Source organism: Kitasatospora sp. NPDC048298 (assembly GCF_043201465.1).
GTDB lineage: Bacteria > Actinomycetota > Actinomycetes > Streptomycetales > Streptomycetaceae > Kitasatospora.
Map to the genome: position 1 here is coordinate 1 of NZ_JBICYZ010000049.1, position 57,671 is coordinate 57,671.

Below are 57,671 nucleotides of genomic sequence, written 5' to 3' on the forward strand. Positions count from 1 at the left end.
CTCGTCTTGTATTTGGTCCTTGGGGTCGAGGCGCGGTGCGCCGCGGGGGCGCCGGCGGGCGCCCCCCGGGGGGGGCCGGGGGCGGGGGCGGGCCCCCCCCCCCCCCCCGCGTCGCGGCCCGGCACAGCGGATCCGGGTCAGCCGCAGGGGTGTCGCCGAGTCGGGGCCGAGAGTGACCACCTGGGGTACGCCCGCCCGCGGCCGGGGGTCAGCAGCCGATGTAGCGCATGCCGACACTGGTGAAGTGGGCGCCCGAGGGGGCGTGGAGGGTGATGGCGCGGGACTTGCCCTTGCCGCCGGCCCAGTCGCTGTCGACGTAGCCGCCGCTGGAGAGGGCGCCGCGCACGTAGGGACAGCGGCCGTCCGCCTTGGTGTCGTGGACCGTGCCGACGACCTTGGTGTTGTAGTTGCACCACTTGCCGTTCGCGTAGCCCTCGCCGGAGCTGATGCTCCAGTTCTGGGTGCAGGAGTCGGCGGGCGGCGCGGCGTGGGCGGCGGTGGCCGGGAGGAGCAGGGAGGCGAGGGTCAGAGCGGCGACGGCGGCTCCGTGGACGGCGAGACGGCGCTTGGACATGGCGGTACCTCCACACGGGTGCACGGTGGACATCCGGGCCGGGGCGGCGGGGGTGGCGCGGCACACCACGCGGCACACCACGCGGCGTACGGCGCGCGTGGCGGTCGGATGGCCCCGGGCGACGGCCCTGCCTCGGCGGTTCATCGAGCGTGACGTATTCGAACGACCGTCGTCAACAAGCGAGTTGAGCGTGAAGGGTGGCATGCCACCCCTGGGGCACTGGGGTGGCCCGGGTGACCCAAGGGGTACGTCCCGCACCATGGGGGTGGGCCGGACGATCGTCCGGGTGCGCGAGCTTCGGCCCCGAGTTCGGCCCGGAGGTCGGTGCGGACGTCGGCGGTCACCTCACGGACGGTCGGCCTTCTGCGCGCGGTGGGCGGCGACGCGCACGCGGGTGGCGCAGCGCGGGGTGCAGTAGCGCTGCGGGGTGCGGCGGCCGGTGTCGATGAAGAAGCGTTCGCAGCCCGGGGCGGCGCAGCGGCCCCAGGCGCAGCCGCCGCGTTCGCTGAACCACAGGCCGAGGGCGAGGGCGGCAGTGGAGAGCAGCCAGTGGGTGAGGCCGGCGTCGGCGGGGGCGCGGGTGTGCAGGGACCAGGGCCGGCCGGGGAGGCGGACCAGGCGGGGGCTGGCCGGATGGCGGTCGAGCAGGGCGTTGATCAGCTCGGCGGCCCGGTCCGGGTCGTCGGTGTCGAGGACGGCGATCACCTCGGTGGTGGCTCGGCGCAGTTCGCGGGCGTCGGCGTCGGTGAGCCGGAAGGGCGGGCCGCCGTGGCGGTCCAGGAGGGCCTGGAGGTCGGCGGCGCCCGCGTCGGGGTCCTCGCGGACGGTGTTCGCGAGTTCGGTGAGGAAGTGGAGGCCGCGGGGGTTGCCGCTGCCCTGGGGTTGAGGTTGGGGCTGGGCCATGGGGTCGCCTCGAATGGTCGGAGGGATGCCGTCCAGGCCATGGTAACTTCAAAACGACCTAGTAGGCGTTACTGAGGAGTGGGTGGTATGCGATTCCCCGAGACCACGCCCGTGCTCGTCGTCGGTGGAGGCCCCGTCGGCCTGACCCTGTCCGTCCTGCTGTCCGGCCACGGCGTGCCGCACCTGCTCGTCGAGGCCCACCCGAGCACCTCACGCCATCCCAAGGCCCGTGGGGTGTCGGCGCGTTCGATGGAGATCTTCCGGAAGTGCGGGCTGGAGGAGGAGGTCCGGGCGGCCGGGCTCCCGGCCTCCCAGGTGTTCTTCTACCGGGGCCGCGACCTCGTCGACCCGGACTTCGTCCGCACCGGCGTGGCGAGCGGCGCGGCTGAGGGACCGGAACGCACGCCGTCGCCCGGGTTGATCTGCTCGCAGGACGCCCTGGAGGCCGTCCTGCTCCGGCGTGCCCGCCAACTCGCCCCGGAAGGCGCCCTGTTCGACACTCGCCTGATCTCCCTCACCCCGCAGGACGGACACGTCCGGGCCGTGCTGGAGGACCGGGCCACCGGCGAGCGCCACACCGTGCGCGCCGACTGGCTGGTCGGCTGCGACGGCGCGTCGAGCACCGTCCGCGAGGCGTCCGGGATCGCGATGGCGGGGCCGACCGGCCTCGGCCACTTCCTCAGCATCCGCTTCGAGGCACCGCTCGGCGAGGTGGTGGCCGACCGCGCCAGCGCCTCGTACTTCCTCACCGCGCCGGGCCGTGGCGGGTTCCTGGCCGTCGACAACGACCGGCGGTGGATCTACCAGTACCCGTACAACCCCGAACACGCGGACACCGCAGCCCTGTTGGCCGACCACCAGGCGCTCGCCCGGCTGGTCCGGGAGGCCGCCGGGCTGCCCGAGCTGGCGGTCACCGTCCAGGACACCATGACCTGGCGGATGGACGCCCGCCTCGCCGAGACCTACCGCCGCGCGCGGGTGCTGCTCGCGGGCGACGCCGCCCACGTGGTGCCGCCGACCGGCGGACACGGCATGAACGTCGGCATCGGCGACGCGGACAACCTGGCCTGGAAGCTCGCGGCGGCCACGGCCGGGACGGCGGGCGAAGCGCTGCTGGACAGCTACGAGGCCGAGCGCCGACCGGTGGCCCGGCAGGTCATCGACATCTCGCTCGCCAACTCCCGTGCCCGCGACGGCTATCGGATCGACGACGAGCTGCTGCTGACCGCCGCCTACCGCTCGACGGCGGTCCTCGCCGATCCGAACGCTCCGAACGCCCCGGAACGGTCGCCCCTGGACCCGGACGGCGACCACCCCGAGGCCGCACCCGGCACCCGGCTCCCCCACCTGCGGCTCGGCGACCGGGCCGGCGCCGCCTCCACGCTGGACCTGGTCGGGCCGGGCTTCACCCTGTTCACGACCACCGGGGCGGAGGCCTGGCGGCGGCAGGCGGCCACCGCCACGGCGGCGGGGCTGCCGGTCACCGTGCGCACGGTGCCGCTGCCCGGCCTGCCCGAGGCGACCGGCGTCCCTTCGACCGGAGCCGTCCTCGTCCGGCCGGACGGCCACATCGCCTGGCGGGCACCCCAACCGGACGCGGGCGATGGACAGTTGATCGCCGCCCTGCGGCGCGTACTGTCCGCTGGGCCTGCTGCCCAGGACGCCGGTCACTACCCATCCGCCGATTCCGCTCAGCGCCTGGCGTGACGGATCCTGAGTCGACCGAAGCCGGTGGTGCCGGTGATCCGGATCACCGGACTGCCGAGGTGGGAACGGCGGGGCGGGGTGTAGCTCACGTCCTTCCAGCCGCCCGTGAGGCCGTCGATGTCGACGACGGCCTCACGGGGGACGGTGATCTTGGCGCCACCGGTGCCGAGCCCCAACTCGATGTCGATCACGGGGTGTTCGATGACCGCCTTCGACAGGTCCAGGCGCACCCGCCCGAAGGCCGACACCACCTTGAAGGCACGAGGGACCCGCCAGGGGCCGCGGCGCACCAGCCGCCCGGTGGCGGCGGCCAGGGTGGGGGCGGATTCCGGGTTCACCTCGGGCAGCGAGGCCAGGGGCGCCGCGAGGTCGGCGCGCGTCCCGGCGGTGAGCACCCGATGAAGACGCTCGTCCATCTCCTCGCGTGAGATGTGCCCTTCGGCGAACGCCTCCTGCAGGCGCTCAACGGCCTTGTCACGGTCGGCATCGCTGATCGGCGGGTTGTCCGGCAGAGCTGTCACCGTCCCACTCTAGTACCGCTGGCGGCGGAACCACTGGGCGGGGAAGCCCACTTGGGAGGACGGGAAGAGCCCGCAGGACGGCGCCTCCGCCCCTCGGCCAGTCCCGGGCGGGATGCCGCTCGGTCGGCGCCGGCTCTTCCGAGGCCGCCGTCGAAGGCGACCGGAAATCGGAGGCAGCCGGACGGTCGACACCCTAGGCTCCCCGTATGTCCGGTCCGACCTTGGTCATCGACCTCGCTGAACCCGTCTCCGCAGCCGTGCTGCGGGAGTTGCTCGCCCTGATGGTGCGGCTCTCCTGCCGGCTCGAGGAGACCTGCCCGGCCTGCTACGACGTCCACGTGCCCGCGGAGCGGCTGGGCATCGAGGACACCCGGGACGAGGACTGGCGCCGGCCGTACCCGCTGCCGCTGATCGGTGAGCGGTCGACGGACGAGCGGTCGACGGAGGAGGGGTCGACGGACGAGCGGCTCGCGGCGTTGGTGGGCTTCAATCCGGCGCGCGAGGACTGGCGCCGGCCGTTCGACGTCTACCTGTTGGGAGCAGGGGCCGGTGACGAGGACGTCTTCGAGGGCGAGCACGCCGACGAGCCCGAGATCGAGGCGATCCTCGGGTTCCGGGCCGTACAGGCCGTCAACGTCAGTGCTGCCTGCAACCGGTGGATCGACCATGTCGCGACGGCCCTGCTGACCGCCGCCGTCATGGACGTGACCGGCGGGGTCTGCAAGGCCGAACTCGCGGCCGGTCAGGCGGCGGCGGTCGCCGGTATCCCGGGGCTCCTGGGTGTCGCCGACGACGGGTGGGACACGGCCCTGGTGACGGCCGAGTTCCTGCGTGCCTGGGCCGGACGGCCGGGATTCCGGCTGGTCAAGTAGTCAGAATTCCGGCCCCGGCCGTTCGGCCCAGCCCCTCCCAGGCCCAACGCTCAGCGGCCGGTGGTGAGGACCATGCGGAAGCGGGCCCGGCCGCTGGTCATCTTGTCCACCGCGGCGGCGGCCTCCTCCAGCGGCACTTCCTCGATCCACGCCCGCACGCCGCTGAGGGCCGCGAAGCGCAGCGTGGCCTCGGTGTCGACGGCGGTGCCCGAGGAGTGGCCGTAGACCTTGCGGTCGCCGGTGATCAGCTGCAGCGGGCTGACCGTAATGCCGTCGGTCGAGACGCCCACGACGATGAGCTCGCCGCGCCGGCCGAGCCCGTCGACGGTGGCGGACACGGCGTCGGCGTTGGTGACGGTGGACAGGACCACCTTCGCACCGCCGAGGGCCCGCAGCGCCAGGGCGACGTCACCGACGGTGCTGTCGATGTAGTGCTCGGCGCCGAGTTGGTGGGCCAGCGGCTCCTTCTCCGCGCCGCGGGCGATGGCCACGGTGCGGAAGCCCATCGCTCGGGCGAACTGGACACCCAGATGGCCCAGTCCGCCCAGGCCCAGCACGGCGACGGTGTCACCGGCCCGGGCGCCGGAGCGGCGCAGGGCGTTGAAGACGGTGATCCCCGCGCAGGCCAGCGGGGCGGCCTCGGCGGCGCTCAGCTCGTCGGGGATCGCGGCCAGCGCCATGGCCCGGGCGATGACGCTGTCGGCGTAGCCGCCGGGGTAGGCCGCGCCGGGGACCTGCAGCTCGGGGCAGTGGATGCCGTCGCCCGAGCGGCAGGCCTCGCAGTGTCCGCAGCTGCCGCCGTACCAGCCGACGGCCACCCGGTCGCCGACCTTCCAGCCCTCCACCCCTTCCCCGAGCGCGTCGATGCGGCCGGCGATCTCGTGGCCGGGGGTGACCGGGAAGGTGGTGCCGGGCAGGGCGCCACTGGCGATCAGGAGGTCGGAGTGGCAGACACCGCAGGCCTCGACGGCGATCCGCACCGCCCCTGGCCCCGGCTCGCGGACCGGCACCTCGGACAGCTCGGGCACCGCGCCCGGAGCGGCGACCCGCACGGCACGCTGCGGGCCGTCGGAACCGAAGGAGGAGGACGAGGAGGACGAGGACGGCGAGGAAGGGGACGAGGAGTGCGAGGAGGCAGCCATGAGTGGAGACCCTTCTGTACGGGGTAAGGCGGGGCGCCACGCGCACCCGCCGGTTCCACCAGCTTCGTACGTCCACCACCGTTTGTCCGCGCACCGCCGGTCGGGACCGTGGACGCGTCGAGCCCGCCGCTCGCGGGCCGCCCCCACCCGTCAGTCGACGTCCGGGGCACTGCTGACATGGAAGAGCGCGGCGCGCAGGTCGTGCACCGCCTGCTCCATGTCCACCAGGGAGTGGAGGGACAGCACGATGTCGTCGGGGACGCCCATCAGCCGGGCCGCCCGGAGGACCTGGGCCCGCTCCTCCTCCGCGTAGACGCCGTCCGCGCCGGCCATCTTGATGGCGTGGTACACGAGGTGCGGGGCGGCCTGCCAGGTCTCCACGTCGGTACGGATGGCCGGCAGCAGGTCGTCGAGGTCGGCCGAGCGGAAGTCGAACTCCCGGTAGAGCTCGATGACGTCCTCCGGTGCGCCCATGCGCCGCTGGTGGTCGATCAGCCAGTCGAGTTCCGGCTCGCTGACCTCGCCGTCGGCGCCGGCGATCACCATCAGGGCCTTGCCGTAGTTGAGGAAGGCCTCCCGGGTGGCGGCCGACAGGCCGTACAGCTCCCGGCACAGGTCGCTCATCGGCAGCAGTTCCGTACGGTCCACGTCTCATCCTTCCGATCCGGGCCCGAGCCCGTCCAGTCCCGTCCTGTCCCGTCCTGTCCCGGACGGCACCCGACTCCTGGCATCCGATCTTCGACGTTCCCCCGACGTACGGGCGGCCCATCTCCGGCAGGTTCACTCCGTCGGGGGATCGGAACCGCGCGGGGGCCTTCGATCGGCTTCCGGCCAACTTTGGATATGACCATGCCAATGCATTCGGGTGGTTCACGTTCCCGGCTAGGGTCGCTCCAGATCCACAACTCGGCGCCGCACGACCGCCGTTCGGCGCCGAATGGACACCCTGCCGATTGGACTGGTGCGAAGTGATCAACCGACGTCACAGACTGCTGGACCGCCCGTTGACAGCGACCCTCCGAAGCCGACTCGCCTCCGCAGCAGGGGTGATCGCCCTGATGGTGGCCGTCCTCACCGGCGTCTCGGTCGGCACGGCCAGCGCCGCGCCGACGGCGGCGCCGACCACCGCTTCCGCTTCCGTTTCCGTTTCCGATGCCACCAGCCCCCAGCTCGCCGCCGCCGGCTGGATCTGCCGCGGAGCCCCCGTCACCCCGGGCTACGTCCTCACCCAGCACACGAACAACGGCTGCAACGGCGCCGGCATGTGGTACCAGCAGCCCGTGCAGAACGGCATCTGGACCTGCGCCACCTCCCCGATCCCCGCCGGCTACGTGCTCTCCGGCCACACGCCCAACGGCTGTGACGGCTACGACTCCTGGTACATGCGGCTGCCCGCGGACGGCCTGTGGACCTGCGGCACCTCGCCGATCCCGTCCGGCTACGTGCTCACCAACCACGCCGCCAACGGCATGGGCTGCGCCAACATCGACGCCTGGTACATGCAGCTCGCCCGGGACGGCATCTGGACCTGCGCGGGTTCGCCGATCTGGCCCGGATACATCAACACCAACCACCAGAACCCCGGCTGCGGCGGCCTCGGCTCCTGGTTCCTGCAGCTCGCCAGGCCCGGACTGTGGATCTGCCCGTACACCCCGATCCCGGCCGGCTACCACACCGGCACCTACAACAGCAGCTACTGCGGCGGCCTGGGCGCCTGGGTCCTCATCCGCAACTGACCCCGGCCGATCGAGTCGAACTACCCCTACTGCCGGACAACTTCGCCCGCCGAGCCGCTCCCCCGGCACGGCGGGCACTTTCGAGTGAAAGCCACCCCACCGGCATCCCGAAGGCGAGAATGGGGTCCGCATCCGCCGACGATGACCCCGATCCCGAGGAAGGCCCGTGATGGCACAGAGCACCCCGGACTTCGCCGAACTGCTGCGGGGCGCCACCCGGTCCGCCGTGCACCTGGAGATGCGCGACAGCTACGCGGTCGGCGACGAGGTCGAACCCTTCGACCGCTTCAAGCGGACCGGCGAGGTGGACAACGACCCCGACGCGTCGTTCTGGCCCACGTGGATACCCCTGGTGGAGGACGTGATCTCCCGGGGCGTCGTCATGCGCCGCGCCCGGATCGTCTCGGAGCCCGTGACCGACTACATCAGGTACGAACACGCCGTCACCCCCGTCAACCTCGCGGCCGGCGAACAGGTCCGATGGCTCCCCCGGAGCCGGGCGTCGACCATCGCCCTCCCGGGCAACGACTTCTGGCTGATCGACCAGCGGCTGGTGCTCTTCCACTGGTTCACGGGCGACGGCGACTGGGCCGGCCACGCCTTCTCCGAGGACGAGGCCGCGGTGGCGCTCTGCTCCGCGGCGTTCGAGGCCGTGTGGGCGGCGGGCATCCCCCACGAGCAGTTCACCGTCTGACTCTGCGAGCACGCAAGTACCGGACGGCGCCGCTTTCCGCTCCTCTGGCTGCACCAGGTCAAGCCGGGCGGAACGATCCTGGCCGCCCTGCCCGGGTGGAGCCACGGCACTGGAACCACACCTTGGCCAGAGGCGCATCCCAGGCGCGAACGATGCTCACCACCGACGGCCCGCCGCGCTCGAGGCGAGCGCGACGGGCGCGACGGGCGCGACGGGCGCCGGTGGATTGCTCAGTGGCGGTGGTGGTTGTCGGGTTGGGCGGGGTCGCCGGGGTGTTCCAATCCTTCGACGAGCATGAGGCGTTGGGCGCGTTCTCGGTCGAGCCAGCGGACGAAGGCGGCGCGGCGGGCGGCGTCGCGCAGGGCGGGGGTGGGGTCGTCCTCCTCCAGCGGTGTTGTGGTGGCGAGGAGGGCGGCCTTCCAGGGGCCGACGGTGACCCATTCGCCCTCTGGCGCTGTGCGGAGGGCTTCGGTGAGGGCCAGCGGAAGGGTGTCGGGGTCGGCCTCCAGCTCGCCGTCGGGGAGCGCGAGGCGCCAGCGGGTGACTTGCGCGCGGGTGGTCATGGCGCGGTAGTGGGCGATGTCGGTGGGTGAGGGCTCGGTGCCGGCCGTCACGGACTCGTAGACAGCGCGGACGGCTGGGCTTCCCTCGAAGGCGGCCGCTGTGATGGAGCCGAGTTCGACGGCGGCTTGGTGGTCGAGGTGGGCGGGGCCGTCGGAGACGACGGGCAGCTTGCGTTCGGCGGCCACCGCCTCGCAGAGGGCCTCGGTCAGGAGCACCTGGGCGACCCAGCGGGTGAGTTGGCGGTCCTCCGAACTGCCGGTCTGTGGCAGGGCGGTGGCGCGTGGGCCGCTCCGGAGGGCGGTGAGGCGGTGATAGAGGGCCGCGCGGGAAATGGGCCGTCCGTCGAGGAGGCCGAGCGTGGTCATGCTTCCACCACCAGGGCGACGGTCGGGGCGTACTGGCAGCGGCCGAACCACATGACCTTGGCGAGGGCCCAGTACGAGCCGGGGTCGGTGGATTCGGGGACGGTGACATCGAACTGGACGGTCGTGGTCGAGCCGGCCGCGACGGTGAAGCCGCGGACGGGCTCGGCGATGGTGTGCCAAGTGCCCCACGGGGAGACGAGTTGCAGCTCGCCCCGGATCTCGCCGCGGGTGCGGTTGGTGAGGGTCACGGCGAGGAAGTTCCGGCCCCCGGGGACGACCCGCAGGGTTTCACGCGACACCGCGACGTCCAGGCCGGTGTCTCGGCCGGTGGTGGCCTTGGTGCCCTGGGCGATCGTCCAGTCCTCGGGGGTGTCTCCGGGGACGGGCAGGACGCCGGGCAGGTCGCCGACGGCGATGGTCACGACGTCCTCGATCTGCTGGCCGTCGTGCTCGATCCGGACGGCCGCGAAGTACAGCCCCGGTTCGGCCCCGGCGGGCGGGGTGAGGGTGACCGGGAAGCGCAGGTGCCCTCCGGGTTCGAGCCGGTACGGGCGGCTGCCGAGGCCGGTCGTCCAGCCTTCGGGGGGCAGCACCACGGCCGTCCCCTCCACCTCCGCGTCCCGCAGCTGGGAGGAGAGGGCGACCGACATCGTCACCGAATCCCCCGCCGTCCGCAGCAGTCCGGGCGAGGCGCCGACGGACACCGGTAGGTAACCGAGCGGTGCCGGGCCCCGGTTGTGGAGCCAGTAGCGGGCGTGGACGGGTTGGGCGGCCTCCGCCACCGGGCCGAGGTCCGCTTCACCCGCCGGAGCGGTGACGGCCGGGGTCGCGAGCAGGGTGGCGATCTGCGAACCGGCGAGGTCGAGGGCGGGGCCGTCGATGGGTAGCGGCCGTTCCAGCAGGTCGGCGGCCCGGACGTCGCCCAGCCCGAGGGCGCCGCCGAGTCGCACCGACCGTCCGAGGCCGGTCGACTCGACCAGGCGGACGGCGAGTTCGGGACCGGCCTCGGCCACCGAGCCCTGCGCGATCGGGTTACCCGAAGGCTTGAGCGCCCCCAGCAGCACCTCCCGCTGCGGCTCGACCCGCAGCCAGGACAGGGTGGCCGGCAGCGGCCCCTCCTGTGCCGGGACGATCCGGGCGTACAGGGGGTGGTTGAACTCCTGGCCCTGGGCGGGCAGCGTCTGGTCCCGCCAGTCGCCGTTCCCACCCACCAGTGCGTAGCTGAACTCATGTGTCCAGTGCTGGAGTTGGAAGGACGCACCGTCGGGCAGGGTGCGCCGGGGTGGGTCGATCCAGACGCCGGAGGGCCAGCCGGTGCAGGAGCGCATCAGCGACAGGTGCAGCGCTCCGGTGGTGTCGACCGCGAAGCCGGGCAGGCCGAAGCTCAGCAACGCCACGGTGTGGTCCGCGAGTTGCTCCGAGACGGGAACCGTCGACGGGCAGACGGCGGTGATCCGGGCGTCGGCCAGGTCCTCCACCAGCGCCGCAACGTCGGAGACGACGAGTGCCGGCAGCGCCCGCAGGTCGCGCAGGTCGGCGTCCGGGCGCCAGACCTCGGTGAGCGGCCTGAGGGCCGGCACCCACACCGCGCCGTGCGCTTTCAGGGCGGCGGCGCACTCCTCCCCCACCAGCGAAAGCAACTCCCGTGCCACCGGGTTGACTTCCGGCGGGCCGACCACGATCCGGAAGTCCGGCAGGTTGGAGTCCACGTCCAGCCACCCGTACCGCGCCCAGTCCGCCGCCGAGGTGGTGGCGGTGACCCCGACCCGGGCGAGGGCGACCACCAGCGGACGGGCGTCGGCCGCGTCGTCCAGGGTGGGGACGACGACCTCCGCCACGCCGAGGGCGCGCGAGCCGGCCGCCGCTCCCGCCGGGTCGATCAGGTCGACGCGCGCGGTGGCGCCGAGCGCGAACCAGGTGTTGGCCGGGTTGTCCAGCGTCCACGGCGCCTCCGCCGAGTCCACGTCCGGCATCGCGAAGCCGCGCCCGACGACGGCGCCGGCGACCTCGCTGACGGGCAGCCCGCCGGGGACGTCCACCGGGAACCGCAGTCGCAGCAGCCGGTCGGCGCCGGAGTGGTCGACCACCCGGGTGCGGCAGTCGACCCGGTCGAGGCCGCGCCAGAGCGTGACGGTCTGCTCGTACCGCACGGAGTCGACCGTGCCCTCGATCACCAGGCGCTCGCCGAGCGGCCCGGTCTCCCGGCGCACCGACGCCGGGGCGTCCCCTGAGCCGACCACCGGTCCGCTGGGCACCAGGTGCCAGGGGCCCTCGCCGAAGTCGGGGTGCTGCGGGTACTCCTCGTACACTCGCAGCTCGTTGCCGATCCGGCCGTCCTGGATCAACTCCCGCTGGTGCAGGAGGTCATGGACCGACGTGAGGCCGCCGCCGCGCGCCGGGTCGGCGGTGGCGCGGTACCGGTCGTTCCCGATGGTCACGCCTGCGGCGGCCGTCCACGGCTGCTCCGCGACGCCCTCCACCAGCCGCCAGGTGCGCCAGCCGAGTGCGGGCACGTCGGTGGCCAGGAAGCGCAGCGTCCCCCGGTCGACGGCGCTGGGCACCGCCTCGCCCCGGTCGTCCAGCACCCGCACCGACCGTACGCCGTCGGGCAGTTCGACCGTCACGAGGTCGGTCCGGTCGAAGGAGAGCGTGTTGGTCACCACCACGGCGGAGCCGACGCCCAGGGCGGAGCCGACGCCCACCTCGGAACCGTCGCCCCCAGCGGAGCCGAAGCCCACCGTGGAGATCCGCGCCGTGAGCGCGTCCAGTGCCGCGTCCCGGACGCCGGACGCCAGGTCGTACGCCTCCCGCCAGCCGCCGAGCAGGTCCAGGTACACCTGGTCGGACTCGGAGCCGGTGATCGCGTCGTGGTGTGCCCCGTAGGCGAGTTGGCGCCAGACCTTGTCCAGCGCGGCGGCCGGGTAGCGGCCGAGGCCGTGGACGGACGCGAGCGCGGCGAGCTTCTCCGCGTCCACGGCCGCGACCTCGCCGGCGCGTTGGGCCTGCTTGGTGTCGATGTACGAGACGTCCTTGCCGGTGTACACCGGGTTCATGTCGCGGGTCTGCGGGCTGGGTCGCCGTCCGGTGGCGTCGAGTTCGGCGCGGACGGCGTCGAGGAAGTCGCGCGGGATGGCGCAGACGAAGCGGGGCCAGAGGTACTTGGCGGCCCAGGAGCGGTGGATCTCGGTGACCCACTTGTTCGGTGGGGTGTAGTCCGTGCCGACCGGCAGCAGCAGGTTCTTCGTCGCCCCGACCGGCTTGAGCTTGCGGTACAGCTCGTAGACGGCCTGTTCGGCGGTGGCCAGGTCGGGCGAGGAGTCCATCCACCAGCCGGCCGAATAGTGGTGCGGCATGTAGTGGGTGAGCACGCCCTCGCCGCCGGGGGCGATCCACTCGAACTCGCTCGGGAACTGCATCACCCGGGCGTCGTCCTTGGCCGCGCGGAAGTTCTTCTGGATCGGGCCCCACTGGTGGAACGGGCCGCGCGCCCAGGCGCTGCCGGTGAGGCCGGCCGCGGCGAGGTGGCCGGGGAACTGCGGGTCGTGGCCGAACACGTCGAGCTGCCAGGCGGTTCGCGGGTCGCCGCCGAGGATGTCGCGCTGGTAGCCGATGCCGAGGACGATGTTGCGGATGGTGGTCTCGGCGCCGGTGAGGTTGGTGTTCGGCTCGTTGTAGGTGCCGCCGACGAGTTCGACCTGGCCGCGTTCCAGCAGCTGCCGCAGTGTCTCGCGGCGTTCCGGGTGCTGGTCGAAGTACGGCTTCAGGTAGTCGACTTCGGCGAGGACGAACTTGTACACCGGGTCCCGCAGGGCGAGGTCCAGGTGGGCGTCGACGAGGGCGAAGCCGTTGCGTTCCCACAGCGGCCGGGTGGTGGCGTCGGCGGAGAGCAGTTCCCAGGGGGAGGTGTAGGCGGCCTGGGTGTTCCACCAGACCGGGTCGTAGTGGAAGTGCGAGACCAGGAACATGGTCCAGCCGGGCTCGGCGACGTCCACCACGGCGTCGACGGACGAACCCTCGACGCTGACGGTGACGGCGAGCCGGTCGCCGGGCGAGGCCCCGCCGATCTCCAGCGGGACGTCGACCAGCCCCGTGCCGGTCGCCTCGCCGCGGACGCCCTGGCCGCTGACGGCGATCCGGGCGGCCGGGCCCTCCAGCCTCACCCGCAGCACTTGGCGCGGGGCGTCCTCGGGCCCGACGAACAGGTCGGTGCTCTCGACGGCGGTGATGGTGACCGGCACGGGGTGCCTCCTCTTCGGACTCTTCGGACTCTTCGGAACAGGGCTACGCGCCCCAGGCCTCGAACTCGTAGATGCGGGCGGCCGGGTCGCTGGTCTGGGTGGGCGTGGTGACCACCAGCCGGACGTAGCGGGCGGTGGTGTTCACCGGGTGACTCGTCGTGCCGGCCGTGTTGCCGGTGACGTCGGCGACGGTCGTCCAGGGGTCGCTCGTGCCCGACCGGACCTGGATGGTGAAGTCACGGGTGTTGTACGAGGCGCTCTCGCCGCCCGCCGCCGCGTGCTTGACCACGAACGTCGACAGCTTCCTCGCCGAACCGAGGTCCACCTCCAGCCACTTGGCGGAGGTCAGGGTGCACCACTTGTCGCCGGTCCCGCCGCCGACGCTGCCGTTGACGGCCTTGGCCGGGCCCTCGTTGGCGTTGCACTGGCCGGAGGCGGTGGCCGGGCGGTTCAGCGCCAGGTTGGTGGCGGTCGGCGGGGTGCCGTTCCAGCTCACCGTGGTGGAGGTGGCGGCCGAGCGTCCGTAGGTGGTGGAGACCGCCTCGACGTCCAGCGTGGTGGCGTTCTCGCCGCCGGCCCGGTCCAGCCGCCCGACGAAGTACGCGTCGTTGGGTGTGGCGCCGAGGAAGGTGCGGCTGCCGTCCGCGTTGCGCCGGTAGACCTCGTAGTGGTGCACGTTGCCGCCGGGCGCCGCCGTCCAGGACAGCCGCAGGGACTGGCTGGCGCCGGGCGTCACGTCGCTCGCGCCGAGGACGGTGAGGCCGGACGGTGCCGCCGGTTTCTCCACCGAGCCGTCGTAGAGGGCGATTTGGCCGACCCTGAGGTCGTACGCCGGGTCGCTGCCCTCGACTCGCAGGGCGATCTGGGCGACGGTGCGGCCCGCGTAAGGGGAGAGGTCGAGGGTGTGCCGCTCCCAGCCGGTACCGGAGTTGGCGCCGACGTCGATCGTGGTGAAGGTGCCCGGCGCGTCGGTGAAGGAGAGGGCGGCCTTGAGCTTGGTGGGCCCGGCGGCCGGAGTCTTGACCACCAGGTCGAGCCTGGTGTCCGCGGCGACCGGCAGCCTGGTCTGGTACAGCCGCACGGTGTTGGCGGCGTCGAGCTTTCCGCTCAACCGCAGTGCGGATCCGCCCTGGTAGGCGTCGGTGAAGTCGACGGACGGGGTGAGTCCGGCGCCGCTCGACTCGACCACCCAGCGGTAGGTGGGCGGGACGTCCTGGAGCGAGAGGTTGTTCCAGCCGCCGGTGGCGACCCGGGTGCCGGCCGCGTTGTAGAAGTCGCCCTGCCCGGTGTCGAAGGTGGTGACGAAGGGCTTGGCGGTGATCGGCGAGGACTCGGCGACGTAGCCGGCCAGGCCGGGCCAGCTCGACGAGAGGTCGATCCTGGACGGGTCGTTGGCGGCGCCGACCCAGTAGCGGGCGTCCTTGGCGTAGAAGTCGGCGCGGTCGGTGGCGGACTTCCAGGTCCACTCCGGGCGGTAGAGCCCGAGCGAGGTGGTGTGCGGCTGCCCGGACGGGAAGAGGGAGGCCCAGTTCACCCCGGTGTTGTAGCCGTTGGCCTCGGTGTCGATGCCGGAGTAGAGCTCGTACTCGCTGCGGCCGAGCTGGCGGGCCAGCGCCCGGGAGGAGTTCAGGCCGCTCGACGACCAGCCGAAGTTCAGGAACATCGAGTCCGAGGTGCGCTTCGAACCGTCCTGGAGGAAGGGCGAGTTGGCCGAGGTGAGGGCGTTCTGCCAGTTGACGGAACCGGAGGTGGTCATCGCGTCGTACCACATGAACTCGGTGCCGCTCTGGGCCTTGGTGTACTGCATCAGGTTGCGCACCTCGGCCGCCAGGGCCGAATCCCCGCCGCCCGTCTCCTGGTTGATGAACCAGCCGTCGAAGCCGTAGTACTGCGCGGCCTGGACGAGCTTGTCGGCGACGGGGTACCGACTGCCGGACTTCTGGACGAAGTCGCGCACCCACTGGAGTTGGCCGCCGTACGCGCCGGGCGGGAAGAAGACCGTGCCGTACACCTTGACGCCGTTGCGGTGGGCGGCGTCGATCACGGTCGGATTGGGGGCGAGGATCAGGCCCTCGCCGGCCGAGCCTCCCCAGAACACCAGCTTGTCGACGTACTGCCAGTAGCCGAAGGCGTAGTAGTTCGGGTCGGCGGAGCCCTGGGAGGGGTTGTCGGAGGTGGGGCCGAAGGAGACCAGCGAGGCGATCCGGCCCTCGCCGGTGCGGGCGTTGGGGTTGGCGCGCAACGCCGGGTCGCTGGTGCGCGGCTGGAGCGGGACGCGGGAGCGGTTGAAGCGGGCGTCCGGGTCGGTGGCCGGGTCCCAGTTCAGGATGCTGTTGGGGTACCAGTACGAGGCGAAGGGCTGGGTGCCCGACGTGGCGGTGGCGGCGGGCGCCGCGGCCGGTGTCGGGCCGGCCCAGGCCGCGGGAGTCGCGGTCAGCGTGGCCGCCGCGAGGGCGGCGCCGAGCAGCAGGGGGAGGCGTCGTGACATGCGGGGGCTCCGATCGAGCGGAGGAGGGTGGGCGGGCCCGCCGTCGCGGACGGGGGCCCGGCTGCATGCGGGCGTGCCGGTGCTGGATCGAGTGGGGTCGGAGTCGGGGCCGAGCGGGGACCGGTTGGGAACGGGGTCGGGACCGAGTCGGAGTCGCACCGCGGCCTGACTCCCCGAGCGCGCGGAAGCGGAAGGGAGCGGACGCGGAGCGAGACAGGCAGCGGGAGCCGGACGGAGCGCGGTGGGCGCGCGGGTGGAGCGCGCCCGGGTGGAGCGCGCCCGGGTGGAGCGCGCCGAGCGGCGCCCGCTCGGCGCTGCGAGGCTAAACCGGTTCAGAACCGCTGTCAACGATGTGCGCAGCGACCACGCCCGCGGGGGAAGCCGCCGGGGAAGCCGCCGGGAATCCGGCCGGCGCGACCCCCGGCGGCGAGGTGGACTCCCGTACGGTCAGCCGGGGCGTGGGCATCTGCAGGTCCCGCCCCGGACCGGCCTCGTCGAGCTCCGCCAGCAGGCTGCGTGCGACCTGCTCGCCGAGCGCGAAGGTGTCCCGGCTGAGCGCGGTCAGCGGAGGGTGGACGATCCGGGCGAGCACCGAGTCGTCGAAGGAGACGATGGACAGCTCGCCGGGCACCGCGACGCCCATCTCCCCCGCCACACCGAGTCCGGCGACGGCCATCACGTCGCTGTCGTAGACGATCGCGGTGGGCCGCCTGGCCCGGGACAGCAGGGTCCGGGTGGCGGCCGCGCCCTCGGCGTCGCTGAAGTCGGTGGGCACCGACACCGCCTCCTCCAGTCCGAGCCGGCGCGAGGCGTCGCGCAGCGCGCGGATCCGCCGCTGGGTGTGCTGGAAGTGCGGCAGCCCGGCGAGGTGGGCGATCCGACGGTGCCCGATGGCGGCCAGGTAGTCGACGATCGAGAGCATCGCCTCCCGGTCGTCGGCCCAGATCCGCAGCTGGCTTCCGCCCTTGCCGGGCCCGCCCAGCACCACGGCGGGCAGCCCGAGTTCGTCCAGCACCGGCAGCCGCGGGTCCTTGACCTGGAGGTCGACCACGATGAAGCCGTCCACCCGGTGCTCGGACGCCCAGCGCCGGTAGACCTCCGTCTCGGCGGCGGTGTCCTCGACCACCATCAGGTGCAGTGCGACCGAGCCGGCCGAGAGCACCGCCTGGAGCCCGGACAGCAGTTGGCTGAAGAACGGCTCGACGCCGATGGTGCGGGCCGGCCGGGCGATCACCAGGCCGACGGCGTCGGCCCTGGCTCCGCCGAGGGCCCGCGCGGCGCTGTGCGGCCGCCAGTTCATCTCCTCGGCGACCCGCAGGATCCGGGCCCTGGTCGCCTCGCTGACGCCCGGGCGGCCGTTGAGCGCGAAGGACACCGCACCCTTGGAGACACCGGCCTGGCGGGCGATGTCGGCGATCGTCGGTCTGCCCACAGAACCCGACTCCTCTCTTGACAGCCAAGTTTAGGCGGGAGCATAGTCCCAGGCATCGCTAGACCGGTTTAGTTAGTCAGGTTGCGGAATCCTCCTCCCCGAGCCGGCACCCCGTGTTCCGGCACCTCCGAGATCCGGCACGTCCCCCAAGATCCGGCACCACCCCCGAGCTCAGCACGATCCCCCACCCACCCCAGGACCGGGAGACCCTCATGCGAAGAATCTGGGCGGCACTGACCACGACCGCGCTCGCCACCGCCGCCCTCACCGGCTGCGGACTCGGCTCCGGCGACACCAAGGACGGCGACACGGTGGCGAGCGCGGCCGCCACCGGCGAGGTCAAGGGCAAGGTCTCGCTCCAGACCTGGGCGCTCAAGCCGAAGTTCACCGACTACATGCAGGGCGTGATCGACGGCTTCAAGAAGAAGTACCCCGGCGTCGAGGTCGAGTGGCTCGACCAGCCCGGCGAGGGCTACTCCGACAAGGTGCTCAGCCAGGCCGCCGCCGGCACCCTGCCCGACGTGGTCAACCTCCCGCCGGACTTCGCCTTCCCGTTGGCGAAGAAGGACGTCCTGCTGGACGTCGCCAAGGCCGATCCGAAGCTCGCCGAGGAGTACGTCCCCGGCGGCGTGGACGCCTACCGGTTCAACGGCCACCCGGGCACCTACGGCTACCCGTGGTACCTCAACACCGATGTGAACTACTGGAGTTCGGAACTCCTGACGAAGTACGGCCTGGACCCGCACAAGCCGCCGGCCAACCTGGACGAGCTGATCGCCCAGGCCCGGACGATGAAGGAGAAGTCCGGCGGCCAGACCTATCTGATGAGCCGCAAGCCGGGCATCGGCGACCTGTACAACATCGGCGTGAAGATCATGTCCGACGACGGCAGGAGCTTCACCTTCAACACCCCCGAGGCCGCCGCGCTGCTCGACAAGTACCGCGACGCCTTCAAGGAGGGCCTGATGCCGAACGGGGTGCTCACCGACACCTACGCCGGCAACTCCAAGCTCTTCAGCTCCGGCACCGCGGCCTGGACCACCGGCGGCGGCAACTTCATCACCAGCCTCGCCACCGACAACCCGACCCTCGCCCCGAAGGTCGTCCCCTCCCCCGCGATGGCCACCCCGCCGCTGTACGTCCAGGGTCTGTCCATCCCGAAGAACACCAGGAACCCGGCCGCCGCGGTGGCCCTCGCCCGCTGGGTCACCAGCCCCGAGAACCAGGCCGCCTTCGCCCACCTGACCAGCGTCTTCCCGTCCACCAAGGCCTCCGCGAACGACCCGTTCTTCAGTAGGAGCGACGGCACCAACGCGGGCGACGCCAAGGTGATCGCCTTCACCTCGCTCGCCAAGGCCCAGCTGATCCAGCCGGTCGAGGTGGACGACGCGATGGGCACCGTCATCAAGCAGCAGTTCGCCCTGGCCATCAGCGGCGACACCAGCTCCAAGCAGGCGCTGGACACCGCCGTCGAACAGTGCAACAAGCTGCTCAAGGGCTGATCCCACCGGACGGCCACCCGGGCACCACCGGGCGCCACCGGACACCACCGGGCGCCACCGAAACCTCACCGCGCCCCAACCCCTACCGGGCCGCACCCCACCCCGAACCAGGCACGCCCCAACCCCCGAACCGGCGACAAGCGGCGGGTCTCCCCCACACCCGCCGCTCCCCACCCCGACACTCCCCGGCGGGCACCCGCACCACCCCCAGCCCCAGGAAGGCGACGGCATGACCCACCGGCGTTGGTTCACCCCCTGGCTGCTCGCCGGGCCCGCGATGGTCTGGCTGGCCGTCTTCAACCTCTGGCCGGCCGTCAACACGGTGATCCTCTCCTTCACCGACGCCAAGCCCATCGGCGGCGGGCAGTTCACCGGCCTGGAGAACTACGGCCGGCTGCTGGACGACGAGCAGCTCGCCGACGCCCTGCTGAACAGCATCGTGTTCATGCTGGTCTGCCTGCCCCTGCTGACCGTCCTGCCGCTGCTGCTCGCCCTGCTCGTGCAGCGCAGGATCCCCGGCATCACCTTCTTCCGCACCGCCTTCTACACCCCGGTGATCGCCTCCGCCGTCGTGGTCGCCCTGATCTGGGGCTGGGTGCTGGACGACCGCGGCCTGGTCAACGGCCTGCTGCGGCAGACCGGGCTCGCCGACTCCCCGGTCCCGTTCCTGACCGACCGCTGGCTGCTGCTGTTCAGCGCGATCGCCCTGACCGTCTGGAAGGGCCTCGGCTACTACATGGTCATCTACCTCTCCGCCCTCGCCAACGTCCCGCGCGAGCTGCACGAGGCGGCGGCCGTGGACGGCGCGGGCCCGCTGCACCGGTTCTGGCACGTCACCCTGCCCGGGGTGCGCCCGACCATGGTCCTGGTCTCCGCGCTGATCTCGGTGAGCTCGCTGCGCGTGTTCTCCGAGCTGTACGTGCTCTCCAACGGCCAGGGCGGGCCCGGCGGGCGGGACATGTCGGTGGTGATGCTGATCCAGATGTACAGCCGCGGCTTCAACGGCCACCTGGGCTACGCCTCGGCGCTCAGCCTGCTGCTGTTCGTCGTCACCCTCGGCCCGATGCTGTTCCTGATGCGGCTGAACCGGAAGGCGGCCTGACCCGTGACCACCGTCCACACGTCGAACGAGACCCCCGCGAAGCCCTCGGGGAACGCCGGGAACGCCGGGAACTCCAAGCCCGCCCGGGGCTTCAACACCCCCTCCACCGCCGTGACCGCCGCCCGCTACCTGCTCCTGGCCCTGGTCCTGCTGCTGGTCATCGGCCCCTTCCTGTGGCAGCTGTCCACCTCCCTCAAGGGCCCCGCCGAGGACGTCTACACCCGTACCCCGAGCTTCCTGCCCGACCAGCCCACCCTGGGCAACTACGGCAAGGTCGCCGAGGTCATCCCGGTGTGGACCTACGCGCTCAACTCGGTGATCGTCGCCGCGGTCTGCATCGCCGGCAACGTGGTCGGCTGCACGCTGGCCGGCTACGCGCTCGCCCGGCTGCGCTTCCGCGGCGCCAAGCTCGTCCTCGGCCTCTTCCTCGCCACCCTGATCCTGCCCGGCGAGGTCACCATCGTCTCCCAGTACGTGCTGGTGCGCAGCCTCGGCCTGGCCGACAGCCTGCTCGGCGTCGCCCTGCCCGGCTCGATCGCGATGCTCAACGTGCTGCTGATGCGCACCGCGTTCGCCGCCGTCCCGGCCGAGCTGGACCAGGCCGCGCTGGTGGACGGCGCCGACGTCTGGCAGCGGCTGTGGCACATCGGCCTGCCGAACGTGCGCGGCATGCTCAGCGTGATCGTGATCTTCACCTTCATCGGCGCCTGGGACGACTTCCTGTGGCCGCTGATCGTGCTCAACGACCCGCAGAAGTACACCCTCACCGTCGGTCTCCAGTACCTCAACGGCACCTTCTCCGCCAACCCGCGGCTGATCGCGGCCGGCACCATGATCGCCTTCCTGCCGATCGTCGTGGTGTTCGGCGTCTGCCAGCGCTTCTTCTTCAAGGGCGTCGAGGAGGGGGCCGTCAAGGGATAGCCCGTCCGGGGACAGTCCACCGTCCGTACGCCCCACACTCGTTGAGGAAGCCATCCGATGACCACCGCTCCCCGCTTCGGTGTCAACTACACCCCCAGCGCCGGCTGGTTCCACCACTGGCTCGACTTCGACCTCGACGCCGTGCGCGCCGACCTCGACTCCATCGCCGCCCTCGGCCTGGACCACGTCCGGGTGTTCCCGCTCTGGCCGGTCTTCCAGCCCAACCGCACGCTGATCCGCCCGCGCGCCGTCGAGCAGCTCACGGCCCTGGTGGACGCGGCCGGCGAGCGCGGGCTGGACGTCGCGGTGGACGGCCTGCAGGGCCACCTGTCCAGCTTCGACTTCCTCCCCTCCTGGACCCGGACCTGGCACCGGCGCAACCTCTTCACCGACCCGGAGGTGCTCGACGGCCAGGCCGCCTACCTGCGCGCCCTGGCCGGGGCGCTGCGCGAGCGGCCCAACTTCCTCGGGATGACGCTCGGCAACGAGATCAACCAGTTCTCCGGCGCCCCGCACCCCGACCCGGACCGGACCACCCCCGCCGAGGCGGAGGCCTGGCTGCGCCGGATGCTCGACGCCTGCGAGCGGGGCGCCCCCGGCCGGCTGCACCTGCACGCCTCCTACGACGCGGCCTGGTACCTGGACGGGCACCCCTTCACGCCCTGGCACTCGGCCCGGATCGGCGCCGCGACCGCCGTGCACTCCTGGGTGTTCAACGGCACCGCCCAGCGCTACGGCGCCCACTCGACCGCCACCACGCAGCACGCCGCGTACCTGGTCGAGCTGTCCAAGGCCTGGGCGGACGACCCGGCCCGCCCGGTCTGGCTGCAGGAGGTCGGCGCGCCCGCCCCGCACATCACGGCCGAGGACGCGGCGCACTTCACCGGTGCCACCGTGGCGGCCGCGCTGGACTGCCCTGACCTGTGGGGCGTCACCTGGTGGTGCTCGCACGACGTGGACCGCTCGCTCGCCGACTTCCCCGAACTGGAGTACAGCCTCGGCCTGTTGACCACCGACCGGACGGTCAAGCCGGCCGGCGCCCGGCTCGCCGAGGCCGCCGCCGAGGCCCGCCGGTCCTGGCAGGCACCGAAGCCGCGCAGCACCGCCGTGGTGGTCGCCACCGGCGACGAGGTCACCTCGCCCCGCCGCTCGGTCTGCGGCCCCGGCGGCCCGGTGTACGAGGCGTTCATGCGCCTCGCCGAGGACGGCGCCCGCCCGACTGCGGTGCTCGCCGAACGCGCCGAGGACCACGCCCACCTCGCCGCGCGTGGCATCACCGAGGTGGTGCATCCCGCCGACGTACGTTCGCTCTAGCCCGTTCCCCCTTCAGTCACGCGCCGCCGGCCACCCCGTCCCCTGCCACGCACCCTCAGCCACCCGACCCCAGCCACCCCGTCCCCTGCCACGCAACCCCAGCCACGCAACGGAGCCCGCTGACATGCACGATGACCGCACCCTGGTCGAGTCCCGCCTCAAGCGCGTCCTGGACGAGCGCATCCGTCCGGCCGTGTACCCCGAGTCCGTCCCGTTGGAGGTCGGCATCTGGACGGCACCCGGCGAGCCCGTCCCGGTCGCCGAGGGCCTCGCCGCCCCGCGCACCCCGATCGCGGTGGGCGACGCCTGGGGCGCGCCCTGGGGCACCAGCTGGATCACCGTGACCGGCACCGTCCCCGAGGCCTGGGCCGGACGCACCGTCGAGGCGCTGATCGACCTCGGCTTCGACGCCAACATGCCCGGCTTCCAGTGCGAGGGCCTGGTCTACCGCCCCGACGGCTCCCCGGTGAAGGGCCTCAACCCGCAGAACCAGTGGGTGCGGATCGCCGCGCCGGCGGCCGGCGGCGAACAGGTGCTGCTGCACGTCGAGGCCGCCTCCAACCCGGTCATCCTGGACTACCACCCCTTCCTGCCCACCGAGTTGGGCGACCGGGAGACGGCCGGCGACCGGCCGCAGTACAAGCTGGCCCGGATGGACCTCGCCGTCTTCGACGAGACGGTCTGGCAGCTGGTGATGGACCTGGAGGTGCTCGGCGAGCTGATGGCCGAACTGCCGGTGGAGGGCCCCCGCCGCTGGGAGATCCTGCGCGCGGTCGAGCGCTGCCTCGACGCGATCGACCTCCAGGACGTCAACTCCACCGCTGCCGCCGCCCGTTCGCGGCTCGAAGGGGTACTGGCCGCGCCCGCCGTGCCGTCCGCGCACCGGATCAGCGCGATCGGCCATGCCCACATCGACTCGGCCTGGCTCTGGCCGCTGCGCGAGACCGTCCGCAAGGTGGCCCGCACCACCGCCAACATGACCGCGCTGCTGGAGGACGAGCCGGAGTTCCGCTACACCATGTCCCAGGCGCAGCAGTTCGCCTGGATCAAGGAGCACCGCCCCGAGGTGTACGCCCGGGTCCGGAAGGCGGTGGCCGAGGGCCGGTTCGTCCCGGCCGGCGGCATGTGGGTCGAGTCCGACACCAACATGCCGAGCTCGGAGGCGATGGCCCGGCAGTTCGTGCACGGCAAGCGGTTCTTCCTGGACGAGTTCGGGGTGGAGAACCACGAGGCCTGGTTGCCGGACACCTTCGGCTTCACCGGCGGCCTGCCGCAGATCATCCGCAACGCGGGCTCCAAGTGGCTGCTGACCCAGAAGATCTCGTGGAGCCAGGTGAACCGGTTCCCGCACCACACCTTCCTCTGGGAGGGCATCGACGGCACCCGGATCTTCACCCACTTCCCGCCGGTGGACACCTACAACTGCTCGATGAAGGGCAGCGAGATCGCCCACGCGGCGAGGAACTTCAAGGACAAGGGCGTCGCCCGGCACTCGCTCGCCCCGACCGGCTGGGGCGACGGCGGCGGCGGCACCACGCGCGAGATGGTCGCCAAGGCGGCCCGGATGAAGGACCTGGAGGGCTCGGCCACCGTCCGCTGGGAGAACCCCGCCGAGTTCTTCGCCAAGGCCGAGGCCGAGTACCCGAACCCGCCGGTCTGGGTCGGCGAGCTCTACCTGGAGCTGCACCGCGCCACCCTGACCAGCCAGGCGAGGACAAAGCAGGGCAACCGGCGCAGCGAGAACCTGCTGCGCGAGGCCGAACTCTGGTGCGCCACCGCCGCGTTGCGCACCGGAGCGGCGTACCCGTACGAGCAGCTGGACCGGATCTGGAAGACCGTCCTGCTGCACCAGTTCCACGACATCCTGCCGGGCTCGTCCATCGCCTGGGTGCACCGCGAGGCCGAGGCGACGTACGCGGCGCTGGCCGGGGAGCTGGAGGGCCTGATCGGCGCGGCCCAGCGGGCGCTGGCCGGGGCGGCCGCCGGCGGGCGCGAGCTGGTGTTCAACGCGGCGCCGCACACCCGCTCGGCGGTGCCGGCCGGCGGGGCCGCCGCCGTCGCCGTGCCGGGCGGCACCTGCGAGGCGGTCGAGCGCTCCGGGGGCGGCTTCACGCTGCGCAACGGCCTGCTGGAGGTTGTCGTGGACGCGGACGGCCTGATCGCCTCGGTGGTCGAGCTCGCGACCGGCCGGGAGACCGTCGCCCCCGGCAGCCGGGCCAACCTGCTCCAGCTGCACCCCGACTTCCCCAACATGTGGGACGCCTGGGACGTGGACCAGTTCTACCGCAACACCGTCACCGACCTGACCGGCACCGACTCGCTCACCGCCTCCTCGTCCCCCGCCGGGGCCTCGGTGCGGATCGCCCGTTCCTTCGGCTCCTCCACCGTCGTCCAGACCCTCACCCTGCGGGCCGGCGAGCAGCGGCTGGACATCGACACCGAGGTCGACTGGCACGAGACCGAGAAGTTCCTCAAGGCCGCGTTCCCGCTGGACGTCCACACCGAGCGCTACGCCGCCGAGACCCAGTTCGGCCACCTCCACCGGCCCACCCACACCAACACCAGCTGGGACGCCGCCAAGTTCGAGGCCTGCAACCACCGCTTCGTCCACTTCGAGGAGCCCGGCTGGGGCGTCGCCCTGGTCACCGCCTCCACCTACGGCCACGACGTCACCCGCACGGTGCGCGCCGAGGACGGCGGGACCACCACCACGGTCCGCTTCTCGCTGCTGCGCGCCCCGCGCTTCCCCGACCCGAAGACCGACCAGGGCCTGCACCGCTTCCGGCACGCCCTGGTGCCGGGCGCGGCGATCGGCGACGCCGTCCGCGAGGGCTACCGGATCGGCCTGCCCGAGCGGACGGTCACCGGCAGTGCGGAGCGGGTCGCGCCGCTGGTGGAACTGGACAACGACGCCCTGGTGGTGAGCGCCGTCAAGCTCGCCGACGACCGCAGCGGGGACCTGGTCGTCCGGGTCTACGAGGCGGGCGGCGGCCGCGCCCGGGGCCGGCTGACCACCTCCTTCCCGCTGGCCGACGCCGTGCCCTGCGACCTGCTGGAACGGCCCTGGGACGGCACCCGAGGCGAGGTCGCGTTCGAGGACGGCGCGGTGCGGCTCGCGCTGCGCCCGTTCGAGCTGGTGACCCTGCGCCTGCGGGCGACTGCCTAACCCTTACGCTGTTCGGCGCCCTTACGATGTTCGGCCCTCTTACGCTGTTCGGCGCCTCGGCCCCGTGGCCGGGGCGCCGCCCCCGACCGATCTGGAGCCCGCCGTGCCCGTCACCCCGCTGTTCGCCGCCCTCGACATCGGCGGCACCAAGATCGCCGGGGCGCTGGTCGACGCCGACGGGCGGCTGCGGCACCGGCTCCAGCTGCCCACCCCGGCCACCGAGCCGGGCGCGGCCGTGCTCGCCGTGGTGCACCAGGTGCTGGAACGGCTCGCCGGGACGGCCGACTGGGCCGCCGTGACGGCCGTCGGGATCGGCAGCGCCGGCCCGGTCGACCTCGCCGGCGGCACCGTCAGCCCGGTCAACATCCCCGGCTGGCGCGGCTTCCCGCTGGTCGAGGCGGTCGCCGCGCACCCGGCGGTGGCGGCGCACCCGGCGGCGGCCGCCCGCGCCCTGCCCGTCCGGCTCGCCGGGGACGGCGTGGCGATGGCCGCCGCCGAGCACTGGCGGGGCGCGGCCCGGGGCGCCGACAACGCGCTCTGCCTGGTGGTGTCCACCGGCGTCGGCGCCGGACTGGTGCTCGACGGAGCCGTGCGCCCCGGCCCCAGCGGCAACGCCGGCCACCTCGGCCACATCACCGTCGACCTGGACGGCGAGCCATGCCCGTGCGGCTCCCGCGGCTGCCTGGAGGGCCTCGCCAGCGGCGCCGCGATCGCCCGCCGGGCCCTCGCCGAGGGCTGGCGGCCCGCGGACGGCGACCGGACGGCCCGCGCCGTCGCCGTCTCCGCCGCCGCGGGTGACCGCATCGCGCTGGCCTCCTTCGACCGCGCCGCCCAGGCGCTGGCCGCCGGGATCGCCGCCACGGCCGCCCTGGTGGACCTCTCCCGGGTCGTCGTCGGCGGCGGGGTGTCCGCCGCCGGGGACGTGCTGTTCGCCCCGCTCGCCCGACACCTGGACCGCTACGCCGCCCTCTCGTACATCCGCGGCCTGGACGTGCGCCGCGCCGAACTCGGCACCGACGCCGGGCTGATCGGCGCCGCCGCGCTCTGCCGCTGAGCCCGCCCGGAGCCGCCCCATGCCGCCGTCCCCGCTGCCGCCCTTCGCCCTCCTGCGCAACCCCGTCCGCCGCTACGCCTGGGGTTCGCCCACCGCCATCCCCGCGCTCATCGGCACCGCGCCCGACGGCACCCCGCAGGCCGAACTCTGGCTGGGCGCCCACCCGTCGGCGCCGTCGCTGCTCGTCACCGGCGACGGCGACGGCGACGGCGACGGCAACGGCGATGTCCCGCGGCCGCTGAACGAGCTGATCGACGCCGACCCGGACGGCCTGCTCGGACCGGACACCGTACGGCGGTTCGGCCCGGCGCTGCCGTTCCTGTTCAAGGTGCTGGCCGCCGACCGGGCCCTCTCCCTCCAGGTCCACCCCACCCGCGCCCAGGCCGAGGCCGGCTACGCCGCGGAGCAGGCCAGGGGGATTCCGCTGGACGCGCCGGAGCGGGTGTTCAAGGACCGCGGGCACAAGCCCGAACTCATCTGCGCCCTCGGCGACTTCGAGGCGCTGTGCGGCTTCCGTCCGGCCGCCGCCACCGCCCGGCTGCTGGACGCCCTCGGCGTGCTCCCGTCCTGGGCCGCCGCCCTGCGCACCCGGCCCGCCGAGGCCGTGCTGCCCGAGCTGCTGCGCGCCGGGTTGAACGCCGACGCCGCCGAACTGGCCGCCGTCACCGGGGCCTTGCGGCGCGCCGCCGCAACCGGCGGACCGTACGGCGCGAGCTGCGCCGCGTACGCCCGCCTCGCCGAGGAGTACCCCGGCGACCGCGGGCTGCTCGCCGCGCTGCCGCTCAACCACGTCCGGCTCGGCGCCGGGCAGGCCCTGTACCTGGACGCCGGGATGCCGCACGCCTATCTGCGGGGCGTGGGCGTGGAGTTGATGGCCGAGTCGGACAACGTGCTGCGCTGCGGGCTCACCGCCAAGCACGTCGACGTGGACGGCCTGCTGGCGGTCACGTCGTTCCGCACCGGGGAGCCCGAGGTGCTCGTACCGCGCCCGACGGGGCGCGACGGCGAGGAGGCTTTCGCCTCACCCGCCGAGGAGTTCGCGCTCTTCCGGCTGCGCCCCGGCGCCACCACCGTCCGCGTCGACCTCGCCACCCCGCAGATCCTGCTCTGCGTCTCCGGGCGGGCCCGGCTGCGGGCACCCGGCGGCGCCGAACTCCCGCTCCCGGCGGGCGCGTCGGCCTATCTCCGCCCGGGCGCCGGGCCGGTCGAGCTGACCGGCCCGGGCGCGGAGCTGTTCCGGGCCACCACGGGGTAGCTGCCGGCGCGGGGCGGGCCTGCCCGGCGCTCAGGCCGGTGCCGGGTGGCCGAACAGCAGGTCGTAGCCGTCCGGGAGTTGCTCGATCACCCGGTCCAGCAGCTCCCCGGGGACCAGGTCGGCGACGGTGCTGAGCACGGCCCCGATGTCCCACTGCGCCGTCGCCGGGGTCGCGCCGTCGATCCACCCCACCACGGCCTGCACGAAGCGTTCGGCGGTCAGCGGCTCGGACGCGGGCGCGGCGTCGCGCAGCAGCGGGGCGTAGGTGACGGGCAGCGCGTCGGCGAGTTCGACCCGCTCGGACCCCACCAGGTGCTCGCCGAGCAGGGCCAGCACGACCCGGGCGGCGTGATCCGCCTCGGCCTGGCTCCGGTACTCACCGCGCTCCACCACGCGGGCGAGGAAGTCCTCCCAGGAGATGGTCATTGCATCCTCCTTCCGGTCGGCGGCGCCGGCCGGCCCGACGGCGGCCCGCTCGCCCTGGACCAGCAGGGAGGTCGCAGCCCGTGACCACCGTGGAACGTACCGGTGCCCGTGCTGCTCAGCGTAACTCGCCCCGGCGCCCGCGGAAGCGGCCGGCCGTCAAGGAACCGTACGGACGCCCCCGAGACCGGGGGGCCGGCCGGGCGGGATCGCCGCCGCCGGACCCGGGCGGCGGTTCACCGCACCGAGGCGTGGCACCGCCTGCGCGGTCGGCGCGACGGCACCGCGGCGGCGGCCGCACCGGCCGGAACCCGCTGCGCCGGCGGCGTCGCGGCCACCCCGGCCGTGCTCACCGCCGTGCCCACCGCCGCGGCCGTCACGGCCGTGGCCACCACCGTGGTGGTGCTCACCGCCGTGGCCGCGGTCACCGTGGTGGCCGCCAGGGCCGCCTGGGCGCGGGCCGCGTCCGCCATGAACGCCGAGAGAAAGCTCCGCTCGGCCGGGCTCAGCGCCCGTGAGCGGCCGGAATCGCGGTCCCGGGCGACCACCACCGTCCGTGCCCGCATAAAGGTGATCCGGTCCCGGCAGACATTCACCTCGACCTGCGCGGAACTCCGTCCGAGCCGTTCCACGGTGAGTCGCACCGACAACGGCTCGGGCCGGTGGTGCAACTGCTCCAGGTAGTCGATCTCGTGCCTGGCGATAATGAATCCGGACGGGAACAGCGATTCCCGTACGGCGGTTTCGTGGTGGCTGAACAGGTCGTAAATCCCCTCCTGGATGTAGCCGACCAGACGCGCGTTGTTGATGTGCCCGTTCTCGTCGACGTCGCTCCACCGGGTGGGGCAGGACAGCACGTGCACGCCCGGTTGCACCGCGCTCACTGCCGGGTCAGCCCGGCACCGGCGGGGAGCAGCGCGCGCTGCAACCTGGCGTAGTAGCCGGAGTGTTCGGCCGCCATCCGGGCCGCGGTCCACCCCTCCTCGGCCGCCTCGGCCGCCGCCTGGACGACCAGGCTGTCCAGCACCCCGTCGACCGCGCGGCAGAGGTCGTGAACGGCCGCGAGCCGCTCGGTCACGTCCGCCCCGCTCCCCGCGTTCCGGGACGGGAAGGCTGCCAGTGATTCCATCGCGAGCTGAAGGTCGTCAACTCCGTCCGGCCGGTTTTCCGCAGGGAAATTCCGCATGATTTTCTCCATGACTCATTCGGCCGTTACGGCCCGGTAGCTAGCGTTCGATTACACCGGATCGGTGTCGACCCCCCGACCCCACGACGCTATCCCAGCCGACCGGGGTCGACTGATGGTTTGCGGACCGCGACGGGAAACTGACCACCATCGGAGTAGTTTGTCGGTGTACACAATATGCCCCATCAGTCGAATGCCGTCCGCAATTCGGGTGGAATTTCCGACGCGCGCCCCAGGATGGACTCCCCGGACTCCGAAGTCTGCTACCAGCCACTCCACCACCTCGCCTTGTACAGGTGCGCGCCGCGCAGCGACCGCGTGCCCTCGGGCCGGTGCAGGGTGATCACCGAGGTGCACCAGTCGCACGGAGCCTCGTGCTCGGGCGCCACGGTGAGCAACCGGCCGGTGCCCGGCTCGTCGCCGACGCTCTTGAGGTCCCGCTCGGCGGCCGGATCGGCCAGGTGCACGGCGGTGAAGCGGCCGGTGGCCGGGTCGTAGCGCCACAGGCCGTCCGAGGTGGTTACCCAGAACCCCCCGGGAGCCGCCAGGACGGCGGCCAGGTCGTGCCCCCCGCTCCCCGGCAGGGGGCTGCTCCGCACGGCGTCGAGCGTCGGCGCGGCCGGGGTGCCGCCGACCCGCAGCGCGGTCAGTGCCGTGTCGCCGAGCGCCCAGAGCAGGCCGGTCCGGCCGTCCCAGTGCACCCCGTGCGCACCCGGCAGCGGGAACTGCGCGTACGCCGCGGCCCGCGGGCCCTGCGAGGCCGCGTACAGCCGCACCCAGCCGCCCGAACTCGCGGCCACGGCCACGTTGCCGTCCGGCAGCAGCTCGATGCTGTGCGGGTTGACGGCCGTCCCCAGGTCCGCCGCCCAGTGGACCCGGCCGGTGGCGGTCTCCACGACGGCGGCGAGCCCTCCGGAGGCGGTCGTCAGCAGGTAGCGCCGCCCGTGCCGGACGCGGGACTTCGCCTCGTCCGGGTTGGTCCAGCTGCGCGCGGGCGTCAGATCCGCCAACTCCGGTGCCCGGTCGGCACTCCAGCCCCAGACCACCGGCAGCCGGTCCGGCCCGCGATAGGCCATCAGCTCCTCGGCGCTCTGCAACACCAGCACGCTGCGCGAGGCCTGGTCCACCACCGCCACCTGCCGACCCGGCGACCCGGCCCACGCGCCGGCCGTCGGCGCGCAGAGCAGCAGGGCGACCGCGAGGGCCGGCGGTGTTCTCCTCAGCACGCCTTCACCGTCGTTGCTGCCGGGCGAATCCGCTCGGCGGCACGACCGAATGGACCATCGATGCGCGGCGGTGGATCGTGCGGAGCCGTCGACGGATCCACCTCGTTCACTGTCATCCGCACATCGTGGCGGGACGGCCCCACCGGCGGTCGGCGCAACGCGGTACGGGCACGTCGGGACGTCAACCCGGCGTTCCGGAGCCGCTCGTTCGGCGTCCGAAGGCTCAGCGCACCCGAAGGCTCAACGCGTCCGAAGGCTCAGCACGCCCAACGGCTCAACGCATCCAAGGGCTCAACACGCCCGAAGGCTCAGCGCCCGGCGACGACGTCCGCGACCCGGGCGATCGGCGAGGTGGTGGCCCGGCCGGCCGCCTCCTGCCGGTCGGCGGCGTGGTACGCCGCGTACATCGCGTGCACGCCGAGCCAGCGCAGCGGCTCCGGCTCCCAGCGCCGCACGGTGTGGCCGACCCAGGGCAGCCGGGTCAGCTCGGTGTCCCGGCCGAGCACCAGGTCCCGCAGGGTGCGGCCGGCCAGGTTGGTGGTGGTCACCCCGCTGCCGACGTACCCGCCCGCCCAGCCGAGCCCGCTCACCCGGTCCAGCTCGACGGTGGCGCACCAGTCCCTGGGGACGCCGAGCACGCCCGCCCAGGCGTGGTCGATCCGCGCGTGCGCGGCGGCCGGGAAGAAGCTGTCGAGGATCCGGCGGAGCTGGCGCACCGTCTCCACCTGGGTGCTGCCGTCCGAGTCCGTGCGCGAGCCGAACCGGTACGGCACGCCCCGCCCGCCGAGCGCGATCCGGTCGTCGGCGGTGCGCTGGGCGTACATGTAGGCGTGGGCGAAGTCGCCCAGCACCTGGCGGCCCTGCCAGCCGGTCTCCGCCCAGAACTCGGCGGGCAGCGGCTCGGTGGCGACCATCGCGGAGTTCATCGGCAGCCAGGTGCGCTTCTCGCCGCGCAGTCCGGCCGTGAACCCCTCGGTGGCGCGCAGCACTTGGTCGGCGGTGACGGTGCCGTACGGCGTGACGGCGCGGGGCTTGCGGTGGCCGTCGCCGGGCAGGATCGCGGTGACGGTCGTCCCCTCGTACACGTCGACGCCCAACTCGCGTACGGTGCGGGCGAGTCCGCGGGCGAGCTTCGCGGGCTGGATGCGGGCGCCGTACCGGGTCCAGCAGCCGCCGATGGTGCCGGCGACGTCGATCCGGTCTCGTGTCTCCTTCTCGCCGAGCAGCTCGAACCGGCCCTCGCCGTAGGCCCGCTCGCCCTCGACGTGCTCGCGCAGGCGCTCCAACTGGGGCTTGCTGCGGGCTACTTCGAGGACGCCGCCGAGGACGATGTCCGCCTCGATCCCCTCGGCCGCGGCGACGTCGACGACCTCCCCGACCGCCGCGTCCATCATCCGCTGCATCTCCGCCGCACGCTGCCGCCCGTACCGCTTGGCGAACGCGCCGCGCCCCGCGAAGCCGTTGTACAGCCAGCCGCCGTTGCGCCCGGAGGCGCCGTAGCCGCAGAAGCGCTGTTCGAGGACGGCGATCCGCAGGGAGGGGTCGGCCTTCTTCAGGTAGTAGGCCGTCCAGAGACCGGTGTACCCGCCGCCGACGATGCACACGTCGACGTCCCGGCTCCCCGGCAGGGCGGGCCCCTCCTCGGGCACCCCGTCCGCCGCGTACCAGAACGACACCTCGCCGTTGACCGCCGCCACCGGAAACCTCCCACACCCTCGCTGACCTGCCCGGACGCTACCTCCGGCGGGCCGCTGCGGGCCACCCCTCACAGTGCAAGGATCGCCGGCCCCGATCAGCCACCCTGTCAGTCCCGCAGCAGCTCCAGCGCCCGCGTCCAGCTGTACGAGCCGGGCACGAAGTCCGCGATCCGCACCCCCGTCCGCCGCAGCTTCGCCAGGCTCTCCTCGTACGCCGGATGGGCCGCCTGGGCCGCGCTCAGGCAGGGCTGCACGGCGACGGGGATGCCCCAGCCGTACGACTCGCAGAGGATGCCGAGGGCGAGGGTGTCGGAGATGCCCAGCGCCCACTTGTTGATCGAGTTGAAGGTGGCGGGCGAGACGACGATCGCGTCCGGGTCCGGCAGGGGACGCGGCTCTCCGGGCCTGCGCCAGGCCGAGCGGATCGGGTACCCGGTCTGCGCGGTGATCGCCTCGGCGTCGATGAACGCCATGGCGTTCGGAGTCGCCACCACCCCCACGTCCCACCCCTGCCGCTGAGCCGCGGTGATCAACTCCCCGACCCCGCCCGCGACCCCCGCCGCACAGACCACGACGTACAGCACCGGCTTCTCGGCCATCCCGGCAATCCCCTCTGGTCACCGCCGCCCCACTACCGGGTCGGCAGGCACCACCTTCCCAAACCGCTCCCCCGCCGCACCCCCGCGCCCCCGCCCCGTGGGCCTCAGGTGCGGATCCGGACGGGCGGGGCGACGGAGGGCGGGGAGCAGCGGGAGGTGGTGGCGCAGACGGTGAGCGGTCTCTGGTGGGGGCCGTCGAGGACCTGGACGGACCAGAGCACGGGGTAGCTGCCCCCGCAGACGGCGCAGTTGGGGCGGGGCGGAGCCGTGGGCATCGGGGGCACGACGGGCGGCGGCGGGGTCGGCGGCATCGGCGGGGTGAGCGGGGGCGGGGGCGGGGTGAGCGGGGGCGGGGGCGCGGGGTCCCAGGCGGGGAGGTCCGGGGCGAGGGCCCGGAAGTCGTGGCCGCATTCGGAGCAGGTGTCCAGGACGGCCTCGGTGCGCATGTCGCCGCAGCTCGGACAGAAGGTCACCGGCTGTTCGTCGGCGACGGTGCTCTCGCAGCGCACGCAGACGAAGTCGGGGTCGATCCTGGACCGTTGGAAGATCGCCCCGAAGATCAGGAATGGGTTGGGGTCGCCGTCCTTCTCGTACGTCGTCTGCAGCACCGAGGCGATGGTCTTGAGGCGGTTCTTCCGCTGCCGCAGCCGTTTGAGGTCGAGGTTGACGACCTTGGTCTGCCGGCAGGCCCGGCAGGTGCAGAGGGTGCGGACGGGCAGGAGCGAGCGGATGCCGAACTGGCGGTGCAGGAACTCGAAGGCCGGGCGGTCCGCCTCGGCGACCGCCACCTCCACCGAACCGAACCCACCCGAGCTGAGGCGGCCCTCCACCATGGCCGCCAACCGCGCGACGTCGGCGGCCAGTTGCTCCGGTACGCCCTCCGGCCGGCTGCCGATCATCACCGGGATCGCCAGCAGGGTGCGGGCGGTGGCCATGTCCATCGCGAGGTAGCCGGCCGGAGAGCGGAAGACGATGCGCTCGATACCCTCCCACAGCGCCGGGCCGGTGGAGCGGCGCCCGCCGGAGAGCCGCTCGTTGACGCGGGCGGCGACCCCGCCGACGAGGCGCTGGCCCGTCTCGTGGTGCCGGGCCAGCGTGTCGGCCCGGGGCGCGCGGGCCCACCAGCGGGGCTGGGGGAAGCCGGCCGCCGGGTCGAGGCCGGTGAGTGCCCGGTCGAGGGCGGACAGCGTCTGCTGGAAGGCGGCCACGTACGGGTCCTGCACGCCCAGTGCGATCACCGAGACGGCCCGGTCGGTCAGGTGCAGGGACACCGAGGTGTGCACGCCGTCGGCGGGCGCGAGGTGGAGGCGGGCCGCGAGCGGCACCTGGTCGGGCAGGAGCATCGCCGAGCGGACGGCGGAGCCGCGCCGGGCCTCGACCACGGTGGCCATCTCCGAGGTGATCTGGAAGCCGAGCGAGCGCAGCACGTCCACGGCGGCGACCCGGACGCGTCCGGTGTCGGCCTGGACGCGGCGCTCGGCGTCGAGCGTGATCGATGCCAAGGTTCCTCCGGAGCAAGGGAATCGGGGAGCGGGAGCGGGGAGCGAAAGCGGGACGCGGGACGTTCTCAGCGCGCAACCGTAGCGAATCCGCCCCGCCGCCGTGGTCGTGATGCGGACACTGCCCGGTCCGGCGGGGATGACTGTCTCGGGCGGGCCGCCCGGTCACCCCACCAGCGCGGCCGCCGCGTCGGCGCAGCCCCAGCTGAGGGTGACGCCGGCACCGCCGTGGCCGTAGTTGTGGACGATCCGGCCGCCCGGTTCCGCTTCGAGGCGGGGGCCGCCGTGGCGGGCGGGGCGCAGGCCGACGGCGTGGCCGATGACGCGGGCGTGGCGGAGCTCGGGGATGCGGGCCGCGCAGCGGGCGAGGATGGCCTCGGCGGTGGCCGGGTCGGGGGTGGTGTTCCAGTCGTCGGGTTCGAAGGTGCCGCCGAGGACGACGTCGGCGCTGCGGGGGTGGATGTAGGTGTAGCCGGCCGGGTCGTCCTGGATGCGGGTCGAGGTGGGCAGTCCGGGGTTGCGGACGAGGACGAGCTGGCCGCGCACCGGGTGCACAGCCCGGTCGTCGCAGAGCTGCCGGGCGCCGATTCCGGTGGCGTTGACGACGACGGGTGCCCAGGCGAGGGCCTGGTCGAGGGCGTCGAGGCGGCGCTGGACGACCTCGCCGCCGTTGTCGACGAACCGGCCGAGCAGCCAGGGCAGGTAGAGCGGCATCTCGATGGCGGGGGCGGTGAAGGACCAGCCGTCCGCGCAGTCCGGTCCGCGTTCGGCGGCCGTCAGCCGGCGCAGGTCGGGGACGGCCTCGCCCCACCAGGGCAGGCCCTCCGGCTGCCGCTCGTGCTCCAGCATCCGGGTACTGCGCATCGAGACGCCGGGGACGCCCTGCTCGGCCTGGCGGGCGAACTCGGCGAAGGCGGTGGCGGACCAGTGCGCCACCCGGCGGTCGGTGCCGGTGGCGACCGGGAACCAGACGGCCGCGGCGACGGCCGAGGTCGTCGAGAGCAGGCCGTCGGCCGTCGCCACGACGACCCGAAGCCCCTTCTCCTGCAGCCGGATCGCTGTGGTGAGCCCGATGACTCCGCTTCCGACCACGACGACGTCCATCGTGAACTCCTCCCTCGAAGGCCTGACCGCCGGGGTGCCGGCGGCCGTCTCCAGGAAAGCCGGTCGCGGCGGAGGCCGTCCAAGACCGGTTCTGTCCGGGAGCGATAACCCGCGCTTATCATCGCCGGATGGATCTGCGGATGGACCTGCGTCTGGATCTGCGCCGGATGCGCTACTTCTCCGTGCTGGCCGAGGAGTTGAACTTCACCCGGGCCGCCCGGCGGCTGCACGTGGCGCAGCCGGCGCTCAGCCAGCAGATCAAGGCGCTGGAGCGGCAGCTGGGCGCAGAGCTGGTGGAGCGGACCAGCAAGGGCTGCGCGCTGACCCCGGTCGGGCGGGCCGTCGCGGAGGAGGCCCGGCGGGTGCTGCGGGAGGTGGCGGCGGCCGAGGAGCGGGTCGCGGCGGTGGTGCAGGGGCGGGAGGGCAGACTGCGCGTGGCGTACACCCGCTCCGCCCGCGGCGGGGTCTGTGACGCCCTGGTGACGGAGTTCCGCAACCGGCACCCGCGGCTGGACGTCGCGCTGCAGACCACCTGGACCTCGCACAGCGTCGGCGAGTTGCTCGCCGGGCGGCTGGATGCGGCGTTCGTCCGGCCGCCGCTGGACGTCCCCGAGCTCGCCTGCCGGATCATCGCCGAGGAGGAGTTGCTGCTCGCCGTGCCGGCCGGCCATCCGCTCGCCCGCGGCCGGGCCCGGATCGGCCGGCACCGGATCGTGGACGAGCCGGTGGTGCTGTGGCCGCGTGAGAACGGGCCCGGGATGCACGCGCTGATCACGGCGCAGCTCTGGCCCGGCGGTTCGCCGCGGATCGTCCGGGAGGAGCCGGACGACGAGCAGCTGTTGCTGGCGGTGGCGGCGGGTTACGGCATCGCGCCCATCCCCGAGGGGCGGGCCCGGGTGTTCCGGATCCCCGGTGTCTGCCTGCGCCGGCTCACCGCCCCGGTGCCGACCGTCACCCTGGGGCTCGCCCACAATCCGCGCACCGCGCCCCCGGCCGTCCAGCTGCTGCTCGCGATGGCCCCGCCGCTCGGCGGCGGCCGGCCGTGATCCCGAACGGCCGGTCCCCGCCCGTGCCCTGCCGACCGACGACCGGCCCTCGGACGGCAGCCGTGCCCGCCCCCGTCATGCCGCGGGGGCGGGCACGGCCGTTCGGGGGCCGGCTCAGCCGATGGTGGAGCCGGTGATCGGGGCGGACAGTTCGACCGTCTTGCCGTTCAGCGCGGTCTTGACGAACTGCCAGCTCAGGCCGGTGATGACGCCCTTGTCCAGCGGGGCCAGCTTGGCGAAGGCCGGCTGGCTGAGGTCGATGTGGGTGGAGTCGCAGGAGGGACACTGGTCCTTCACCGGGACGGTGATGGTCTTGCCCTGGTAGGTGACCTTGACCGAAATGCCCTTGCAGACCGGGTCGTTGTTGGGGTTGGCGGTGGTCCACCAGGCATGCGAGACGGCGACCAGCATCTGGGTCGCGGCGTTGATCTGGGTGCCACAGGCACCGTAGCCGGCGTCGTTGTAGTAGGTGGCCTTGCCGGACATGGGCTTGTTGATCGGTATCGCGGCGCTGGCGGAGCCGGCCGAGAGGGCGATGAGGGCGGCTGCGGCGAGCGGGGCGCCCGCGAGGATCCTGAGGTTCTTGCCGATGGCGCGCATGGGTTCGTTCCCTCCGGTTGCAGTGCAGGTCATGGGCATGACAGGCGACAAGTCCGGCGAACCGCACAGCAGTTCATCGATCGAACGCCCGCCCCCGTGGAGGAAACGTATGCGTTCGAGCGCATTGTGGTCCAGACCTCCACGATGTCGGCATGAACACAAGGCAGGAATCTTTACCAATGCGCCCGAAGGGACGAAGATGCGTGACCGCCCCGGCACGGAGGGTGTTGACAGGCCGTCACCCGTCCCCCTCCGGAGGCCCCCTCAGATGCGCACCTCGCTCGTCGCCCTGCTCCTCGGCACCGTCCTGCTCCCGACCACCGCACCCGTCACCGCCGGTGCGGCACCCCGCGAGGTGAACCAGGGCTACAGCATTCCGGTCGCCGGCGTCACCGACCTCGGCGCGCTGCCCGTCCTCGGCAGCCTCGGACTGGACTTCGCCCGCCTGCTCACCAAGTAGCAAGCCCTGCGCGAGGCGGCGGCCGCCTCCGAGCAGCCGGGCACCCCGGCCGTGGTCCCCGATCAGCCCACCGAGATCCCTCCGCCCGGGTTACCCTCGTCCCGCGCGGCGACCACCCGCGCAACCGACCGAGGGGGGAACGGATGATCGGGGACCTGCTGCCGGACGTCGTGGTGACCGAGGTGGCCTACCTCGATCCGCCGGAGGCCCGGCTGGAGCCCGAGGAGGAAGCGATCATCGCCCGCGCCGTCGACAAGCGGCGCCGCGAGTTCACCACCGTCCGGCACTGCGCCCGGGCCGCCCTCACCCGACTCGGCGTCCCGTACCAGCCACTCGTCCCCGGCCTGCGCGGCGCGCCGAGCTGGCCGGACGGCGTGGTCGGCAGCCTCACCCACTGCGACGGCTTCCGCGCCGCGGCCGTGGCCCGGGCCGGCACCCTCGCCTCCGTCGGCATCGACGCCGAGCCCGCGCTGCCGCTGCCGGAGGGCGTCCAGGAGGCCATCGCGCTGCCGGTCGAGCAGCAGCGGCTCGCCAAGCTGGCCGCCGAGCACCCGGGCGTCCCGTGGGACCGCATCCTGTTCAGCGCCAAGGAGTCGGTCTACAAGGCCTGGTTCCCGCTGACCCTGCTCTTCCTGGACTTCAGCGAGGCCGAGCTGGACCTCTCCCCCGACGGCACCTTCACCGCCCGGCTGCTCGTGCCCGGCCCGGTGGTCGACGGCCGCCGGATCGACGGCTTCGACGGCCGCTGGGCGGTCCGGAACGGACTGCTCGCCACCGCGATCGCGGTCTCCCCCTGACCGGCCCCCGACCCACCCCCGTCCCGCCGTCGGCGCCGCATATCCTCGTCCCCGTGACGGTGACCTATGTGATCGACGGCGACGGGATCAAGACCCTGGAGGACTTCTGGGAGGCGGCCGGGCGGACCATCGGGGCGGACGGCTACTTCGGCCGCAACCTCGACGCCTTCGCCGACTGTCTGCGCGGCGGCTACGGCACGCCGGACGACGGTGACTGGGTCATCGAGTGGCGCCACCACGAGGTCTCCCGCCGCAACCTCGGCTACCCGGAGACGGTCCGTCAGCTGGAACGGCGGCTGGGCCGCGCCCACCCGACCAACCGGGCGCACATCACCGCCGAGCTGACGGCCGCCCGGGCGGGCCGGGGGCCGACGGTCTTCGACTGGCTGGTCCGGATCATCGAGGAGGAGCACCCGGGCGGTCTGCGCCTGGCGTAGGGCCTGTCTCCTGGGTCCTTGCCGGGGCCGCGACGCTCCCCCGGCCTTCGGCCGGGAGGTACCCCCCGGGGCGCGCACCTCGCGGCGGGCCCCGCCACGGGCCTCCCGGCTACAGCACGTCCGAGAGCCGCACGAAGCTCCGCCCCGCCGCCAGCAGCCCCGGCACCGCGCCGGCCACCCCGGGAGCCGTACCACCGCCCGGGTGGTTCATGTGACCGATCACGATCGCGCCCGGCGGGGCCGAGGAGACCTGGCGCCGCACCTCGGCCGCGCTGTACGTCGCCCCGTCGTCCCCGTTCACGGTGAAACCGGCCACGCCCTGGCCCAGGTCGGCGACCACCCGGGTGGCGACGTCGTCGTAGTGCGCGGTGCCGGAGCGGAAGAACCGCGGCGGGTGCCCGAGCAGCCCGGTGAGCTTCCGCGCGTTGCCCGTCACCTCGTCGTACACCTCGCCGACGCCGCCCGTCCCGGCGATGCCGTAGGCGGAGCGGCCGGTGACCGAGAGCGGGCGGTGGGCGGTGCCGTGGTTGCCGATCTCGAACAGCGGGTCGGCGGCGAGCCGCTCGAACTCGTCCGGGTTGGCGTCGATCCAGCGGGCGTTCAGGAAGAGGGTGGCCGGCACGTCGTGCGCCCGCAGGAAGTCGATCAGGTCGGCGTCGTAGCCGTTGCCGCCGGGGCCGCCACAGGCGTCGAAGGTGAGCGCCATGGCGCTCTCACCGCCCGGCAGCGCGGTGACCACCCCGGAGACGTCCAGCCCCCACTCGCTCGGCGCCAGCGCGCCGTACCGCTCCACCGTCTCGGCCCGGGTCGGCACGTGCGGGGCCTGTCCCGCGGGCTCGGGCGTCGGATCGGGAGTCGACTCCGGCGCGGACGTCGGCCCGGCGGCGGCCTCGGCGGGCCCGCCGGACGGTGTCGCCGGGGCCGCCGAAGCCGTCGGGGCGGCCGGGGCGGAGGCCGACGACGCGGCCGAACCGGTGCCCGCCGCCCTGCCCCCGCAACCCACCAGTGCCCCTCCGGCCACCACCATGAGCAGCGTCCGCCGACTCACCGACACGGTCGTCTCCCGTTCAGGCTGTTTCTCACATCAACTGATGACATGACTATGAACCGACCATTCGTCACTCACCGCAACTCGCCCCCGACCCCGCCCGGCCCCTCTTCACCGGCCCGCCCCACCCCCGTGGGCCCCGACTCACCCCCGGTTCACTCGCCGGGGTAGTCACGCGAGCGACCCACCCGCCCCGATCCGGAGGCCTCGATGCCGACCGAACCCAGCAGCCCGCGCCCCGACCAGCCGACCCACCAACCGACCGCCGAACCAGCCGAGCAGCCCGCCGTGCAGCCGGCCCGGCCCGCCCGCCGCGACCTGCTCCGCACCGGCCTCGCCACCGGCGCCGCCACCGCCCTGGGCCTGGCCGCCACCACCGGCCAGGCGAACGCCACCCCCGCCGACGCCCCCGGCACCACGCCCGCCGACCGCACCCTCACCCTCACCCTCACCGGCCACCTGCCCACCGGCGCCCCCGACTTCGTGTACCTCCCGGTCGAGGTGCCCGAGGGCGTCCGCGAGATAGCCGTCTCCTACGGCTACGACAAGCCGCCGGTCCCGGCCGGCACCCCCGGCAACTCCTGCGACATCGGCATCTTCGACGAACGCGGCACCGACCTCGGCGGCCCCGGCTTCCGCGGCTGGTCCGGCGGCTTCCGCACCGGATTCAGCCTCTCCCGCCGCGCCGCGACCCCCGGCTACCTCCCCGGCCCGATCAACCCCGGCACCTGGCACGTCGTCCTCGGCCCCTACCAGGTCGCCCCGCAGGGCCTGGACTACCACGTCGAGGTCACCCTCCGGTTCGGCCCGCCCGAGCCGCGGTTCACCCCGCAGTACCCCGCCGAACGCGCCCGCGGCCGCGGCCGGGCCTGGTACCGGGGCGACTGCCACCTGCACACCGTCCACTCCGACGGGCGGCGCAAGCCCGAGGAGGTGGCCGCCGGAGCGCGCGCGGCCGGCCTGGACTTCATCGTCTCGACCGACCACAACACCAGTTCCTCGCACGCCGCCTGGGGCCCGCTGGCCGGCCCCGACCTGCTGATCCTGCCGGGCGAGGAGATCACCACCCGCAACGGCCACTGGCTGGCCCTCGGCCTGAAGCCCGGCCAGTTCGTCGACTGGCGCTACCGCTCGCGCGACGAGGAGTACCCGCGCTTCGCCCGTCAGGTCCACCGGTCCGGCGGCCTGGTGGTGCCCGCACACCCGTACTGCCCGTACGTCGCCTGCCAGTGGAAGTTCGGCTACGAGGAGGCCGACGCCGTCGAGGTGTGGAACGGCCCCTGGACGTACGACGACGAGTCGGCGGTGGACACCTGGGACGGCCGGCTCGCCGTCGCCCTGCGCGAGGGCCGCTCCTGGCTGCCCGCCCTGGGCAACAGCGACGCGCACAGCGAACCGCAGGTCATCGGCTCCCCCCACACCGTGGTGCTCGCCGAGGACCTCACCCGGGACGCGATCCTCGACGGGCTGCGCGCCGGGCGCAGCTGGCTGGCCGAGTCCTCCGCCGTCGGGCTGGACCTCACCGTCACCGGACACGGCCGCCAGGCGGGCATCGGCGAGGAGCTGACCGTCCCCGCCGACGCCCCGCTGGACGTCCGGCTCACCGTCTCCGGCGTGCCCGGCGGGACGGTCCGCCTGCTCACCGACGAGGGGCAGATGCACCAGGAGTCGCTGCCCGCCGACGGCGCCGGCACGGTGATCTGGCGCACCACCGCCTCGCTCGCCGCCTACGTCCGGGCCGAGGTGCGCCACCCGAAGGCGGACGGCACCCCGGGCCGGGGCAACTCGATGGGCCCGGACCTGCCCTGGGGGCCGATGGCGGCGCTCACCAACCCGATCGTGCTGCGCACCGGCGACCGGTAGGGGCCGTCGGCGGGCCCCAGGTCGTCTCGCCGACCCGCCCAGGAACCGGGTGGGGGACGACTCGGGCCACCCGTTTGGACTAGGTTGATCCCCGAAACGCATCAGTCGTAGGGACGAGGCGGTCGGTTGTCCGGATATGGGCCGACCAGCCCCTTCGCACTCCGACCGCCCCGCCCCGGCTACCCGACCGTCCCCGGCCCGCGAAGGGATCAGCAGCTGTGAACCGTACGACCGTAGGTGGGCCGGAGCTCGGGGGCGGCGGGGGCGCCGGGGGCGTCCTCGTCCTCGTCGACCCGGCCGGGGCCGGGAACAGCCCGGTCGCGGAGCTGCTCGCCCGGGAGCTGAACCCGAGCGTCCACCTGCGGACCGACGACTTCCTGCGGGTCATCCGCAGCGGCCAGCTCCCGCCGCACCTGCCCGAGGCCCAGCGCCAGAACGCCACCGCCCTGGCCGCGGCCGCCCAGGCCGCCTTCGCCTACGCCACCCGCGGCTACCAGGTCGTGGTGGAGTCCCCCGCGGCGCCCGCCGCCCTCGACACCTTCCGGCGCGAGAGCCGCACCACCGGCGCCGCCCTCCACTACGTCGTCCTCCAGGCCGGCCCGGCCCCCGAGGACGCCACCCACACCCTCGACACCACCGACCTCACCCCCGAGGCGACCGCCGACTCCGTCCTCGCCGCCCTCACCCACCGCACCCACCTCCTCGGCTGGTAGGGCCCCTCCTCCCCCTCAGGCCCCGCCTCGCTCAGGCCCCCACCACCCCGTCGATCGCCTCCCGCAGGAAGTCCGCGTGCCCGTTGTGCCGGGCGTACTCGTGGATCAGGTGGAGCATCACCAGCCGCAGCGACACCTCGGCGTCCCACCGGGCCTGGTAGCCGGTGACGTCGAGGGACCCGGCGGCGCGCTCGATCCGGCGGGAGTGCTCGACCTCGGCCTGCCAGGCGGTGAAGGCCTCGGCCCGGGTGGTGCCGGCCGGGTCGTACGCGGCCTGGTAGTCACCGTCCTCCGACCAGACCAGCGGCACGTCCTCGCCGTCGATCACCCGGCGGAACCAGGTGCGCTCGACCTCCGCCATGTGCCGGACCAGCCCGAGCAGGCTGAGCGTCGAGGGCGGGCTGGAACGCAGGCGCAGCTGCTCGTCGGTCAGGCCCTCGCACTTCAGGGCCAGCGTCGCCCGGTGGAAGTCGAGGAAGCCGCGCAACATCTCGCGCTCACCGCCGGTCAGCGGTGGGGCGGGGCGGCCGTCGGGGGCGTTCACGGTGTCGTTCTCCTCGCGGTGGTCGGGAAATCCCCGCGGACTGTAGCGAACCGTCCTCCCCTTCCGGAGGTCATTTTTCCTCCGGCTTCCCCAGCCGCTTTCCTCCGACCTCCCCAGCCGCCTTCCTCCGGCTTCCCCGGTCGCCTGTCACATCCGCGCGCCCTCCGGTGTCTTCATGTCCGGCAACCCAGACAGCCCACCGAACCGGGAGGACGACACCATGGCACTGCGACTGCCGAAGGCCCAGCTGCCCGCCGAACTGAGCGAGAACATGATCAAGGGTTTCGGGGCCACCCTCGAACCCGTCGAGGCGATCTGGCACAACCCCGCCGTCGCCACCGCGAACCTGGACTTCTCCCGCCGGATCGCCGAGTGGGACGCGCTCGACGAGGGACTCAAGTCCTTCGCGCACATGGCGGTGGCCGCGCAGGTCGGCTGCGGCTGGTGCCTGGACGTCGGCTACTTCCACGCGCAGAACCAGGGCCTGGACCTGGCCAAGGCCAGCCAGGTGCCGAACTGGCGGGCGGCAGAGGTGTTCACGCCGCTGGAGCGCGAGGTGCTGGAGTACGCCGAGGCCATGACGGTGACCCCGCCGGCCGTCACCGACGAGCTGTACGACAGCCTGCTGGACCAGCTCGGCGCGGCGGCCATGGTCGAACTCACCGCCTACGTCGCCTTCGTCAACATGGCCACCAGGAACAACACCGCCAACGGCGTCCGTTCCCAGGGCTTCTCCGACTCCTGCGACATCCCGCTGGCCCGGCACACCGCCGCCACCGGCAACGCCGGCGGCGCCCCGGCCGGAGCGTCGCCGGCATGACCGAGGACCCCTTCGTCACCCACCGCGGCCTGCTCTTCACCGTCGCCTACGAGCTGCTCGGCTCCGCCGCCGACGCCGAGGACGTGCTGCAGGAGTCCTGGCTGCGGTGGGCCGAGGTCGACCGCGGGCAGGTGCACGACCCGCGCTCGTACCTCATCCGGATCGTCACCCGCCAGGGCCTCAACCGGCTGCGGACACTGTCCCGCCGGCGCGAGCAGTACGTCGGCGAGTGGCTTCCGGAGCCACTGCTCACCACCCCGGACGTCGCCGAGGACGTCGAACTCGCGGAGAGCGTCTCGTTCGCGATGCTGACCGTACTGGAGACACTCGGGCCGACCGAACGGGCGGTGTTCGTGCTCCGCGAGGTCTTCGAGCTGCCGTACGAGGAGATCGCCGAAGCCCTCGGCAAGACCTCGGCCGCCGTACGGCAGGTCGCCCGGCGGGCCCGCGGACACGTGGCGGCCCGCCGGCCCCGGGTGCGGGTGAGCCGCACCGAGCAGCAGCGGGTGGTGGAGCGGTTCCTGGAGACCCTGCGCACCGGGCGGTTGCAGGACCTGATGGAGGTACTGGCGCCGGACGTCATCCTGATCGCCGACGGCGGCGGGATCGCGGCGGCCGCGCCGGCCCCGGTCCACGGTGCCGAGGCGGTCGCGGCCCTGCTCGCACGCGTCGGGCGGCTGCCGGTCGCACCGGACACCGCCACGGTGTGGCTCAACGGCGCGCCGGGCGGCCGGATCGACGTCGGCGGCGAGCCCTCGGTGGTCAGCCTCACGGTGGAGAACGGCCTGATCACCCGGGTCTACGTCGTGCGCAACCCACAGAAGTTGACCCGGCTCGACACCCCGGCCGACCTCACCCGCTAGCCACCCCCCGTCGCGCGGTGGTGCCCCGAGCCCCTCGGGACACCACCGCGCCCCCACCGTCCCCCGGAACCCCCGCCATCACGTACCGTGTTCGGACCACCACAGGTTTGGGTACGTACCTCGGCGCGCCCGACGGCCGGGCACCCACCGAGCAGGAGACCCAGCGGCCCATGGACCACAACCGCATCCCCCCGACCGTGCGCCGGACCTACGGCACCGACGACCTCAGCACCGCACCGTCGTTCGCCGGAGGATTCATCAACTTCGGCTACTGGCAGGGCATCGACCTCACCGCCCCGACCCCCGAGGACCGGGTACGCAGCCAGGAACAGTTGTACCGGCGGGTGTTGCGGGAGTTCCCCGAACCACGCGAACGGCTGCGGCTGGCGGAGGTGGGTTGCGGGCGCGGCCTCGGAAGCGCTCTCGCCCTGCGGGAGTTCCGCTTCGCGGCGGTGACCGGGGTGGACATCCACCCCGACCAGATCGAGCGCGCCCGCGCCGTCAACGCGAGAGCCCTGGCCACGTACCCCGATCGGCTGGCGTACACCCTCGGCGCGGCGGACGAACTCCCTTTCTCCGACGGCTACCTGGACGGCGTCTTCTCCGTCGAGGCCGCCCAGCACTTCCGCGAACTCAACGGCTTCGCCCGCGAATCCGCCCGCGTCCTGCGATCGGGCGGCCGACTCGTCGTGACCACCTTCTTCACCGCCCCCGGCCCCGACGCCGCCGAACGCCTCAAGATCATGCTCGCCAGCTTCGCCGACGGCCTCGACATCCCCCACCCCCTCGACGGCTTCACCACCGACCTCACCCGCCACGGCTTCACCGACATCACCACCGAATCCATCGGCACCCACGTCTGGCCGGGCCTCGACCGCTACCTCACCGACACCGTCCCCACCGCCCACTGGTCCCGCCACTTCCTCACCGCCTGGCGCGACAACCTCCTCGACTACCACGTCGTCACCGCGACCCGTATCTGACACCGGAGTTGGGCCTGAGCCCGTCCATAGCTGCTGCGGGCGGGCCCAGGACCGACACCGTGCCTGTCACAGGCCCTCCAGGGCCGATCGCGCGGCGAAGACCAGGTGGTGCAGCACCTCGACGGCCCGGCGGCCGGCGGCGAGGATCCGGTTGCGGCCGATCCTCGCCGCATCGGAACGTCGCCGAGATCGTGCGGGAGCTGGATGTGAGCCCGAAAGGGCTGCGGGGCTGGGCCAAGCAGGACCGTACGGACCGCGGCGGGGCAGGACGACGTTATTCGCCCCGTCCCGAAGAGAGTAGGACCAGACAAGTCAGAGCCAGGACCTGGCGCGGGCGATCCGGACCGCATCCATGCGGTTCCTGGCGCCCGTCTTCTGCACGGCGGACAGTAGATGGTTGCGTACGGTCCCAACGGACAGGTGGAGGTGGTCCGCCGTGTCCGCGGGGCTCTCGCCCTCGGCCGCCAGACCGAGGATCTCGGACTCCCGCGGGGTCAGTGGGTTCGGCGTCTGTGCGCTGCCCATGACGGCGATGTCGGTGCCGACGATGCGCCGACCGCAGCTCAGGTGCCTGATCGCCTCGACGAGTTCGTCGGCAGTGACGTCGTCGGAGATCACTCCTGACACGTCGGCCTTGAGGGCGCGCTGTGTGCCGCCCGCTGAGATCGCTCCTATGACCAAAAGGATTGCGCTCGCCCGGAAGGCCTCGCGTGCTCTACGGAGCTTCTCGAACGCGGCTCTGCTGTCATCGGCGAGACAGAGAACCACCACATCGGGGTTCAGTAGGTTGTCACCCGGCACAGAGGTGACGTCCTCCGCGTCCCCAAGCACCCGGATGCCCGCCCGGGAGGAGACCATGGCAGCGATGCCGCTGCGTGCGAGGGTCCCCTGGGCGAGAATCAGTACGCCGATAGCGTCTAGTTCGGTGCTGCCCGGCAGTCGGCCCGCAGCCAGCAATGAAGGTTTCGCCCCATATGCCGCGTGGCTCTGTCGGCCTGCTCCGCTTTGCGTGATGCTCATGAAATTCCCCCCCCAAACTAGAGAAAGTCAGGCACATGCTCGGCCAGGGTTAGCGCTGGGCGTCACACACCTTTGCTCCACAGGCTGATGCTTAGTCAAGTCTCGGTCCCCGAGCAAGAATTGATTGACCCGCAGGATGCTAAGTCGATCGTTCACGTCCGTCAACTCGTGTGACTGAGATGGCACATCGAGGTACACACGGGGTGCACCGCCACAATGAAGCGGAAGTGGAGGTTCGATGTGGCTGACGTAGAGAGAGTCGGTGGGCGTTCGTGCGCCGCCAAGTTGAACCACCTTTTTTGAGACAATCATGCTGGCGAGGCGCATGCCCGGCAGTTGTGGACCGCGGTGCCGGACAGTGCGGTAGCCGGTGGCCGCCGTCCGGAGCAGGCAATGTCCCGCCTTGGCCACTGACTCGCACCGGCCGTGGTCGCACGGGCTACGGGGCGGTGTGCAACTCCCCGTGGATAACCCACGAGTGTGCCGCCGAGTCGTATCCCGGCCGCCCGGCGGATCGATCCTGTAATGACAGGACGCGTCGGGTGAGGGGAGACAGCGATATGGGGTCCGGGAGAAGGAGCGTGCGCGGTGGCGGTACGTGGCGGTGCATTGGTGGCCTGTTCGCCGTAGTTGGCCTGCTCTTTACCGGTATCGGTCCGGCCTCGGCGGACACCGTCGGCCGCGCACGGGCAGCCGACGACCCTGGCGTGCGCGAGCCCTCGATAGCCGTGCCCTATCGCGTGGACGAGCTGTGGCGGCAGGGGGTCACGGGCCGCGGCACCACGGTCGCGGTGCTCGTGTCGTACGGGGACCCGAGCCTGGAGCAGTTCATGGCGGACTACGACGCGCAGTACGGGCTTCCCGCTGTCGACATCCGGCGGGTCGAGCCGTTGGGGAAGCCGCCGTCCTGCACCTCTCCCGGCGTCGACACGAAGAACTGTCAGGCGTGGGTGTCGGAGACCCGGCTCGATGTCGCCATGATTCACTCGCTGGCCCCGCAGGCCCGCATCGTGGTCGCCGCCTCGCCCGTGGACGAGACGCAGGGCGAGAGCGGCATGCCCGAGATGATGCATGTCCTGGACCACCTCACGCGGCACCGCCTGGCGGACGTGGTGTCCATGAGTTTCGGCTCCGTCGAGCAGAACTTCGCGGACCCCGCGTCCATGCTCGCCTACGGTGCCGCGTTCGACCGGGCGCGCGCGGCGGGCATGACCCTGGTCGCCTCCTCGGGGGACACGGGGGCCAGCGGCCCGCTGCGTGACCACCCGGACCAGCACCACCCCCGGCGCGTAGTGGCCTGGCCCGCGTCCGACCCCCGGGTGACCGCCGTCGGAGGGTCCCTGCTGCACGTCGACGCGCAGGGCCATCGCACCTCTCCCGACACGCTGTGGCCCAAGTCGGGGGCCGGGCACTCGTCGCTGTTCGCGCGCCCGGAATGGCAACGCCCGGCCACGGCCGGTGACATGGAATCCGGCCGTTCGGTCCCGGATATCGTGATGCAGGGGGCGGCCGGCACCTCCCAGTCGGCACCGCTCTTCGCCGGTGTGCTCGCCCTCGCGGTGCAGCTGCACCACGGGCCGATGGGCGACATCAACCCCACGCTCTACCGGCTGGGAGCGGCCGGGCCCGCCGCCGGAATCGTCGATGTCACCGAGGGCTCCAACACCTATGCCGAGGTCCCCGGGTTCACTGCGGGCTCTGGCTTCGACACGGCCAGTGGCTGGGGTACGGTCGACGTGCCCCGATTCGTCCGAGTCCTGGCGCGGGCCGTGCGGTGAACCGACTTCCGGCCGCCCCGCGCCCCCGGCTCGGCACGACCGCGTGATGGCAGTCGTGTCACGACGAACGGAATCCTGTGCGGGTGGCCGGCGGTCACCAGGCAGTACGTACTGAAGCGAGAGAGAGCGCACGTGAGCGAGCACGCAGGCACCGAAGCCGGCCATCACTTAGGACGGGCCGCACAGCACCGGTCGCGGGATGGTGCCGAACCGCCACCGAGGGAGCGGCCCTGGGCGGTGCGCCTCGATGGCGTGCGCAAGGTGCACGGAAGCGGCGGGTCCGCCGTGACGGCGCTCGACGGGGTCACCGCGCAACTGCCGTACGGGACGTTCACCGCCGTGATGGGACCCTCCGGCTCCGGCAAGAGCACCTTCCTGCACTGCGCGTCGGGTCTGGACCGCCCCGACCACGGCACCGTCGAGATCGGCGGCCGGGATCTGGGGCCGCTGGGCGAACGGGAGTTGACCGTGCTGCGGCGCGAGCGGATCGGCTTCGTGTTCCAGGGGTTCAACCTGCTGCCCGCGCTGACCGCCGAGCAGAACATCACGCTTCCGGTGCGGCTGGCCGGCCGGCGCGTCCGGCTCGACCGGCCCTGGCTGGAGGAACTGCTCGACTACACCGGGCTCGCCGATCGACGCGGTCACCGGCCGGCCGAACTCTCCGGCGGCCAGCAGCAACGGGTGGCCATCGCCCGCGCGTTGATCACCCGCCCCGAGGTGGTCTTCGCCGACGAACCCACCGGCGCCCTGGACACCACCTCGGCCCGCAAGGTCCTCGAACTGCTCCGCGGTCTCGTGGACGACGTCGGCCAGACGGTCCTGATGGTCACTCACGACCCGGTGGCCGCCTCGTACACCGACTCCGTACTGATCCTGGCGGACGGCAAGGTCACCGAGGTCCTGCACGGGGCGTCCGCCGGCACCATCGCCGAGCGCATCGCGGGACTGGGGGCCTGATCCATGCTGTTCCTCCTGGCGTGGTGGTCCGTCCGCGCCCGCAAGGTCTCGTTCGCCGGATCCCTTGTGGCCATGGTCTGCGCGCAGGCACTGGTCACAGCCTGCGGGGTGCTGCTCGACTCCGGCCACCGGGCCACGCCGGGGCAGGGCGGCGCGGACGTGGTGTCGTTCGTCGTGCCCTTCGGTTTCATCTGCCTGTTCGTCATGACCTTCGCGATCTCAGGCGCCTTCGCCCTGTCCGTCCAGCAGCGAACCCGGGAGATCGCCCTGCTGCGGGCCGTCGCCGCGACCCCCGGCCAGGTCCGTCGGATGGTCGCCTACGAGGCGCTCGTCGTGACCGTCCTCGCCGCCGTCCCAGGCTGTGGGCTCGGCCTGCTGCTCGCCGTGGGACTGCGGGCCTTTCTGGTGGCCCAGGGCCTGATTCCCGGCGCCTTCCGTCTCCAGTTCGGGCCGGCGAGCATCTCGATCGCGGTGCTGATCTGCTGGGTGACCGCCGAGGTCGCGGTGTGGAGCAGCGGCCGGCGGGCGTCTCGGGTGCGCGCCGTCCAGGCTCTGGGCGAGGCCTCGGTGCCGCGACGCCGGGTGGGTGCGGTCCGTACGTGCCTCGGGCTCATGGTCCTGATCGGGGGTGTCTGGGGGCTCGCGGCGATCAAGGGATCGGGGGGCTCTGACGCCGCGAACACGGCCGGGTCCATGGTCATGGTGCTGATGACTGCCGTCGGGCTGCTCGCCCCCTGGATCGGCAAGCTGGCCGGCAGCGTGCTCGGCCTGCTCTGCCAGCTCCTGTTCCCGGTGATGGGACTGCTGGTGAGGACCAACCTCACCATGGCCTTCCGCCGACTCGGCACCGCTGCCACCCCGCTTGCCCTCACCGTCGCGTTCGCCGCCGTGGCCCTGTTCGTACCGCAGATGAAGTGGCACGAAGTGTCGGAGCAGGACCGGCAGCGCATGGTGGCCGAGCGGATCGTGCAGAGGGCCGGTGGCGGACTTCCGGACTCGGCCGCAGCAACGATCGGCGGTGCTGCGGGAGTTGGTACCGCGGTTGCCACCACGGGCAGTTATGTGAAGGTCGTCGGCGACTCCGAGTCCTGGCAGTCGGGCCCCGGCGGCATCGCACAGATCGTCTCGGACGGACCGCTGGACGAGGTCCTCGACCTGGGCGTCATCCAGGGCCGCATGGGCCAACTGGGCGCGGGGGAGGTCGCGCTGAGCGAGGACCTGGCCCGGCGCGCCCACGTTCGGGCGGGCGACGAGGTGCGCGTCGCCCTGGAGGACAACCAGGTTGCGAAGGCCAGGGTCGCCGCCGTGTACAGCCGCTCCCGCGGCTTTGGCGATGCCGTCCTGTCTCAGCCTCTCGCGGCCGGGCACCTGTACGACAGGCCGCTGCACCCGAACGCGGTGTACGTGCGCGCCCAGCCCGGCCGGGAGCGGCAGATGGACGACAGCCTCGCGTCACTGCGCCGGGCCGAGCCGTCCTGGCGGGTGCTCGACCGCGAGGCCTACCGGGCCGAGGCCCTGCGCCGCCAGGACGCCTCGATGACCGTCACCTACCTGCTCCTCGGGGTGGTGACGGTCTTCACGTCGATCTCGGTCGTGAACACGCTGGTGATGACGACGATGGAACGTTCCGGAGAGTTCGCCCTGCTGCGTCTCGTGGGCGCCACCCGCAGACAGGTCGCCCGCATGATGCTCCTGGAGACCGCCGTGATCGTGCTGACCGCGCTCCTGGTCGGATCGCTGGTCGCGGGGGCCGTTCTCGCGGTGTTCAGCCAGGCCCTGACCGGCTCGTCGTACCCGCGCCTCGAAGGCGCCACGCTCGCCCTCATCCTGGGCGGCGCGGGCGTCCTCGCTCTCGCCACCGGCGTGTCCACCACGCGCATCGCCCTTCGCCAGCGCCCGTCCGCCGCGCTGCGCGGAGCCGGGTGACGGAGGGGCCGCGCAGGCCCGACAGGACCGGGGCCGTCGGCCCGAACGGTGGGATCCGTTCGGGCCGGCGGCCTTTGCGTGGCCCTGAAATCACCCCGCGACAGATCCGTGAACCAGCTCGATCCCTCATGCGTAATCCATGTGCACAGCCATGGGGAACACACTTGTTCGACATCCTTCGACGGGTGAAGATATTCCCGTCAGTGAAACACCGGGAGATCCCAGGGGGAATGTTGGACAAGCGCTACGACGTCTACTGTCTGGCAGACCGCTATTTCTACGACCGGTCGGATCGGAAGGCGAGCACCGAAGAGATCGCCAAACTCGCCTTCGCCGCGGATTCCATCGGACTCCCTCCTGGATGGACCAAGTTCGCCAAGGAGGACTGGATCGTCTGCAATCCGCCCGAGCAGCGGCTTCCGATGCAGGGATGGAAGATCCATGTCTCGGCGACAGGCGCCAACGCAGATGCCGTGCTGGAATCCGTGTACCGCTACTGCGTGCCGCGCGACATATCCTTCAAGTACCTTTCCGGGCGCCACGTCCTGAAGAATCGGAATCTCAAGTACTCCGACCGCGGGTCCAGCGGGAAGTTCATCACCGTCTACCCGCTGGACGAGCGGATTCTGCGGACTACTCTTGAAGAGCTCGGCCAGGAGCTCGACGGCCAGGAAGGGCCGTACATTCTGAGTGACTTGCGCTGGGGAAACGGTCCGCTGTACGTGCGTTACGGCGGATTCATCGAGCGGCACTGCATCTCGGAGACGGGCGCACTTGTCGGCGCCATCGAGGACGACCACGGCACCCTGGTACCCGACCGCCGCGACCCGGTCTTCCACGTCCCGGCGTGGGTCACCGTGCCGGAGTTCTTCGCCCCTCACCTCGAGGCACGCAAGAGCGGCACCACGGACGACATCGCCTACACCGTCGAACGCGCCGTCCACTTCTCCAACGCGGGCGGACTGTACGAGGCCCGGCACCGGGAGAGCGGCCGCAAGGTGATCCTCAAGGAGGCCCGCCCCCACGCCGGGCTGACCCTGGATTCGGCGGACGCGGTGCACCGGTTGCGTCACGAGAGGGACATCCTGGAGCGGCTCAAGGGCATCGCGGGCGTACCCGAACTCATCGACTACTTCGAGTGGGGAGGTCACCACTTCCTCGTGCAGGAGTTCGTCGAGGGGGAGACGCTCAGCAGGACCTTCGCCCTGCGCTACCCGCTCAACGAGAGGGAGACCGACCCTGCCGAAGCGGTGCGTTACACCGAGTGGGCCCTGGAGGTGTCGCGGCAGACCGAGGCCATCGTCGCCGAGATCCATGCGCGCGGCATCGTCTTCGGTGACCTGCACCCCTTCAACATCCTGGTGGGCGAAGACGGCAAAGTCTCGCTGATCGACTACGAGGTGGCATCGGACGTCGAGGCAGGGGTGAAGCCCAGCCTGGTGAACCCGGCGTTCGCGGCGCCGGCCGACCGTACCGGATTCGACCACGACCACTACGCACTCGGCTGTCTGCGGCTCTCGCTGTTCATGCCGCTCACCACCTTGCTTCGACACGACTTCGGGAAGGCACACCACTTCGTCGAGTACATCCGGCAGGTGTTCCCGCTGCCCCCGGGGTACCTCGACGAGGCGGTCGAGAGGATCACCGCCAGCCCGGCGCCCACCTCGCGCCGTCGGCCGGAGACCGCGCTGGACCGGATACCGCGGATCACCGCCGACCCCGAGCAGTGGCCGCGGCTGCGTGACGCGCTCGGCCGGGCCATTCTGAGCAGCGCGACCCCCTCGCGCGACGACCGGCTGTTTCCCGGTGACATCGAGCAGTTCCACACCGGGGCTCTGAACCTTCAGCACGGGGCCGCCGGCGTGCTCCTCGCACTCCTCGACGCCGGGGTCGACTTTCCGCCCGAGTACCGCACATGGCTCGCACAACGCGCTCTGACGCCCCGCCCGCAGGACCGGCTCGGCCTGTACGACGGCATGCACGGGGTGGCCCACGCCCTGCTGAGGCTCGGCGACGAGGACACCGCGCGCGAGCTGCTCGCCGTGTGTCTCAAGGAGAAGTGGGAGATGCTCGGCAGCGACCTCAAAGGCGGTCTGGCCGGCATCGGGCTCAACCTCCTGGCGTTCAGCCGGAGGACGGGCGACACCGAGTACCTGCGCGCTGCCGAGCTCATCTCCGACCGGCTAGGCGCGGCCGAATCCGTCGCCACCACCAGTGGGGGCACACACCCCTACGCCGGGCTGATGCGCGGCTCCTCCGGCCCAGCCCTCTTCTTCCTCCGCCTGTACGAGAGGACCGGCGACCGAGAGTACCTGCGGCTGTCCCGCACCGCCCTCGAACAAGACCTGCGCCGCTGCACCACACGCGACAACGGGATGATGCACGTGAACGAGGGATGGCGGACCATGCCGTACCTCTCGACCGGCAGCGTCGGCATCGGTCTGGTTCTGGACCAGTACCTCCGGCACGACTCGGACGAACAGCTCGTCACCGCCTCGGACGCGATCGCATGCGCCGCCTCGTCCCAGTTCTACGTGCAGTCCGACCTGTTCAACGGGCGGGCCGGAATCGTCCTGTACCTCGCCGAACGCGCCAGGACGCGCCCCAGTGAGGCAAGCCGTGCCGATCTCGACCGTCAGATCGGCCTTCTCAACCTGCACGCCCTGTCCTACGAGGACGGCCTCGCCTTCCCCGGCGAAATGCTCATGCGGCTGTCCATGGACCTGTCGACCGGCAACGCCGGCGTGCTCACCGCCCTGGCGGTGGCCCTGGGCCGGGAGCACCCCGGACTCCCCCTGCTGTCCAGCGTCCTCCCCAGCGGTACCCCCAAGACTTCCCACCCGGACCACGGGCGGGGCAACACGGATCGATCCACGAGGGGAGGTGAACCCGATGGTGCTCGACCTTCAGGGTCTTGAGCTGTCCGAGGACGACGAGATGGCGCCCATGAGCGGTGTCAGCAACAACTGCAGCAACTCCAGTTACATCTTCTGCTGATCCCGAGTCGGCTCGCGGCCGTACGGGCCGTGACGACGAAAGACGAACCGAGGGGAGGGAAACTCATGGCGATCCTCGACCTTCAGGGGCTTGAGCTGCCGGACACGTCCGCGCAGCCGCTGGGCAGCTCGAACAGCGCGACTTGTTCCAGCCACAGCTGGGTGTTCTGCTGAGGCTGATCGAGATGTCCGTCCGGGTGGACGGCGGCCCACCGCGACCGCCGCCGCCCGGACTTCCGGCAGCGCCTCGGGGAGACGAGAAGTCCCCCGAGGCGCTCGCCACATCCGGGGCCGGCGCTCAGCCGCCGTGATCCGCACGAACGAGGTGGAGACCAGTGGTGGGTGGTACGGGGATACGACTGCTGCGCACCGCGGCGCGCGCCCAGGCCGCCGGCGCCGCCGTGCTCGCCGCCGCCGGGTGTGTGAGCGCCGTCGCCCAGCTCGCACTGCCGGCCGTACTGGGCAAGGCGGTCGACGCACTCGTCGGCGGCGCCGACCTCGGCCGGTGGCTGGCGGCCTGCCTGGCCCTGGTGGTGGTCTACGTGGCGTTCGAGGTGTACAGCGACTACCGGGCCGGCGTGGTGCAGGCGCGCTCGGCGCTCTTCTACCGGCGGACGGCCGCCAGACGGCTCGTGGATGCGGGACCGCGCCCACGGACCGGCGGAGGGCCGGGCGGCTTCGCGGCCTGCGTCCTGGAAAGCGCCGCCGCGGCAGCCATGGGGACCAACGCGGCGGTGTGGCTGGTACTTTCCCTGCTTCCGACGCTGGTGAGCCTGTTCATGCTGTGGTGGACGGACCCGTGGATCGGGCTCGTCTTCACCTGCAGCCTGCCCGTCGTCGCCTGGTGTCTCAGGTCGTTCGCCGCCGACAGCTCCCTCATGGTCACCCGTTACCTGGAGGAGCAGAGCACGGTGTCGAGCCGGCTCGCGGAGGCGCTCGGCGGCGCTCGCACCATCGCCGCGTCCCACACCCTGGAGCGCGAAGTGGCCCGCGTGGTGGAGCCGCTGCCGCGGCTGCGCCGTAGCGGGGACGCGCTCTGGCGGCTCCAGGCCAAGGTCACCGCGCAGGGCAACATGCTGTTCCCCCTTCTGCACATCGTCGTCGTCGCCACCGCCGGGCTCGAACTCTGCCGCGGCCGCATCTCCTCCGGGCAACTGCTGGCGGCATCGGAGTACGCGGCCATCGGCACCGGCCTCGGCATGACCGTACTGTTCGTCAACCAACTCGCCCGGGCCCGGTCCGGAGCGGAGCAACTGGCAACGTACGCGGCGCTTCCACCCCTGGAGTACGGCGCGGCAGAACTACCCGGGCCCGTCACCTCCACGGGCCTGGGCGTCGAACTCAAGAACGTGACCGTACGGCGCGCTGGGCGCACCGTCCTGTCAGGCCTCGACATCGCTGTACCGCCCGGAGAGGTGGTGGCGCTCGTCGGACGGTCGGGCTCGGGAAAGTCCACGGTGGCGGCAGTCATGGGCCGCCTCTTCGACCCCGACGACGGCGCCGTGTACCTGGACGGTGTGCCCGTGCGGACGCTGTCGAGGACAGCGCTGCGGCGCTCGGTCGTCTTCGCCTTCGAGCGACCCGAGCTGATCGGTGACACCATCGCGGACACCATCGCGGCCGGTGCGCCCGATGCCACGCTCGAGGACGTGGCCCGCGCCGCTGAGCTCGCCCGCGCCGCGTCCTTCATCGAGAAGATGCCGGACGGATACGGCACCGGCGTCAAGTCCGTGGCCCTGTCGGGCGGCGAGATGCAGCGGATCGGCCTGGCCCGGACCTTTGTACGGCCCGCCCGGCTCGTGCTGCTCGACGACGCCACATCGAGCCTGGACATGGCCACGGAGTACGAGATCGACCGGGCGCTGGCCACCGACACCTCGGGGGCAACGCGGGTGGTCGTCGCCCACCGGGCCTCCAGCGCGGCCCGCGCCGACACCGTGGTCTGGCTTGACGCGGGGCAGGTACGCGCGACCGGAACGCACAGCGAGCTGTGGGAACTACCCGGATACCGGGCGATATTCCAGGAACGGCCCGCAGCCCGCACACCCCTGGACGCGGCGGGAGCGACCCGATGAGCTCCGCCGGTAACCACACTGCGGGGCGATATCTGCTGCAGCGACTGCGTGGCGACCGCCGCACGCTGTTCCGCGTCCTGATGTGGACAGGTGTGGAGTCCCTGCCCGCCTTCGCGGCTGGGCACTTCGTGGCCTTGGCCATCGACCGGGGATTTCTGGCCGGCGAACCCTTGGCGGGCCTTGGGTGGCTGACTCTGCTTGCCGTGTCCTCAGCGGTGGGTGCGTTCGGGGCCCGTGGAGCGCTCCTGAGCACCGCGGCCCTCGTCGAGCCCCTGCGTGACGCGCTGGTGACCCGCACGGTGGAGGGCACACTGCGACACGCGCTGACCGGCGGCCGCGTGGAGCAGGACCGCTCCGGCGTCGCACGGCTCACCCGCCAGGTCGAGATCGTGCGGGAAGCGGCGGGCAGCCTGGTGGCGGTGGTGGGCCGCTTCGCCTTCTCCTTCGTCGGTGTGTGCGTCGGCATCCTCACACTGGAGCCGACGGTTGCCCTGCTGGTCTTCGCCCCCGTGGCCGTCGGCGTCGGCTGCTATCTGGTGTCCCTGCGCGGGGTGGTCCGCACCCAGATGCGCAGCACCCTCGCGACCGAATCCCTCGCACACGAGGCCTGGCGGCTCTCTGCGGGACTGCGGGACATCACCGCATACGGCTTGGAGGAACGGGCTCTGCGGCGGCTCGACGACGCGGCGGAGGAGAACGCGTGCGCGGAGACCGTACTCGCCCGCCTGGCCGCGCTACGCACCCTCGCTCTCGGGGTGGGCGGCTGGGTGCCGCTGGTCCTGGTCCTGCTGTGGGCACAGTGGGGAGCCCAGGCCATGAGCGCGGGCACGATCCTGGGCATACTGACCTATCTCGCGCAGAGCCTGCGCCCTGCGGTGCAGACCCTGGTCCAGGGCGTGGGCACTACGGGCATCAGGCTATTCGTCACGCTCGGGCGGCTGCTGGATGCCCCGGGTCCGCGGCCGGGCGGCGCCGGGCCGACGCCCGCACCGGCTGTCCCCGCCTCTGTATCCTCCACTGGAGTCGGGGAGGGAGACCCCGGGGTCGAGGTGGTCCTGGAGTCGGTGTCCTTCTCCTATCCGGGGGCCGCGAACGACGTCCTCAGCGACATCGACCTGCACGTGGCGCCCGGCGAGCACATCGCGGTCGTGGGCCCCAGTGGTATCGGCAAGTCGACACTGGCTTCCCTGCTGGCCGGCACCTACGGGCCCACCCGCGGCCGGGTCGTCCTCGACGGCGTCGACCTCACCTCACTCGCGCCCGTCCAGCAGGCCGCGCTGCGGGCCTATCTGCCACAGGAGGCGTACGTCTTCACCGGGACGCTCCGTGAGAACCTCGGCTACCTGGCAGACGGTCCAGCGGACGACCACCGGATGAACCGCGCGGTCACGGAGTTCGGCCTGACGGACCTGGTGTCCACGACCGATGGCTACGACGGTCTCGTGGACCCCGATGCCCTCT

Annotated in this window: 48 protein-coding genes (1 of these 48 running past the window's edge); 27 read left to right on the top strand and 21 right to left on the bottom strand. The window is 72.6% G+C overall.

The window, feature by feature from the left end:
- Nucleotides 1-208: 208 nt before the first annotated feature.
- The gene (locus ACGF0D_RS29890) at nucleotides 209-574 is read right to left on the bottom strand and encodes a hypothetical protein (RefSeq protein WP_392879704.1); all 366 of its coding nucleotides are present in this window, start codon (nucleotides 572-574) and stop codon (nucleotides 209-211) included.
- A gap of 345 nt (nucleotides 575-919) precedes the next feature.
- Nucleotides 920-1,477 (bottom strand): CGNR zinc finger domain-containing protein, encoded by a 558-nt coding sequence (locus tag ACGF0D_RS29895; protein WP_392921453.1) that lies wholly within the window; start codon nucleotides 1,475-1,477, stop codon nucleotides 920-922.
- Nucleotides 1,478-1,564: 87 nt separating this feature from the next.
- Between ACGF0D_RS29895 and ACGF0D_RS29900 the strand changes: the two genes are divergently transcribed.
- Nucleotides 1,565-3,184, top strand: coding sequence for an FAD-dependent monooxygenase (locus ACGF0D_RS29900; protein ID WP_392921456.1), 1,620 nt, complete (start codon nucleotides 1,565-1,567; stop codon nucleotides 3,182-3,184).
- Here ACGF0D_RS29900 and ACGF0D_RS29905 read toward each other — a convergent pair.
- Entirely contained in the window at nucleotides 3,169-3,705 is a 537-nt protein-coding gene (locus tag ACGF0D_RS29905; protein ID WP_392921459.1) for a DUF1707 domain-containing protein, read from the bottom strand. The two genes, ACGF0D_RS29900 and ACGF0D_RS29905, sit on opposite strands and share 16 nt — an antisense overlap.
- A gap of 206 nt (nucleotides 3,706-3,911) precedes the next feature.
- On the opposite strand from ACGF0D_RS29905, the gene ACGF0D_RS29910 reads away from it, so the two are divergent.
- Nucleotides 3,912-4,577 carry a DUF6368 family protein gene (locus tag ACGF0D_RS29910; protein WP_392921462.1) on the top strand — a complete coding sequence of 222 codons (666 nt, stop codon included), beginning with the start codon at nucleotides 3,912-3,914 and terminating at the stop codon, nucleotides 4,575-4,577.
- 50 nt (nucleotides 4,578-4,627) lie between these two features.
- On the opposite strand, the gene ACGF0D_RS29915 is transcribed toward ACGF0D_RS29910, so the two are convergent.
- Nucleotides 4,628-5,719, bottom strand: a complete 1,092-nt coding sequence (locus ACGF0D_RS29915) for an alcohol dehydrogenase catalytic domain-containing protein (protein WP_392921464.1) — start codon at nucleotides 5,717-5,719, stop codon at nucleotides 4,628-4,630.
- 150 nt (nucleotides 5,720-5,869) lie between these two features.
- Nucleotides 5,870-6,367 carry a hypothetical protein gene (locus ACGF0D_RS29920; RefSeq protein WP_392879717.1) on the bottom strand — a complete coding sequence of 166 codons (498 nt, stop codon included), beginning with the start codon at nucleotides 6,365-6,367 and terminating at the stop codon, nucleotides 5,870-5,872.
- Between the two features lie 356 nt (nucleotides 6,368-6,723).
- Between ACGF0D_RS29920 and ACGF0D_RS29925 the strand changes: the two genes are divergently transcribed.
- Both ACGF0D_RS29925 and ACGF0D_RS29930 read left to right on the top strand, forming a co-directional pair.
- Nucleotides 6,724-7,455, top strand: a complete 732-nt coding sequence (locus tag ACGF0D_RS29925; protein ID WP_392921467.1) for a hypothetical protein — start codon at nucleotides 6,724-6,726, stop codon at nucleotides 7,453-7,455.
- 169 nt (nucleotides 7,456-7,624) lie between these two features.
- Nucleotides 7,625-8,149 carry a DUF6879 family protein gene (locus tag ACGF0D_RS29930; protein WP_392921469.1) on the top strand — a complete coding sequence of 175 codons (525 nt, stop codon included), beginning with the start codon at nucleotides 7,625-7,627 and terminating at the stop codon, nucleotides 8,147-8,149.
- Between the two features lie 230 nt (nucleotides 8,150-8,379).
- On the opposite strand, the gene ACGF0D_RS29935 is transcribed toward ACGF0D_RS29930, so the two are convergent.
- The 4 genes from ACGF0D_RS29935 to ACGF0D_RS29950 form a co-directional block, all read right to left on the bottom strand.
- Entirely contained in the window at nucleotides 8,380-9,078 is a 699-nt protein-coding gene (locus ACGF0D_RS29935) for a hypothetical protein (RefSeq protein ID WP_392921472.1), read from the bottom strand.
- Nucleotides 9,075-13,316: an NEW3 domain-containing protein gene (locus ACGF0D_RS29940; RefSeq protein WP_392921474.1), complete on the bottom strand. Its 4,242-nt coding sequence runs from the start codon at nucleotides 13,314-13,316 to the stop codon at nucleotides 9,075-9,077. The genes ACGF0D_RS29935 and ACGF0D_RS29940 overlap by 4 nt, the downstream gene beginning before the upstream one ends.
- 43 nt (nucleotides 13,317-13,359) lie before the next feature.
- A complete protein-coding gene (locus tag ACGF0D_RS29945) occupies nucleotides 13,360-15,804 on the bottom strand; it encodes a discoidin domain-containing protein (RefSeq protein ID WP_392921477.1) in 2,445 nt (814 codons plus the stop codon).
- A 322-nt stretch (nucleotides 15,805-16,126) separates the two neighbouring features.
- Nucleotides 16,127-17,236, bottom strand: coding sequence for a LacI family DNA-binding transcriptional regulator (locus tag ACGF0D_RS29950; protein ID WP_392921480.1), 1,110 nt, complete (start codon nucleotides 17,234-17,236; stop codon nucleotides 16,127-16,129).
- Between the two features lie 212 nt (nucleotides 17,237-17,448).
- Here ACGF0D_RS29950 and ACGF0D_RS29955 point away from each other — a divergent pair, with 212 nt between their 5' ends.
- From ACGF0D_RS29955 to manA, 7 genes are all read left to right on the top strand, one after another.
- A complete protein-coding gene (locus tag ACGF0D_RS29955; protein ID WP_392921483.1) occupies nucleotides 17,449-18,738 on the top strand; it encodes an ABC transporter substrate-binding protein in 1,290 nt (429 codons plus the stop codon).
- Between the two features lie 229 nt (nucleotides 18,739-18,967).
- Nucleotides 18,968-19,840 carry a carbohydrate ABC transporter permease gene (locus ACGF0D_RS29960; protein ID WP_392879736.1) on the top strand — a complete coding sequence of 291 codons (873 nt, stop codon included), beginning with the start codon at nucleotides 18,968-18,970 and terminating at the stop codon, nucleotides 19,838-19,840.
- Nucleotides 19,841-19,843: 3 nt separating this feature from the next.
- Nucleotides 19,844-20,761, top strand: coding sequence for a carbohydrate ABC transporter permease (locus ACGF0D_RS29965; protein WP_392921486.1), 918 nt, complete (start codon nucleotides 19,844-19,846; stop codon nucleotides 20,759-20,761).
- A 57-nt stretch (nucleotides 20,762-20,818) separates the two neighbouring features.
- A complete protein-coding gene (locus ACGF0D_RS29970; protein WP_392921488.1) occupies nucleotides 20,819-22,075 on the top strand; it encodes a glycosyl hydrolase in 1,257 nt (418 codons plus the stop codon).
- 124 nt (nucleotides 22,076-22,199) lie between these two features.
- Nucleotides 22,200-25,241, top strand: coding sequence for an alpha-mannosidase (locus ACGF0D_RS29975; RefSeq protein ID WP_392921490.1), 3,042 nt, complete (start codon nucleotides 22,200-22,202; stop codon nucleotides 25,239-25,241).
- Between the two features lie 103 nt (nucleotides 25,242-25,344).
- A complete protein-coding gene (locus ACGF0D_RS29980; protein ID WP_392921493.1) occupies nucleotides 25,345-26,295 on the top strand; it encodes an ROK family protein in 951 nt (316 codons plus the stop codon).
- Nucleotides 26,296-26,314: 19 nt separating this feature from the next.
- Entirely contained in the window at nucleotides 26,315-27,550 is a 1,236-nt protein-coding gene (gene manA, locus ACGF0D_RS29985; RefSeq protein WP_392921496.1) for a mannose-6-phosphate isomerase, class I, read from the top strand.
- Between the two features lie 30 nt (nucleotides 27,551-27,580).
- Here the strand turns inward: manA and ACGF0D_RS29990 are convergent, their stop codons facing one another.
- The 8 genes from ACGF0D_RS29990 to ACGF0D_RS30025 form a co-directional block, all read right to left on the bottom strand.
- Nucleotides 27,581-27,976 (bottom strand): DUF2267 domain-containing protein, encoded by a 396-nt coding sequence (locus ACGF0D_RS29990; RefSeq protein ID WP_392879752.1) that lies wholly within the window; start codon nucleotides 27,974-27,976, stop codon nucleotides 27,581-27,583.
- Between the two features lie 233 nt (nucleotides 27,977-28,209).
- Nucleotides 28,210-28,857: an acyl-CoA thioesterase gene (locus ACGF0D_RS29995; protein WP_392921499.1), complete on the bottom strand. Its 648-nt coding sequence runs from the start codon at nucleotides 28,855-28,857 to the stop codon at nucleotides 28,210-28,212.
- A complete protein-coding gene (locus ACGF0D_RS30000; protein ID WP_392879757.1) occupies nucleotides 28,854-29,051 on the bottom strand; it encodes a hypothetical protein in 198 nt (65 codons plus the stop codon). The genes ACGF0D_RS29995 and ACGF0D_RS30000 overlap by 4 nt, the downstream gene beginning before the upstream one ends.
- A gap of 371 nt (nucleotides 29,052-29,422) precedes the next feature.
- The gene (locus ACGF0D_RS30005) at nucleotides 29,423-30,385 is read right to left on the bottom strand and encodes a DUF6528 family protein (protein ID WP_392921502.1); all 963 of its coding nucleotides are present in this window, start codon (nucleotides 30,383-30,385) and stop codon (nucleotides 29,423-29,425) included.
- A 308-nt stretch (nucleotides 30,386-30,693) separates the two neighbouring features.
- Nucleotides 30,694-32,082, bottom strand: coding sequence for an NAD(P)/FAD-dependent oxidoreductase (locus ACGF0D_RS30010; protein ID WP_392921505.1), 1,389 nt, complete (start codon nucleotides 32,080-32,082; stop codon nucleotides 30,694-30,696).
- A gap of 107 nt (nucleotides 32,083-32,189) precedes the next feature.
- On the bottom strand, nucleotides 32,190-32,681 hold the full coding sequence (locus tag ACGF0D_RS30015; protein ID WP_392921508.1) for a flavoprotein: 492 nt from the start codon (nucleotides 32,679-32,681) through the stop codon (nucleotides 32,190-32,192).
- Between the two features lie 104 nt (nucleotides 32,682-32,785).
- Nucleotides 32,786-34,183: a hypothetical protein gene (locus tag ACGF0D_RS30020; RefSeq protein ID WP_392921509.1), complete on the bottom strand. Its 1,398-nt coding sequence runs from the start codon at nucleotides 34,181-34,183 to the stop codon at nucleotides 32,786-32,788.
- A gap of 162 nt (nucleotides 34,184-34,345) precedes the next feature.
- Nucleotides 34,346-35,284, bottom strand: a complete 939-nt coding sequence (locus ACGF0D_RS30025; protein WP_392921511.1) for an FAD-dependent oxidoreductase — start codon at nucleotides 35,282-35,284, stop codon at nucleotides 34,346-34,348.
- 128 nt (nucleotides 35,285-35,412) lie between these two features.
- Between ACGF0D_RS30025 and ACGF0D_RS30030 the strand changes: the two genes are divergently transcribed.
- Complete coding sequence (locus tag ACGF0D_RS30030) at nucleotides 35,413-36,330, top strand: LysR family transcriptional regulator (protein ID WP_392879770.1); 918 nt, start codon at nucleotides 35,413-35,415, stop codon at nucleotides 36,328-36,330.
- A gap of 114 nt (nucleotides 36,331-36,444) precedes the next feature.
- Here the strand turns inward: ACGF0D_RS30030 and ACGF0D_RS30035 are convergent, their stop codons facing one another.
- Nucleotides 36,445-36,930 (bottom strand): cysteine/serine endopeptidase inhibitor, encoded by a 486-nt coding sequence (locus ACGF0D_RS30035; RefSeq protein WP_392879772.1) that lies wholly within the window; start codon nucleotides 36,928-36,930, stop codon nucleotides 36,445-36,447.
- Between the two features lie 268 nt (nucleotides 36,931-37,198).
- Between ACGF0D_RS30035 and ACGF0D_RS30040 the strand changes: the two genes are divergently transcribed.
- From ACGF0D_RS30040 to ACGF0D_RS30050, 3 genes are all read left to right on the top strand, one after another.
- The gene (locus ACGF0D_RS30040) at nucleotides 37,199-37,390 is read left to right on the top strand and encodes a hypothetical protein (protein WP_392879775.1); all 192 of its coding nucleotides are present in this window, start codon (nucleotides 37,199-37,201) and stop codon (nucleotides 37,388-37,390) included.
- Nucleotides 37,391-37,533: 143 nt separating this feature from the next.
- Nucleotides 37,534-38,187, top strand: a complete 654-nt coding sequence (locus ACGF0D_RS30045) for a 4'-phosphopantetheinyl transferase (RefSeq protein ID WP_392921513.1) — start codon at nucleotides 37,534-37,536, stop codon at nucleotides 38,185-38,187.
- A 53-nt stretch (nucleotides 38,188-38,240) separates the two neighbouring features.
- Nucleotides 38,241-38,624, top strand: a complete 384-nt coding sequence (locus tag ACGF0D_RS30050; protein WP_392921516.1) for a barstar family protein — start codon at nucleotides 38,241-38,243, stop codon at nucleotides 38,622-38,624.
- Between the two features lie 109 nt (nucleotides 38,625-38,733).
- Here ACGF0D_RS30050 and ACGF0D_RS30055 read toward each other — a convergent pair whose 3' ends face one another.
- Entirely contained in the window at nucleotides 38,734-39,678 is a 945-nt protein-coding gene (locus ACGF0D_RS30055; RefSeq protein ID WP_392921518.1) for a polysaccharide deacetylase family protein, read from the bottom strand.
- A 204-nt stretch (nucleotides 39,679-39,882) separates the two neighbouring features.
- Between ACGF0D_RS30055 and ACGF0D_RS30060 the strand changes: the two genes are divergently transcribed.
- Together ACGF0D_RS30060 and ACGF0D_RS30065 are read left to right on the top strand one after the other, a co-directional pair.
- Entirely contained in the window at nucleotides 39,883-41,535 is a 1,653-nt protein-coding gene (locus ACGF0D_RS30060) for a CehA/McbA family metallohydrolase (RefSeq protein WP_392921521.1), read from the top strand.
- 218 nt (nucleotides 41,536-41,753) lie between these two features.
- A complete protein-coding gene (locus tag ACGF0D_RS30065) occupies nucleotides 41,754-42,248 on the top strand; it encodes an ATP-binding protein (RefSeq protein ID WP_392921524.1) in 495 nt (164 codons plus the stop codon).
- A gap of 31 nt (nucleotides 42,249-42,279) precedes the next feature.
- Here the strand turns inward: ACGF0D_RS30065 and ACGF0D_RS30070 are convergent, their stop codons facing one another.
- Complete coding sequence (locus ACGF0D_RS30070) at nucleotides 42,280-42,738, bottom strand: DinB family protein (RefSeq protein WP_392880285.1); 459 nt, start codon at nucleotides 42,736-42,738, stop codon at nucleotides 42,280-42,282.
- 274 nt (nucleotides 42,739-43,012) lie between these two features.
- Here ACGF0D_RS30070 and ACGF0D_RS30075 point away from each other — a divergent pair, with 274 nt between their 5' ends.
- From ACGF0D_RS30075 to ACGF0D_RS30085, 3 genes are all read left to right on the top strand, one after another.
- Entirely contained in the window at nucleotides 43,013-43,612 is a 600-nt protein-coding gene (locus ACGF0D_RS30075) for a carboxymuconolactone decarboxylase family protein (protein WP_392921527.1), read from the top strand.
- The gene (locus ACGF0D_RS30080; protein ID WP_392921530.1) at nucleotides 43,609-44,475 is read left to right on the top strand and encodes an RNA polymerase sigma-70 factor; all 867 of its coding nucleotides are present in this window, start codon (nucleotides 43,609-43,611) and stop codon (nucleotides 44,473-44,475) included. The genes ACGF0D_RS30075 and ACGF0D_RS30080 overlap by 4 nt, the downstream gene beginning before the upstream one ends.
- 107 nt (nucleotides 44,476-44,582) lie before the next feature.
- Nucleotides 44,583-45,458: a class I SAM-dependent methyltransferase gene (locus ACGF0D_RS30085; RefSeq protein ID WP_392921533.1), complete on the top strand. Its 876-nt coding sequence runs from the start codon at nucleotides 44,583-44,585 to the stop codon at nucleotides 45,456-45,458.
- A gap of 312 nt (nucleotides 45,459-45,770) precedes the next feature.
- Here ACGF0D_RS30085 and ACGF0D_RS30090 read toward each other — a convergent pair whose 3' ends face one another.
- Complete coding sequence (locus tag ACGF0D_RS30090; protein ID WP_392921536.1) at nucleotides 45,771-46,316, bottom strand: LuxR C-terminal-related transcriptional regulator; 546 nt, start codon at nucleotides 46,314-46,316, stop codon at nucleotides 45,771-45,773.
- An 869-nt stretch (nucleotides 46,317-47,185) separates the two neighbouring features.
- Here ACGF0D_RS30090 and ACGF0D_RS30095 point away from each other — a divergent pair.
- The 7 genes from ACGF0D_RS30095 to ACGF0D_RS30125 all read left to right on the top strand — a co-directional run.
- On the top strand, nucleotides 47,186-48,256 hold the full coding sequence (locus ACGF0D_RS30095) for a S8 family serine peptidase (RefSeq protein WP_392921539.1): 1,071 nt from the start codon (nucleotides 47,186-47,188) through the stop codon (nucleotides 48,254-48,256).
- Nucleotides 48,257-48,367: 111 nt separating this feature from the next.
- Complete coding sequence (locus ACGF0D_RS30100; protein WP_392921575.1) at nucleotides 48,368-49,213, top strand: ABC transporter ATP-binding protein; 846 nt, start codon at nucleotides 48,368-48,370, stop codon at nucleotides 49,211-49,213.
- A 3-nt stretch (nucleotides 49,214-49,216) separates the two neighbouring features.
- Nucleotides 49,217-51,139, top strand: a complete 1,923-nt coding sequence (locus tag ACGF0D_RS30105) for an FtsX-like permease family protein (protein WP_392921542.1) — start codon at nucleotides 49,217-49,219, stop codon at nucleotides 51,137-51,139.
- Nucleotides 51,140-51,303: 164 nt separating this feature from the next.
- Nucleotides 51,304-54,057 carry a class III lanthionine synthetase LanKC gene (gene lanKC, locus ACGF0D_RS30110; RefSeq protein WP_392921543.1) on the top strand — a complete coding sequence of 918 codons (2,754 nt, stop codon included), beginning with the start codon at nucleotides 51,304-51,306 and terminating at the stop codon, nucleotides 54,055-54,057.
- A gap of 144 nt (nucleotides 54,058-54,201) precedes the next feature.
- Complete coding sequence (locus ACGF0D_RS30115; protein WP_360349727.1) at nucleotides 54,202-54,309, top strand: SapB/AmfS family lanthipeptide; 108 nt, start codon at nucleotides 54,202-54,204, stop codon at nucleotides 54,307-54,309.
- A 161-nt stretch (nucleotides 54,310-54,470) separates the two neighbouring features.
- A complete protein-coding gene (locus ACGF0D_RS30120; RefSeq protein WP_392921546.1) occupies nucleotides 54,471-56,210 on the top strand; it encodes an ABC transporter ATP-binding protein in 1,740 nt (579 codons plus the stop codon).
- Nucleotides 56,207-57,671 carry the 5' portion of an ABC transporter ATP-binding protein gene (locus ACGF0D_RS30125; RefSeq protein ID WP_392921548.1) on the top strand. Its footprint extends 320 nt past the window's final position, so 1,465 of the gene's 1,785 nt are visible here — the first part of the coding sequence; its start codon is at nucleotides 56,207-56,209; the stop codon falls past the right edge of the window. The genes ACGF0D_RS30120 and ACGF0D_RS30125 overlap by 4 nt, the downstream gene beginning before the upstream one ends.

Coding starts and splice junctions, on each gene's coding strand:
- ACGF0D_RS29890 (WP_392879704.1), bottom strand. CDS start 574: ATGTCCAAGCGCCGTCTCGCCGTCCACGGAGCCGCCGTCGCCGCTCTG.
- ACGF0D_RS29895 (WP_392921453.1), bottom strand. CDS start 1,477: ATGGCCCAGCCCCAACCTCAACCCCAGGGCAGCGGCAACCCCCGCGGC.
- ACGF0D_RS29900 (WP_392921456.1), top strand. CDS start 1,565: ATGCGATTCCCCGAGACCACGCCCGTGCTCGTCGTCGGTGGAGGCCCC.
- ACGF0D_RS29910 (WP_392921462.1), top strand. CDS start 3,912: ATGTCCGGTCCGACCTTGGTCATCGACCTCGCTGAACCCGTCTCCGCA.
- ACGF0D_RS29915 (WP_392921464.1), bottom strand. CDS start 5,719: ATGGCTGCCTCCTCGCACTCCTCGTCCCCTTCCTCGCCGTCCTCGTCC.
- ACGF0D_RS29930 (WP_392921469.1), top strand. CDS start 7,625: ATGGCACAGAGCACCCCGGACTTCGCCGAACTGCTGCGGGGCGCCACC.
- ACGF0D_RS29935 (WP_392921472.1), bottom strand. CDS start 9,078: ATGACCACGCTCGGCCTCCTCGACGGACGGCCCATTTCCCGCGCGGCC.
- ACGF0D_RS29945 (WP_392921477.1), bottom strand. CDS start 15,804: ATGTCACGACGCCTCCCCCTGCTGCTCGGCGCCGCCCTCGCGGCGGCC.
- ACGF0D_RS29955 (WP_392921483.1), top strand. CDS start 17,449: ATGCGAAGAATCTGGGCGGCACTGACCACGACCGCGCTCGCCACCGCC.
- ACGF0D_RS29960 (WP_392879736.1), top strand. CDS start 18,968: ATGACCCACCGGCGTTGGTTCACCCCCTGGCTGCTCGCCGGGCCCGCG.
- ACGF0D_RS29970 (WP_392921488.1), top strand. CDS start 20,819: ATGACCACCGCTCCCCGCTTCGGTGTCAACTACACCCCCAGCGCCGGC.
- ACGF0D_RS29975 (WP_392921490.1), top strand. CDS start 22,200: ATGCACGATGACCGCACCCTGGTCGAGTCCCGCCTCAAGCGCGTCCTG.
- manA (WP_392921496.1), top strand. CDS start 26,315: ATGCCGCCGTCCCCGCTGCCGCCCTTCGCCCTCCTGCGCAACCCCGTC.
- ACGF0D_RS29990 (WP_392879752.1), bottom strand. CDS start 27,976: ATGACCATCTCCTGGGAGGACTTCCTCGCCCGCGTGGTGGAGCGCGGT.
- ACGF0D_RS30015 (WP_392921508.1), bottom strand. CDS start 32,681: ATGGCCGAGAAGCCGGTGCTGTACGTCGTGGTCTGTGCGGCGGGGGTC.
- ACGF0D_RS30025 (WP_392921511.1), bottom strand. CDS start 35,284: ATGGACGTCGTCGTGGTCGGAAGCGGAGTCATCGGGCTCACCACAGCG.
- ACGF0D_RS30030 (WP_392879770.1), top strand. CDS start 35,413: ATGGATCTGCGGATGGACCTGCGTCTGGATCTGCGCCGGATGCGCTAC.
- ACGF0D_RS30035 (WP_392879772.1), bottom strand. CDS start 36,930: ATGCGCGCCATCGGCAAGAACCTCAGGATCCTCGCGGGCGCCCCGCTC.
- ACGF0D_RS30040 (WP_392879775.1), top strand. CDS start 37,199: ATGCGCACCTCGCTCGTCGCCCTGCTCCTCGGCACCGTCCTGCTCCCG.
- ACGF0D_RS30045 (WP_392921513.1), top strand. CDS start 37,534: ATGATCGGGGACCTGCTGCCGGACGTCGTGGTGACCGAGGTGGCCTAC.
- ACGF0D_RS30060 (WP_392921521.1), top strand. CDS start 39,883: ATGCCGACCGAACCCAGCAGCCCGCGCCCCGACCAGCCGACCCACCAA.
- ACGF0D_RS30070 (WP_392880285.1), bottom strand. CDS start 42,738: ATGTTGCGCGGCTTCCTCGACTTCCACCGGGCGACGCTGGCCCTGAAG.
- ACGF0D_RS30075 (WP_392921527.1), top strand. CDS start 43,013: ATGGCACTGCGACTGCCGAAGGCCCAGCTGCCCGCCGAACTGAGCGAG.
- ACGF0D_RS30080 (WP_392921530.1), top strand. CDS start 43,609: ATGACCGAGGACCCCTTCGTCACCCACCGCGGCCTGCTCTTCACCGTC.
- ACGF0D_RS30090 (WP_392921536.1), bottom strand. CDS start 46,316: ATGGTCTCCTCCCGGGCGGGCATCCGGGTGCTTGGGGACGCGGAGGAC.
- ACGF0D_RS30105 (WP_392921542.1), top strand. CDS start 49,217: ATGCTGTTCCTCCTGGCGTGGTGGTCCGTCCGCGCCCGCAAGGTCTCG.
- ACGF0D_RS30115 (WP_360349727.1), top strand. CDS start 54,202: ATGGCGATCCTCGACCTTCAGGGGCTTGAGCTGCCGGACACGTCCGCG.